The organism is Thauera linaloolentis 47Lol = DSM 12138, from assembly GCF_000310205.1.
Lineage (GTDB): Bacteria > Pseudomonadota > Gammaproteobacteria > Burkholderiales > Rhodocyclaceae > Thauera > Thauera linaloolentis.
Genome location: NZ_AMXE01000012.1, coordinates 1 through 56924, shown reverse-complemented (window position 1 = coordinate 56924; position 56924 = coordinate 1). Strand labels below are relative to the sequence as shown.

The window sequence follows — 56924 nt, the reverse complement described above, 5'->3', positions numbered from 1 at the left end:
CGTATCCGCCCCTGCCGGGTTCGCCTGTCAGCGCGACAGTTTATCGCATTCTGCCGCCGGCATCAGGCCCGCTCGAACACCAGCTTGCCGTCGCGCACATCGACCCGCACGCGCTCCTTCGCGGCAAAGCGCCCTTCGAGGATCGCCTTCGCCAGCGGATTCTCGATGCGCTCCTGGATCGCCCGCTTCAGCGGCCGTGCGCCGAACACCGGGTCGAATCCGGCGTTGGCCAGTTCGGCCAGCGCGGCGTCGCTCACATCCAGCCCCATGTCCAGGCGCGCCAGGCGCTTCTGCAGATATTGCAGCTGGATCCTGGCGATGCCGGCGATGTGCTTCTCGTCGAGGGCATGGAACACCACGACCTCGTCGATGCGGTTGATGAACTCGGGGCGGAAGTAGGTCTTAACCTCGGCCATCACCGCGAGCTTGATGACGCCGTAGTCGTCGCCGGCCATGGCCTGGATCATCTGGCTGCCGAGGTTGGAAGTCATAACGATGACGGTGTTCTTGAAGTCGACCGTGCGCCCCTGGCCGTCGGTCATGCGGCCGTCGTCGAGCACCTGCAGCAGCACGTTGAACACGTCCGGATGCGCTTTCTCGACCTCGTCGAACAGGATCACGCTGTAGGGCTTGCGCCGCACCTGCTCGGTCAGGTAGCCGCCTTCCTCGTAGCCGACGTAGCCCGGCGGCGCGCCGATCAGGCGGGCGACGGAGTGCTTCTCCATGAACTCGCTCATGTCGATGCGGATCAGGTGCTCCTCGGAATCGAACAGGAAGCTCGCCAGCGTCTTGCACAGCTCGGTCTTGCCCACGCCGGTGGGGCCGAGGAAGAGGAAGGAGCCATACGGCCGGTTCTCGTCCGCCAGGCCGGCGCGCGAGCGGCGGATGGCGTCCGCCACCAGGCGTACGGCCTCGTCCTGGCCGACCACGCGCTCGTGCAGCTTGTCTTCCATGTGCAGCAGCTTCTCGCGCTCGCCCTGCATCATCTTGCTGACCGGGATGCCGGTGGCGCGCGACACGACCTCGGCGATCTCCTCGGCGCCGACCTGGGTGCGCAGCAGCTTGTTGGGCGTGCCGCCATCGCCGGCCTGCTCCGCCACCTTCAACTGGGCCTCGAGCTGGGGCAGCTTGCCGTATTGCAGCTCGGCCACCTTGTCGAGCTGGCCCCGGCGCTGGAAGTCAGCCATCTGTGCGCGCAGTGCGTCGATCTCTTCCTTGATGTGGGCAGAACCGGCGACCTTGGCCTTCTCCGCCTTCCAGATTTCCTCGAGATCGTTGTATTCGCGCTGCAGCTTCTCGAGTTCTTCCTCGATCAGTTGCAGGCGCTTGCGCGAGGCCTCGTCCTTTTCCTTCTTCACCGCCTCGCGCTCGATCTTGAGCTGGATCATGCGGCGGTCGAGCTTGTCCATGACCTCGGGCTTGGAGTCGATCTCCATCTTGATGCGTGCGGCGGCCTCGTCGATGAGGTCGATGGCCTTGTCGGGCAGGAAGCGGTCGGTGATGTAGCGATGACTCAGCTCGGCCGCGGCGACGATCGCCGGGTCGGTGATGTCGACACCGTGGTGGATCTCGTACTTTTCCTGCAGGCCGCGCAGGATGGCGATGGTCGATTCGACCGAAGGCTCTTCGATCAGCACTTTCTGGAAGCGGCGTTCGAGCGCGGCGTCCTTCTCGATGTACTTGCGGTATTCGTCCAGCGTGGTGGCGCCGATGCAGTGCAGCTCGCCGCGCGCCAGCGCGGGCTTGAGCATGTTGCCGGCATCCATCGCGCCCTCGGCCTTGCCGGCGCCGACCATGGTGTGGATTTCGTCGATGAACAGGATGATGCGCCCTTCTTCCTGAGCGATCTCTTTCAGAACCGCCTTCAGGCGCTCCTCGAACTCGCCGCGGTACTTGGCGCCGGCGAGCAGCGCCGCCATGTCGAGCGACAACACCTTCTTGCCTTTCAGGGTTTCGGGCACTTCGTCGTTGACGATGCGCTGGGCCAGGCCCTCGACGATGGCGGTCTTGCCGACGCCCGGCTCGCCGATCAGCACCGGGTTGTTCTTGGTGCGGCGCTGCAGGATCTGGATCGCGCGGCGGATCTCGTCGTCGCGGCCGATGACCGGGTCGAGCTTGCCGCTGCGCGCACGCTCGGTGAGGTCGAGGCAGTACTTGTTCAGCGATTCGCGCTGGCCTTCGGCATCCGCGCTGCCGACACTGGCGCCGCCGCGCACGGCTTCGATTGCGGCTTCCAGCGCCTTTCGGCTCAGGCCATGTTCCTTGAGCAGGCGGCCGGCCTCGCCTTTGTCGTCGGCGAGCGCGAGCAGGAACATCTCGCTGGCGATGAACTGGTCGCCGCGCTTCTGCGCCTCGCGGTCGGTAACGTTGAGCAGGTTGTTGAGGTCGCGGCCGATGCTGACCTCGCCGCCATGCCCTTCCACCTTGGGCAGGCGGGCGATGGCCTTGCCGAGCGCGCCCTTCAGCGGCGGGACGTTGACGCCCGCGCGCTGCAGCAGCGACACGCTGCCGCCATCGTCCTGTTCGAGCAGCGCCTGCAGCACGTGCAGCGGCTCGATGAATTGCTGGTCGTTGCCCACGGCGATGCTCTGCGCATCGGCGAGGGCTTGCTGGAACTTGGTGGTGAGCTTGTCGAAGCGCATGGAGGGCATCCTCGGGATTCGTTGAACTGAACCCTATGTGGGGTGCATTGCTCACGCTTCAAGAGGGGCGCCGCCGCCCGCCCCCTCAGTCGCTGCGCGGCAGATCCGACGGCAGTTGCGGATAGCGCACGTAGTCGACGAGATCCTGGATCTGCTGCGGCGGCGGGCGGGTGAGCAGGCTCACGGCGACGATCGTGAAAAAACCGAGCGGCACGCCGAACACGCCGGCCGAAATGGGGCTGATGTCGAACCAGGCATGCTGCATCGAGCCGCCGAAGAAACTGTGCGTGCGCACCATGTAGAAGACCGTGACCGACAGCCCGACGAGCATGCCGGCCACCGCGCCCGGACGGTTGGCCCGCTTCCAGAAGATGCCGAGCACCAGCGCCGGAAACAGCGCAGAGGCCCCGATCGAGAACGCCAGCCCGACCGTGAACAGGATGTTGTCCGGGCGCAGCGACGCGACCCAGGCCGCCACCACCGCCACCACCAGCAGTTGCGACTTGGAGATCACCAGGCGGCGGTGCGCCGAGGCCGTGGGCTTGATGACCTTGTAATAAAGATCGTGCGACAGCGCATTGGAGATCGTCAGCAGCAGCCCGTCGGCGGTGGACAATGCCGCCGCCAGCCCGCCCGCGGCCACCAGGCCCGAGACGACATAAGGCAGGCCGGCGATCTCGGGCGTGGCGAGCACGATCACGTCGGTGTTCAGGCGCAGTTCGGCGAGCTGCAGGATGCCGTCGGCGTTCAGGTCCTCGATCTTCACCAGCCCGACCTTGCCCCATGACGCCACCCAGTCGGGCAGGATGTCGAGGCTGGACCCCACCACGTTATGGTAGACCTCCCACTTGGCGAACACCGCGTAGGCCGGCGCCGTGACGTAGAGCAGGAAGATGAAGAACATCGACCACAGCACCGACTTGCGTGCGTCGGCCACGCCCGGCGTGGTGTAGTAGCGCATCAGGATATGGGGCAGCCCGGCGGTACCCAGCATCAGCACGAACATCAGCGCCAGGAAGTTGTTGCGCGCGATGTTGGATTCCTCGGGCGTGCGCCCCGGATGCGCCTCGGCATGGCGCGGCGGCGGCCGCGACCGTTCGAGCGCCTCGAGGCGGGCCTTTTCCCACTGGACCTTCGCCTCCGCGGGCGTGCGGGGCAGATCGCGCAGCGCGCGCTCGGACGAGGCGATCTCGCGCGCCGGCGCATCCCCCAGGCGCAGCGCGTTGAGCCGCTCGATCATGGCGCGCCGCTCGAGATCGAGCGACTCGGGCAGGCTCTCGATCCTGGCCGCGTAGCCCTCCGCCCGCAGGCGGTACAGCTCGCGCACCTCGACCTCCTCGGGCGCATCGAACAGTTGCTGTTCCCGCTCGCTGATCTGCTGCAGCACGGCGCCGTACACCGCCTGCGGGATCGGGATGTCGGTGAGCTTGTACGACAGGATCACGACCGGCACCAGATAGGCGATGACCAGGATCACGTACTGCGCGACCTGGGTCCAGGTCACGGCGCGCATGCCGCCCAGGAAGGAGCACAGCAGGATGCCGGCCAGGCCGATGAACAGGCCGATCTCGAACTCGATGCTGATGAAGCGGCTGGTGACGAGCCCGACGCCGTAGATCTGCGCGACCAGATAGACGAAGCTAGCGAGGATGGTCGCGACCAGCCCGACCACGCGCGCGACGTTGCCCTGGTAGCGCGCACCGAGAAAGTCCGGGATGGTGTATTGGCCGAACTTGCGCAGGTAGGGCGCGATCAGCAACGCCACCAGGACGAAGCCGCCGGTCCATCCGGCGACGAAGGCCAGGCCCTCGAAGCCGGAGAAATACAGCGTCCCGGCGAGGCCGATGAAGGATGCGGCGCTCATCCAGTCGGCCGCGGTCGCCATGCCGTTGAACAGCGCCGGGACGCGGCGCCCGGCGACGTAGTACTCGGACACGTTCGAGGTGCGGCTCATGACGCCGATGCCGGCGTAGATCGCGATGGTCGCGAACAGGAAGACGTGGCCGATCATGTGCTGGGACAGGCCGAAGTACTCACCGACGGCGAGCCCCGCGACGAACAGCATGAAGATGCCCGTATACCAGGCGTAATAACGCTTGAGCCGGCTCGCGAAGGCTGATTGGGCGCTCACGGTCTATCCTGCCCGGAGGCGCCGGCTGGCGTGCGATGCATCAATACTTGATCCGTGCGTAATAGGTCTTCTCGGCGGCCTCACGCGCTTCGCGCAGCGTGCGGATGCCTTTCTCCGCCAGCAGCGGGACGAGCTTGAGGAACACCTCCGCGGTCACGATCGCGTCGCCGAGCGCGGTGTGCCGGCCGACGATGGTCAAGCCGAGTCGCTCGGCGATCGCCTCCAGGCGGTGCGATTCCTGGTTCGGGTGCACGACCGCCGACAGCAGCAAGGTGTCGATGACCGGCTGGTCGAAACGCAAGCCCGTGGCCGCCTCCTTGAGCTGCAGGAAGCGCATGTCGAAAGCGGCGTTGTGGGCGATCAGCACGGTATCCGCGGCAAACGCATGGAAGGCCGGCAGCACGGAATCGATCGTCGGCTGGCCCTTCAGCATCTCTGCGGTGATGCCGTGGATTTCGGCCGACTCCGGCGCCAGCGGCCGGCGCGGGTCGATCAACTGCTCGAAGGACTCGTTGCGCAGCAGCTTGCCGTTGAGGATGCGGGTCGCGCCGATCTGGATGATCTCGTCGCCCTGCGAAGGGTTGAGCCCGGTCGTTTCGGTGTCGAATACCGTGAACGCCAGTTCGGTGAGCGGACGGTCCTCGATCTCGAGCGACCTTTCCGACCAGGCGAAGAGGTCGAAATCATAGTATTCGGGCCGGCTCTCGCCGCGCAGGAAGAGTTCGGCGTCGGCCTGGTCCTGCGGCATCGCGGCCGGCAGCAGGACACGGAAGAAGGCGCGGTGGCGCACCTTCTCGCGCTCCAGCCACATCTCGCCGTCGTGGCGGTCGATGACGTCGCGCACCGTCAGCGGGCTGCTCTCGTCCTCGATCTTCATCGGTTCGAGCTCCCAGCTCATCACTGTCTCGGTGCTCATCGCCTGGCCGGACCAGATCAGGTCGAGGTGTACGAGGCGCCCAGCAGCGGTGAGGCGGAAGCGCACCTCGCGCACCTCGAACTCGTCGGACAGGCGGCTCGCCAGGTAGGTCAGGGCCTGGATCAGCGAGAAGCTGTCGACCTTCACCCACAGGTTCTCGTCGATTTCCTCGAGCTTGGTGCGCAGCTCGATGCGCTGCTCGATGCGGCGCTGCACCGCCGCGACGAGGTCCGCCCCCAGCATTTCCTCGAGCGGCCAGCGCGATTTCAGCGAATCGGCGAAGGCGTCGGCGGTCTCGTTCAGGCGCTGGCTCATGCCCTGCACCTCGTCGCGGATGACGCTGCGGAAGCGGTCGCGCATGTCGTCGGGCAGGTCGCCGTACTCGAGCATTTCCGCCGCCGCACGCACGTTCGCCAGCGCAGCGCGGTTGCCCTCGGTGAGCTTGTGCAGCATCTGGTCGCGGCGCGACTCGGCCTCGAAGTTGCGCGTGATGTTGTCGAGCATCAGGATAAAGCCGGTCTGCGTGCGCTCGGCCTCGCCTGCGGCCTTGGCGCTGTCCGCGTCCGCTCCGCCCTGCGGCTTCGCCACCGACAGCACCGGCGCCATCTGCACGCGCAGCAGTTGCCCGGCACGCGTGGTGGTGACGAAGTTGGCCTGCGGCTGGGCGACGCCGCGCCTGAGGCGCTGCTGGATGGTTTCCAGCGCGTGGGCGATCAGGTTGCGCTCGAACACGGCATAGATCGAACGCCCGAGGCCGATCAGCTCTCCGCCGCCGGCCACGCCGGGCGCGTCCGACAGGGCGCGGAACTGCAGGCGCGCGCGGTTGTTGTAGAGCAGGATGCGGCCATCGAGGTTGCACACCACGACGCTCTGGGTCAGCTCGGACATCAGCGCGGCGAGGCGGTTCTTCTCCTGTTCGACGGAATCCTTGGCCCGCGCGATCTGGGCCTCGACGTCGCCGAAGATCTCGTCGCGCTGACTCGCCAGCTCGTTCGCCGCGCTCGCCAGCATGCGGACTTCGGGCGGGCCCTCGGGCTGGACGCGGAAGCCGCGGTTGGCGCCGAGCATCAGGCGCAGGTTCTCAGCCATGCGCAGCAGGCCCTGCACATACTGGCGGAACAGGATGCGCAACACGCCGACACCGGCCGCGAAGCCCACCGCGGTCAGCATCGTGCCGACCCCGAGATGGGGCACCAGGACATCCATCAGCTGCTGCCGGCCTTCGTCGCGGGTCTCGAACCAGACGATGAGGGCGGTGAGGATGAAGGGGCCCGTCATCAGCAGGCCCAGGACGATGACCGCCAGGGCGAATCTCGAGCGCGCGGACATCGCTCAGGCCCCCAGCAGACCGCGCACCTTCTCCACCAGTTCCTTGGTCGAGAACGGCTTCGTCATGTAGGCGTCCGCCCCCAGGGCCAGGCCCTTCGCCACCTCGGTGTCGCGCCCCTTGGCCGTCAGCATCAGGATGCGGACCGCGGCCATGGCCGGATCGGCCTTGATCTCCTGGCAAACCTCGAAGCCGCTCTTCTTGGGCATCATCACGTCGAGCAGGACCAGGTCCGGACAGTCGCTGCGGATGCGCCTCGCCGCCTCCTCGCCATCGTTTGCCACCACTACCTCGAAGCCCTCCCGCTTCATGAGGAATTCCAGGGATATGACGATATTTTGTTCATCGTCTGCAATCAGGATCTTCTTGGCCATGCGTTTCTCCTCCCTCCTGCGCCATTCTATGTCATTCGCCGTCCGCAGCAGGCGGCAAGGGCAATTCGAACGAGAAGCGCGCCCCTTCGCAGGGCGCCGACTCCAGCCACAGCCGGCCGCCGAAATGCTCGACGATCTGGCGGCTGATCGGCAACCCCAGCCCCGTCCCCTGCGGTCGGGAGCGCTCGTCCCCGCCCTGCCTGAACTTCTGGAAGATCACCGCTTCGAGCTCGGCTGCGATGCCCGGCCCGTTGTCGCGCACATCGACCCTGATCCGGCCGTCGCCGGCGATCAGGCGAACATCGACGCGCCCGCCTTCCGCCGGCACGAACTTGGCCGCGTTGGACAGCAGGTTGAGCATGACCTGCAGCAGGCGGTCGTGGTCGGCGCGCAGCACCGGCACCGTGTCGGGCAGTTCGAGCACGACCCGCGCGTTGCGGTCGCGGAACAGTTGCTGCGTGGCGTCGACCGCGTGGCTCACCAGCTCGCACATGTCGATGTCGGTGTTGTGCCATTCGGCGTGGCCGGCTTCGATCTTGGCCAGATCGAGCACCTGGTTGACCAGGCGTGTCAGGCGCACCGTCTCGGACACGATGATGCCGAGGAAGCGCTGGCGGTCGGCGAGTTCGATGTCCGGGTCGTCGAGCATCATCTCGGACAGCGCCCGGATCGAAGTCAGCGGCGTGCGCAGTTCGTGCGTGACCGACGACATGAAGTCGTCCTTCAGGCGGTCGAGTTCCTTGAGCTTGTCGTTGGCCGCGCGCAGTTCGGCCGTCGCCGCTTCGAGTTCGCGCGATTTCTCTTCGAGCCGGTGCGAGTAGGCCCGCACCTCCGACGCCTCGTCGAGGATGTCCATCACTTCGCCCAGACCCAGCGGCTCTTCCTGCACCACCGTCGACACCATGACCCGCGCCGAGGCGCTGCCGATCGCGCCGGCAAGCAGCGATTCGGCGAAGTGGACCAGATCGGGGTCGGCCTTCAGCCTGTCGATGCCGTCCATGCCGCGGATACGGGCGTAGCCGTGGAACGCGTCCTCGGTACGGCGCTGGCCGAGAAAGCGGGCCACCAGCGGCATCAGCTCGGCGACTTCCGCGCGCCCGCGCCAGAAGCTCGCCGGCGGGCTGTCGCCACGGCGGAACACATCCACGAAGAGCGTGCCCTGCCCCGCCTCCGCACTGGTCGGGACGCGCAGCAGCGACACGAACACATAGCTGCCGATGTTGGCGAACAGGCTCCAGAACAGCGCATGGCTGATGTTGTCGAGACCGCTCAGGCCGAACAGTTGCTCCGGCCGCAGCCACGCCAGCCCGAACAGCCCGTTGTCGAGGAATGCGGGATCGAGCCAGCCGGATTTGGCGAAGGACGGCAGCAGCAAGGTATAGGCCCACACCACGAAACCCGCGAGCAGGCCCGCGAGCGCGCCGTCGCGCGTGCCGTTGCGCCAGTACATGCCACCCAGCATCGCCGGCGCGAACTGCGCGACGGCGGCAAAGCTGATCAGGCCGATGCTGACGAGCGCGTAGGCCTCGCCGGCAAGGCGGAAGTACAGGTAGCCGAGCAGCAGCACGCCGACGATCGCGCCGCGCCGGATGCCCAGCAGCAGCCGCGTCAGGTCGCGCTGCGCCGACAGGCCCAGCCGCCGGCTGCGCAGCAGGATGGGCATCACGAGATCGTTGCATACCATCGTCGACAGCGCGATGGCCTCGACGATGACCATGCCGGTGGCCGCCGACAGGCCGCCGATGAACACGAACAGCGCCAGCGCAGCATTGTCGTGCGCCAGCGGCAGGGTCAGCACGAAAGTGTCGGGGTCGACCGTCCCCTGGCCGAAATGCAGCAGGCCGCCGAGCGCGATCGGAATCACGAAGATGTTGATCGCCAGCAGATAGGCCGGGAACATCCAGGTCGCGCGCCTCAGGTGCTGCTCGTTGACGTTCTCGACCACCGCGATCTGGAACTGGCGCGGCAGGAAGATGCCCGCCAGCATCGCCAGCAGCACATGCGCGAACCAGCCTCCATAGCCGATCTTGCCGGTACTGTCGAAGATCAGCAGGCTGGCCAGCCCGGGGTGTTCGCGCGCCCGCGCGTAGAGATCATTGAAGCCGTCGTACAGCCAATAGGTGACGTAGATGCCCACCGCGACGAAGGCGAGCAGCTTGACGAGCGATTCGAAGGCGATTGCCGCAACCATGCCCTCGTGCCGTTCGGTGGCATCGAGATGGCGCGTGCCGAACAGCACGGTGAACGCCGCCAGCGTCAGCGCGATGTAGAGCGTGCTGTCCAGCCACCATGCCGCCGACTCCCCGGCCGACAGCAGGTCGCCGGCGTCCTCGGCCAGCAGCGCATAGGCACTGGAGATCGCCTTGAGCTGCAGGGCGATGTAGGGAAGGATGCCGACCACGGCGATGATCGTGACCAGCCCGCCCAGCATGTGGCTCTTGCCGTAGCGCGAGGCGATGAAGTCGGCGATCGAGGTGATGCGGTGGCTGCGTGCGATGCGGATCATCTTCAGCACCACCAGCCATGCGAGCGCCATGCCCAGCGTGGGGCCGAGATAGGTCGGCAGGAACCAGATGCCGCCCGAAGCGGCGCGGCCGACGCTGCCGAAATAAGTCCATGCCGTACAGTAGACGGCCAGCGACAGGCCGTAGGTCCAGGCGTTGTCGATGACCGAGCGCCCCTGATCGGCACGGCGGTCGCCGAAGTGCGCCACCGCGAAGAGAATCAGCAGGTAGGCGAACGAAGCGCCGATGATGAGCCAGCCCGGAAGCATCCGCCTGCCCTCAGCGCGCCCCGCGCTCGACGATCCAGCCCACGGCGGCGATCAGCCCGCCCCAGACCGCGAACAGATACACGTGCAGCAGTGGCAGTCCGAACAGCGACAATGGCCGGTCAAACAGCGACAGCAATGGAAAATTGAGCAGCAGGACGCCTGCGATGAACACCGCGACCAGACGCTGCCCTGCGAGTCCCTTGCGCATCATGATCCCCCCATGATGTCTGCTCTCCGGCAAAAAACCCACGCTTGCCGCACTGCGGCCGCGCCAACTACCCGGAAAGGCACTGCCTGCCCGGGGCGGTCCGCCAGCAGAAAACGAATGCGCCCCCCGCTCTTGCAGGCAGGTTAGGCGCATCGCACGTACAGGTGGCGGCGTTCTACACACGCTCGCCTCCTCTCCCCCGCCCGGCTTCGTGGCCGGGTCTTTCCCTGTCGTTCGTTGCGGCCGGGCCCTTGCGGCCCGGCCTGGACGGATCAGCCCTTGAGCTGTTCGAGAATGTGCGGATTCTCGAGCGTCGAGGTGTCCTGGGTGACGTCCTCGCCCTTGGCCAGTTGGCGCAGCAGGCGGCGCATGATCTTGCCCGAGCGCGTCTTCGGCAGGTTCTCGCCGAAACGGATGTCCTTCGGCTTGGCGATCGGCCCGATCTCGTGGCCCACCCAATTCTGCAGTTCCTTGATGACCGCCGCCGCTTCGTCGCCGGTGGGGCGCGGCCCCTTCAGCACCACGAAGGCCACGATCGCCTCGCCCGTCACGTCGTCCGGACGGCCGACCACGGCCGCCTCGGCGACCTTCTCGTGCGCGACCAGGGCCGACTCGATTTCCATCGTGCCCATGCGGTGGCCCGAGACGTTCAGCACATCGTCGATACGGCCGGTGATGGTGAAGTAGCCCGTTTCGACGTCGCGGATGGCGCCGTCGCCGGCCAGGTACAGCTTGCCCTTGAAGTCTTCCGGGTAGTAGGACTTCTTGAAGCGCTCGGGATCGCCCCAGATGGTGCGGATCATCGACGGCCACGGACGCTTGATGACCAGGATGCCGCCCTGGCCCCACGGCACTTCGGTACCGGTCTCATCGACCACCGCGGCCTGGATGCCCGGGAAGGGCAGCGTGCACGAACCCGGCACCATCGGCGTGGCGCCCGGCATCGGCGTGATCACGTGCGCGCCGGTCTCGGTCTGCCAGAAGGTGTCGACGATCGGGCAGCGGCCGCCGCCAACGTTGTCGTAGTACCACTGCCAGGCGGCCGGGTTGATCGGCTCGCCGACGGACCCCAGCAAGCGCAGGCTGGACAGGTCGTACTTGGTCGGGTGCACGGCCGGGTTGTTGTCGGCAGCCTTGATCAGCGAACGGATGGCGGTCGGCGCGGTGTAGAAGATGGTGACCTTGTGGTCCTGGATCATCTTCCAGAAACGGCCCGCGTCAGGATAGGTCGGCACGCCCTCGAACACGATCTCGGTCGCGCCGCAGGCGAGCGGGCCATACGAGATGAAGGTGTGGCCCGTGACCCAGCCGATGTCGGCGGTGCACCAGAAGATGTCGTCGAGCTTGATGTCGAAGCTGTACTTCATCGACAGCACCGCCTGCAGCAGGTAGCCACCGGAGGAGTGCTGAACGCCCTTCGGCTTGCCGGTGGAGCCCGAGGTATAGAGGATGAACAGCGGGTGCTCGGCTTCGACCCACTCCGGCTCACACACTTCCGACTGGCCTTCGCAGGCGTCGTGGAACCACACGTCGCGGCCGGCGACGATGTTGCAGTCGCCGCCGGTGCGCTTGACCACGACGACGTTCTTGATCGTGTCGCAGCCGCCCAGCGACAGGGCTTCGTCGGCAATCGGCTTCAGCGGCAGGGCCTTGCCGCCGCGGTGCTGGCCGTCGGAGGTGATCAGCGCCACGGCGCCGGCGTCTTCGATGCGGTCGCGCAGGGCCTGGGCCGAGAAGCCGCCGAAGACGATGGAGTGGGTGGCGCCGACGCGGGCGCAGGCCTGCATGGCGACCACGCCTTCGATCGACATCGGCAGATAGATGACGACGCGGTCGCCCTTCTTGACACCCATGCCGCGCAGGGCATTGGCAAACTTGCTGACACGCGCCAGCAGATCCTTGTAGGTGACCTTGGTGACGTCGCCGTTGTCGGCTTCGAAGATCAGCGCGACCTTGTCGCCCAGACCGTTATTGACGTTGCGGTCGAGGCAGTTGTAAGAGACGTTCAGCTTGCCGTCGGCGAACCACTTGAAGAACGGCGCGTTGCTCTCGTCGAGTACCTGGGTGAACGGCTCCTTCCAGTCGAGCAGCTCCTTGGCACGACGACCCCAGAAGCCCTCGTAGTCGTCTTCTGCTTCCTTGCACAACGCGCGATACCCGTCCATGCCGGACACCGCTGCGTTCTTAACCATCTCTTCCGAGGGGTTGTAAATGCGGACTTGCTGCTCATTGGACATGCTCACCTCTCCTCAACTGATCAAATGGTTGAAGCTGACCCTTTGCGGGTCGTCGACCGGTTGGTTCCGGCCTTGAAATGGTTGCGACAGTCAATCGCCCGGCTGCAGCCGAATGCAGTGCATTTAAGAATATGTATCTTACACAGGACTTACACAGGCGCCCGTCCCCCTTCGAGGACGCGGCCGATACGCGATGCTAAAATCCGCCGCTTGATCGAATCCCGATCGAACCTCGGCATTCTGCCCCTATGTCATCCCGGAGACCAAGCGCCATGACGATTATTCGCGAAGAAGACCTCATTCAGTCGATTGCGGATGCGTTCCAGTACATCAGCTACTACCACCCGCTCGACTACATCCAGGCGCTTGGCAAAGCCTACGAGCGCGAGGAGAGCCCGGCGGCGAAGGACGCCATCGCCCAGATCCTGACCAATTCCCGCATGTGCGCCGAGGGCCATCGCCCCATCTGCCAGGACACCGGCATCGCGGTCGTATTCCTCAAGGTGGGCATGAACGTGCAGTGGGACGCGAAACTGAGCGTCCAGGAGATGGTGAACGAAGGCGTGCGCCGCGCCTACAACAACCCGGACAACAAGCTGCGCGCCTCGGTGCTGCTCGACCCGGCCGGCAAGCGCCGGAACAGCAAGGACAACACCCCCGCGGTGGTGCATTACGAGATCGTGCCCGGCGACCATGTCGAGATCATCTGTGCGGCCAAGGGCGGCGGCTCGGAGAACAAGTCGAAGATGGTCATGCTCAATCCGTCCGACTCGATCGTCGACTGGGTGCTCAAGACCGTGCCGACCATGGGCGCCGGCTGGTGTCCGCCGGGCATCCTCGGCATCGGCATCGGCGGCACGCCGGAAAAGGCAATGCTGCTGGCCAAGGAATCGCTGATGGAGCCCGTGAACATCCACGAACTGCGCGAGAAGGCCGCTTCCGGCGCCGCGCTCACGCGCGTCGAAGAACTGCGCCTCGAACTGATGGACAAGGTCAACGCACTGGGCATCGGCGCCCAGGGACTGGGCGGCCTCACCACCGTGCTCGACGTCAAGATCATGGACTACCCGACCCACGCCGCCTCGCTGCCGGTCGCGATGATCCCCAACTGTGCAGCGACGCGCCACGTCCATTTCCACCTCGACGGCTCCGGCCCGGCGACGCTGGAAACGCCAAGGCTGGAAGACTGGCCGCAAGTCACCTGGAAGGCGGACACCAACGTCGCCACCCGCGTCGACCTCGACACGCTGACCAAGGAAGAAGTGGCGTCGTGGAAGCCGGGCCAGATCCTGCTGCTCAACGGCAAGATGCTCACCGGCCGCGACGCCGCGCACAAGCGCATTGCCGACATGCTCGAGAAAGGCGAAAAGCTGCCGGTGGATTTCACCAACCGCGTCATCTACTACGTCGGCCCGGTCGACCCGGTGCGCGATGAAGTCGTCGGCCCGGCCGGCCCCACCACCGCCACCCGCATGGACAAGTTCACCCGCATGATGCTGGAAAAGACCGGCCTGATCTCGATGATCGGCAAGTCCGAGCGCGGCCCGGTCGCGATCGACGCGATCAAGGACAACAAATCGGCTTACCTGATGGCGGTCGGCGGCTCGGCCTATCTGGTGTCGAAAGCGATCAAGGAAGCGAAGATCGTCGGCTTCGCCGATCTGGGCATGGAAGCGATCTACGAATTCACGGTGCAGGACATGCCCGTGACCGTCGCCGTGGACGCCAACGGCACAAGTGTGCACAACACCGGCCCGAAGGAATGGCAGGCGAAGATCGGCAAGATCCCGGTCGCAGTTGCCTGACACCCCCGCCATGCAACGAAACCCGGCCATCCCCATGGCCGGGTTCGCCAGCGGCGCGGCGCGCTCAGGCGCGGGGCACGCTGCGCCAGTCCTCCGGCGGCAGCCAGCCGGCCGCCCAGCCCGGGAGATCGGCTGCCGGCAGCGGACGTGAAATGTAGAAACCCTGCGCCGTCTCACAGCCCAGTTCGAGCAGCAGCGCGCCCTGCTCGATGGTTTCCACGCCCTCGGCGATCACCTTGCGCCGAAAAGCGCTCGCCAGACCGATGATGGCCTGCAGGATGGCGCGATCCTCGGAGTCGTGGAGCATGTCGCGCACGAACATCTGGTCGATCTTCAGGCATGCGGCAGGCAGACGCTTCAGATAGGCGAGCGACGAATAACCCGTTCCGAAGTCGTCGAGCGCGAACGACACGCCGATCTCGGCGCATGCCTCGATGACGCGCGACGCCTGCTGCAGGCTTTCGAGCGCGCTGCTTTCCAGCACTTCGAGCTCGAGCATGGCTGGCGGCACCTCCGGGCGCGCGGCGAGCAGGCGGCAGAGGCGGGGCATGAAATCCGCCACCTGCAGGTGATGTGCTCCGATGTTGACGCTCACCGGCACCCGCAGCCCCTCGCCCTGCCACGCAGCTACCTGCGCCAGCGCGCTGCCGATGACCCATTCCCCCAGCCGTATCGCCAATGGATGGTTCTCGATGACGGGCAGGAAGGCCGCCGGCCCGACCAGTCCCTCTTCCGGATGCTGCCAGCGGATCAGTGCTTCGGCGCCGATCAGTTGGCCGCTGCGCATATTGACCTTGGGCTGGTAGTGCAGCACGAACTCGCCCCGTTCAAGGCCTTGCTCTATTCGCACCAATGTCTGGTGCTGGCCCCGCACGCTGCGGTCCTGCACGGCGTCGAACACGTGGAAGCGGTTCTTGCCCGTCAGCTTGGCCTGGTACATGGCCAGATCGGCCTGCCTCAGCAACTGGTCCGCGTCGACCTCCTCGCCCTGCGGATAGAAGGCGAGCCCGATGCTCGCCGAAACCTGCAGTTCCACGCCGCCGAGCGGGACGCGCTGCGCCAGCACGCCCAGCAGGCGCTGCACGAGCTGCAGGCAGGCGGTCGGATCGGGAAGCTCGACGAGTACCGCGAAGAACTCGTCGCCGCCCAGGCGCGACACGCTGTCGCCTTCGCGCAGCGTCGTGCGCATGCGCATTGCCAGTTCCGCAAGCAACTGGTCGCCCATCTGGTGGCCGTGCCGATCATTGACCGCCTTGAAACCGTCCAGATCGATATAGGCGGCCACCACCAGCCTTCCGCTTCGTCTCGCCTGCGCCATTGCGCGCTCGAGCCGGTCATGCAGCAGCACGCGATTGGGCAAGCCGGTCAGGGCGTCGAAATGGGCGATGTATTCGAGCTGGGACTGGTGCGCCTTCTGTGCGCTGATGTCGGAGAACAGCGCCAGATAGTGGCTGATCTCGCCGTGCTCGTCGCGCAGCGCGCTGATCGTCAGCCATTCGACGTAGTCGTCGCCGTTGCGCCTTCGGTTCCAGATCTCGCCCTGCCACTGTCCGTCTTCGGACAATGCGCGCCACAGTTCGGCATAGAAGTGCTTGTCATGATGGCCGGACGACAGCAAGTGCGGGGTGCGGCCGAGCACCTCGTCGCGCGGATAGCCGGTGATGCGGGTGAAAGCGGCGTTGACGTCGATGATCGCCCCCTGGGGGTCGGTGATCATGATCGCCTCGTTCGCGTTGGTGAACACGCTCGCAGCCAGCCTGCGCCCATCCTCGGCGCGCTTGCGTTCTAGCAGGCTGCTGACAGCGTTGCTGACGAGCCGCACCAGGATGCGGTCCTCGTCGCTCCAGCGCCGCGGGGCCGTCGTCATGCTCAGGCTCACGAAACCGATCAGGCGCGTGTCGGAGACCATCGGCGCCATCAGGATGGAACGGAAGCCGGCTTCGCAGAGCCATTCGCGCTCAGGCCACTCGTCGGCCGGCAAGGCCCGGACGTCATCCATCACGGCCAGCGAGTGGGTGCGGATGAGGCGGCTGGCCATGAAGTCGTCGTCGAAGCGGATGCCTTGGAGCACCAGGCGCTGCGGCGGGATGCCTGCAGCGCACCACTCGTGGGTGTTGTCGACCTGCCCGCTATTGCGCGCCATCTGGCAGACGGAGGCGCGCTCGACGCCGGCAAACTCCCCGACCAGCCGGAGCGCACGGTCGAGCGCGCTGTCCAGGGCATCAGGGGCGACGAGAATGAGTTCGGTCGACAAGCGCGCAATCAGCCCCTCGACCGCGATGCGGCGATTCAGCGCGGCTTCGGCGGCCTCGCGCTGCATCTCGGCGCTGACCCGGTCGTCGAACACGTCCAGCAGCGTATTGACGTCGTGCGCATCGATCAGCGGGCCTGAACTCAAGGCCACGATCAAGCCGATGGCCCTGCCATGCTTGTCGAGCAGCGGTGTTCCGCAATAGGCCTCGATCTGCCTGTCACGCAGCGCCTTGTGAGGGGAGAAGGTGTCCGCGCCCCCCGTGGGGTACAGCCGCGGACCGCCCTGAATGACCTCCGCGCACGGGGTTCCCTCCAGGGCATATGACCAGGGCGCGAGCGCTCCACTCCTGCTCCAGCCCGCCTGGACGTCGATCCTGTCGCCCCCTGTGGACAGCGCACCGACGAACACCGAGCCCAGATCCAGCGTCTCGACCAGATGACGGCACACCGCCTGGTAGAACGCGACGCCGGACAACTGGGCATAGCGCCTCGCGAGCGCATCCAGCGCGATCTCGATACGCTTGCGTTCCGATGGGTCGGCGCAGGCGGCAAAGTCGCCGCCGCGCTCGAAGACAGCGGGTGCCGCCGCGGGTGAGGCAGAAGGAAGCCACGGAATCTGGGGAATGGACATGAACTGGTTTTCGTACGTATGGCTGCAGCATCATAAACGCCCAGGCCCGGTGCGAAAATTCCGGCGATAAAAAAGCACCCCGCGGGGTGCTTTTTCGAGCCGGGCAAAGGCCTGCAAACGTCAATGCTGCAATATCTTGCCGAGGAAGTCCTTGGTTCGCGGCTGGCGCGCGTCGGGGTTTCCGAAGAAATCCTCCTTCGTGCAGTCTTCCAGGATCTTCCCGCCCACGTCCATGAAGATCACACGGCTGGCCACTTTCCGGGCAAAGCCCATTTCGTGCGTCACACACATCATCGTCATGCCTTCATTGGCCAGGCTGACCATCACGTCCAGCACTTCGCCCACCATCTCGGGGTCCAGCGCTGAAGTGGGCTCGTCGAACAGCATCACGATGGGATCCATCGACAGCGCGCGGGCAATGGCTACGCGCTGCTGCTGGCCGCCCGAGAGTTGCCCCGGAAACTTGTCCTTGTGCGCCATCAGACCCACGCGCTCCAGCATCTTCAGGCCGCGCTTCCTAGCTTCGTCCAGGCTGCGCCGCAGCACTTTCACCTGGGCGATGGTCAGGTTCTGGGTGACCGTCAGGTGGGGAAAGAGCTCGAAGTGCTGGAATACCATGCCCACATGACTGCGCAGCTTGGGCAGATCGGTCTTGGGGTCATGCACCGGCGTGCCATTGACCCAGATCTCGCCCTTCTGGACGGGCTCCAGTGCGTTGATCGTCTTGATCAGCGTGGACTTCCCCGAACCCGACGGCCCGCACACCACGACGACCTCGCCCTTTTCGATGCGGGTGGAACAATCGTCGAGTACCTGGAAGCTGCCATACCACTTGGAGACGCTCTTGAGTTCGATCATGAATAAATCCTCACGCAGCTTCGCAATCGACGCGATAGCTTGTTGTTTCGTCCGTCAATGAATGATGGCGATCTTCTTGTGCAGCCGCTTCACCAGCCACGACAGGCTGTAGCAGATCACGAAGTAGACGACGGCGGCAGCGATGAAGGCCTCGATCGGACGACCGTAGTTCTTGCCCGCCACTTCGAAGCCCTTGAGCATGTCGTAGGCACCGATGGCGTAGACCAGCGAAGTATCCTGGAACAGGATGATGGTCTGCGTCAGCAGTACGGGCAGCATATTGCGGAAAGCCTGCGGCAACACGATCAGGCGCATGTTCTGGCCGTAGGTCATGCCCAGCGCCTGCCCCGCGAACACCTGCCCGCGCGGGATGGACTGGATGCCGGCACGCATGATCTCGGAGAAATACGCCGCCTCGAAGGCAATGAAGGTGACGGTGGCCGAGGCTTCGGCGCCGATCGGCGCGCCGATGAGCAGCGGCACCAGCAGGAAAAACCACAGGATCACCATCACCAGCGGAATGCTGCGCATGCCGTCCACGTAGATCGTGGCCGGCACGATCAGCCACTTGCGGCCGGACAGCCGCATCATCGCCAGCAAGGTGCCGAAGAAGATGCCGCCCAGCGTCGCCACCAGGGTCAACATCACGCTGAAATACAAGCCCTTCAGAATGAAGTTGGAGACCAGATCCCAGCTGTAGAAAGAGAAATCGAACGAGAGGTTCATGTTCAATGCCCTCCCGCTGCGCCGGGAGCCGCAAGGCCCGGCACTCGCACGCGTTTCTCGACGAAGGTCATGATGCGGTTGATCGTGAACGCCGACACGATGTACAGCCCGGTCACCGCCAGGTACACCTCGACGCCGCGGCCGGTTTCTTCCTGCGCCTGCATGGCGAACATGGTCAGCTCGGTCACCGACACGGCGAAGGCCACGGACGAATTCTTGAAGATGTTCATCGTCTCGCTGGTCAGCGGCGGAATGATGATGCGGAAGGCGTTGGGCAGCAGTACATAGCGGTAGGTCTGCCACGTGGTGAAGCCCACGGCCATTCCCGCATGGCGCTGGCCGCGCGGCAGCGCCTGGATGCCCGAACGCACCTGCTCGGCGATCCGCGCCGACGTGAAGAAGCCCAGCGCCAGCACCACCAGCACGAAACCCGACATGGACTTCATGGCAGGGAAGATGGCCGGGACGACGTGATACCAGAGGAAGATCTGCACCAGCAGCGGAATGTTGCGGAAAACCTCCACCCAGGCGTTGCCGAAACGTACCGTCCATTTGCTGTCCGGCAAAGTGCGTATCGTGCCGATCACCACCCCTGCTACCAGCGCCAGCAGCAGCGCCAGCAAGGAGACGGAGACCGTCCACCCCCATGCCGACAGCATCCAGTCGAGGTAGGTGATGTCCCCGTCCTTGCCAAAACAGCCCTCGCGGACCGTGCGGTCCAGGGTGTCTTCGCAAAACATCTGCCAATCCCAAGCCATAGGATTTCCTTTCAGGTACGGAAACGGCTGCCCGCAGCGCGTGCAGCCATCCATCGAAAAACCCTTTCCGGCCGGATTTCCGAGCGGGAAAGGGTGTTTTCAGGGTCGAAGCTTACTCGTTGTAGGCTTCCTTGGGCTTGTTGTTGGGGTTGTTCCAGGCCTCGCGGGTGGCGTCGGACAGCGGTAGCCCCACGGCGGTGTTGGTCGGCGGGATCGGCTGCAGGAACCACTTGTCCCACAATTTCTCGAGCGTGCCATCCTTTACCTGGCGAGCGATCGAATCGTTAACCGCTTTCAGGAAAGCCGGATCGTTCTTGCGCAGCATGCAGGCGATGGGTTCGGTCGACAGTGGCTCGCCGACGATCTTGAAGCCGCTCGGGTTCTTCGACTTGGAAATGTTGGCGGCCAGAATCGAGGCATCCATCACGAAGGCATCGGCACGGCCGGTTTCGAGCAGCAGGAAGCTGTCGGCGTGATCCTTGCCATTGATGTCCTTGAACTTGATGCCCGACGCGCGCTTGTTCTGGCGCAGCAACTGGACCGAGGTGGTACCGGTGGTGGTCGCCACGGTCTTGCCGTCCAGATCCTTGACATCGCTGATGTCGGAGTCCGCCCTCACCGCGATGCGCACCTGCTCGACATAGGTGGTGCTGGCGAAATCGACCTCCTTCTGGCGGTTCAGGTCATTGGTGGTGGAGCCGCATTCGAGATCGACCGTGCCATTGACCACCAGCGGGATGCGGTTCTGCGAAGTGACGGGCTGGTATTTGACGTTCAGCTTTGACAGGCCCACGTCCTTCTGCAGATCCTGAACGATGTTCTCCGCCATCTCGGTGTGGAAGCCCACATACTTGCCATTGCCCAGGGTATAGGCCAGACCCGAGGATTCACGCACACCCAGGGTGATGCTGCCTGAAGACTTGATCTTCGCCAGGGTGTCATTGGCCTGCGCCATGACCGTACCGGCGGTCAGTGCCGTAACGGCGATCGCGAGCAGATGTTTCTTCATTGCATGCCCCTTCGGTGTTTGTAAGGAAACTCCATTCTAGAGCATGTCTTTCACTTTGCCGCATCCGGGAAAGCACGGCTATATCGCACTTGCAGGCAGATGGTACGGATCAGGGGCACGCTCGGCGCAGACGCAAGAAGGGGGTTCCGCCCATGGACGGAACCCCCTTCTTGCCGCAGGCGAAACCTGAATCAGGCTGCGCGGTGCGCGGCCAGCTTCAGCCAGGTATCCACCACCGTGTCCGGATTCAGCGAAATCGTCTGGATGCCTTCGTCCATCAGCCATTCAGCGAAGTCGGCATGGTCCGACGGCCCCTGGCCGCAGATACCCACGTACTTGTCGAGCTTGTTGGCCGCCCGGATCGCCATCGACAGCAGTTGCTTGACCGCCGGATCGCGCTCGTCGAAAGCATGCGCGACCAGTCCGGAGTCGCGGTCGAGGCCCAGCGTCAACTGGGTGAGGTCGTTGGAGCCGATGGAGAAGCCGTCGAAGTACTCGAGGAACTGCTCGGCCAGGATTGCGTTGGACGGGATCTCGCACATCATGATGAGCTTGAGATCGTTCACGCCGCGCTTCAGGCCATGCTCCGCCAGCAGATCGACCACGCCCGCAGCCTCTTCGAGGTTGCGCACGAACGGAATCATGATCTGCACATTGGTCAGGCCGAGTTCGTTGCGCACCTTCTTCATCGCCGCGACTTCCATCTCGAAGCAGTCGCGGAACGAATGCGCGATGTAGCGCGAGGCGCCACGGAAGCCGAGCATCGGGTTTTCTTCTTCCGGCTCGTAGATCTCGCCGCCGAGCAGCTTGCGGTACTCATTCGACTTGAAATCGGACATGCGCACGATGACGGGCTTCGGGTAGAACGCGGCCGCGATCGTGGCCACGCCCTCGACCAGCTTCTCGATGAAGAACTGCTTCGGCGTGGCATAGCCGCGCGAGCGGCGGTTGATTTCGTCACGCAGGTTGGCGGGCACCTGGCCGATGTCGAGGATCGCCTTCGGGTGGATGCCGATCATGTTGTTGATGACGAACTCCAGGCGTGCCAGGCCGACGCCGCCATTGGGGATCTGCGCGAACTCGAAAGCGAGTTCGGGGTTGCCCACGTTCATCATGATCTTGACCGGAATCTCGGGCAGATTGCCCATGTCGGTGGTGATGATCTCGAAATCCAGCTTGCCGCGATACACGTAGCCGGTGTCGCCTTCGGCGCAGGAAACGGTGACCGACTCGCCCTCGTTCAGCACGTCGGTGGCGTTGCCGCAGCCGACGATGGCCGGGATGCCCAGCTCGCGCGCGATGATGGCCGCATGGCAGGTGCGCCCACCGCGGTTGGTGACGATGGCGCTGGCACGCTTCATCACCGGCTCCCAGTTCGGATCGGTCATGTCGGTGACGAGGACGTCGCCTGCCTGCACGCGGTTCATCTCGGAAGCATCGCCCACCACGCGCACCACGCCGGCGCCGATCTTCTGGCCGATCGCACGACCGTGGGTCAGCGCCTTGCCGTACTGCTTCAGGCGGTACTTTTCCATGACCAGCCCGCTGTCCTGGCTCTTCACCGTCTCGGGGCGCGCCTGCAGGATGTAGAGCTTGCCGTCGATGCCATCCTTGCCCCACTCGATGTCCATCGGGCGGCCGTAGTGCTTCTCGATGATGACCGCGTAGCGCGCCAGCTCGAGAACATCTTCGTTGGTCAGCGAGAAACGGTTGCGATCGGCTTCCGGCACATCGACCGTGCGCACCGACTTGCCGGCCACGGCCTTGTCGGTGAACACCATCTTGATCAGCTTCGAGCCCAGGTTGCGGCGAATGATCGCGGGCTTGTCCAGCGCCAGCGTGGGCTTGTGCACATAGAATTCATCCGGATTGACCGCGCCCTGCACCACGGTCTCGCCCAGGCCGTACGAAGCGGTGATGAAGACCACCTGATCAAAGCCCGACTCGGTATCGATCGAGAACATCACACCCGAAGCCCCCGAATCCGAGCGCACCATGCGCTGCACGCCGGCCGACAGCGCGACGTCGGCATGGGCGAAATCCTTGTGGACGCGGTAGGCGATGGCGCGATCGTTGTACAGCGACGCGAACACTTCCTTCATCGCATGCAGGATGTTCTCGTAGCCATGGATGTTCAGGAAGGTTTCCTGCTGGCCGGCGAACGAGGCATCCGGGAGGTCCTCGGCGGTGGCCGACGAACGCACGGCGAAACTGCCCTCGCCCTCTGCGGTAATCTTGTCGTAGGCGGTCTTGATCTCGGCTGCGAGCTGGGCCGGGAAGGGAATGTCGATGATCCACTGGCGGATCTGCGCCCCGGTCTTTGCCAGCGCATCGACGTCATCGACGTCGAGCGCGTCGAGCGCGGCATTGATGCGGTCGGCCAGGCCATCGTGAGCCAGGAATTCGCGGTAGGCTTCCGCGGTGGTCGCAAAACCGCCCGGGACGCGGACGCTGGAAGGTAGCTGGCTGATCATCTCGCCGAGCGAGGCGTTCTTGCCGCCGACCTTCTCGACGTCGGTCATGCGAAGTTCGTTGAAAGGAATCACGTAGCGAGTCATGGGTGGCCTTCCGCAAAAGGGATATAGAAAGCAAAATAGGATTTTAACGTTTTATTGTGCTCTGCCGCACGACAGGGTTTGCCCCAATACCCACCCCCGCCCCATGGCAGGCGAACACAGGTATCCATCATGAGTGAAGTACCAACCCGCACCGTCTTCTTCGTTTCCGATGGCACCGGCATTACCGCCGAAACCCTTGGCCACAGCCTGCTTGCGCAGTTTCCCGAAGGACGGTTCAAGCAGGTTCGCGCGCCCTTCGTCGACGACATCGACAAGGCGATCGACTGTGCCACCCAGATCCGCGAGGCCGCGGCAAACGATGGCGTACGGCCGATCGTGTTCAGCACGCTCGTCAGCGAAGACACGGTTGCTGCGCTGCACAAGGCCGACGCCCTGTTCCTCGATCTGTTCGAACGCTTCATCGGCCCGCTCGAAACCGAACTCGGCCAGCGCTCGACACACGCCGTCGGGCGCTTCCACGGCATCGCCGACAGCCTCAACTACAAGCACCGCATCGAGGCGATCAACTTCGCCATGGCGCACGACGACGGCGTATCGAACAACGGCGAACTGGAAGAGGCCGACGTCGTCCTGGTCGGCGTCTCGCGCTCGGGCAAGACCCCGACGAGCCTCTACCTGGCGATGCAGTTCGGTGTGAAGGCGGCGAACTATCCGCTGATCCCGGAGGATTTCGAGCGCAACAAACTCCCCGGCGAACTGCACAAGTACCGCCGCAAGCTCTTCGGCCTCACCATCGCCGCCGAGCGCCTGTCGCAGATCCGCCAGGAACGCCGGCCCAACAGCCGCTACGCCTCGCTCGAGAACTGCCGCTACGAGATCGATGCCGCGCAGAAGCTGATGCGCCGCGAGAACATCCGCTGGCTCGACTCCACGACCAAGTCGATAGAGGAAATCTCCGCCACCATCCTGCAGACCGTACGTGTGGATCGTCCCGGCTTCTGAACGTCCGCCGCCGAGCGGACCCGCGTATTCGGTTAGAATACGGCTCTTGCGCCCGCTGCTTCCGGCGGGCGACACCGAACAGAGCAACAGGACGACACAATGAAAAGAACGCGCCTCAAGCGCCGCGGCGGCCTCGGACGCATCGCCGAACAACTGGTCTGGCTGGCAAACGGCCTTGCGGAATCGAGCAGCCGGATCGAGGACTGCTACTGGGAACGGCAACTGGGCCACACCCTCGACGAGCAGCTTGCCGACAACGAAGAAGAAGCGCTCAACGCTGCGCTGGACCACCTCTACAGCGCCGAGCCGCGCGCCTACGACGAACTCGCGGACTTCATCGAATCGCGCGCAGAATGTGCCGCCGGCGCGTTTGCCGAGCACGATGTGGTACTCATCGCAGCCCCCATCCTCGCTTGGTCTCGCTACCGCATTCCAGCATCGGTCGTTCCATCGGCCGTGCTGGCCAACCTGCGCGTCCATCTCCAGGCGCATGTCCTTGCGACGGGCGCCCGGCTGGCCCTCGCCGATTTCCTCTTCAGCCCGGATCACCTGCCGCAGGGCTACTGTGCCACGGCAGAATTCGCCAAGATGCTGGGTACCGCGGCCGTGGACAATCTCGACCTTCGCATCGATACCGAAGGCATGCCGGAAACCGCGCAATTCCTGTCCGATACCCGTTACCTGCTGGCCGCAGTCGCAGTGCCGCGCGGCGAAGCGATCTTCCGCTGGCAGGAAAAGGACGGTAGCCGCGACGCGGCACGTGAACAATGGCGCGTACAGGGCGGAGCCTGCCTGGCGCCGCTGCTGCCTGGCTGTGCGGTCGATCTGGTCCTGCCCGAACCCTACTTCGCTGCCAGCCGTTCCGCCGACAAGGACAGCCGCCCCTACTCCGTGCGCGCGTCGGTCGCCTACCTCGGCACCGCGCTCGAAACCCCTGCAGCCAATCTGCGCGCCGTGATCGCCCCGTTCTGGGACCGGAACCTCGAGGAGTACCGCGTCGGCTTCACGGTACGCAACAGCGACCAGGTCGTACATGGCGTGGTGTGGCCCCTGCTCGGTGCCGAGGACGACAGTACCGACTCCGCCGCGCAGATCGAAGCCGTGCTGCGCGAATCCGGCCTCAACGACATCGTCCACCTCGACCACCAGTTTCCACTCGAATACTGCGACGACTGCGGCGCGCCGATGTATCCCTCGCCCGAGGGCGAGACGGTGCATGCCGAAATGCCGCAGGAACAGATGGAACAGATGCCGCGCCATCTGCACTAGACACGACAAAGAGACGCAACCTACGGAAGAGACACGATCATGAGCCGCAAGATCGAGAAGACCGATGCCGAATGGCGCGCGCAGCTCAGCGAGGCACAGTATCAGGTCACTCGCCGCAAGGGCACCGAGCGCGCCTTCACCGGGCAATACTGGGACGCGTGGGACAAGGGCGCCTACAGCTGCATATGCTGTGGCGCGCCGCTGTTCCGCTCCGAGCACAAGTTCGATGCCGGCTGCGGCTGGCCCAGTTTCTGGACCGCTGCCGAACCGGACAACCTCGCCACCGAAATCGATCGCAGCCACTACATGGTGCGCACCGAAGTACTGTGCAGCCAGTGCGGAGCCCATCTCGGGCATGTCTTCGAGGATGGCCCGCAGCCTACCGGCTTGCGCTACTGCATCAACTCTGCCTCGATCGACCTGAAAAAAGACGCTCAGTAAGCAGCGCCGACAAACTCTCCACCCCCTCTCGGCGGCACTCGCCGCCAAAAGCAAAAACCCGCGCAGCCGTAAGGCTGGCGCGGGTTTCGAAACCGGCGGAGACTGCGCTTACACGCGCTCCCACACCGTGGTGATGCCCTGCCCGCCGCCGATGCACATCGTCGCCACACCGTAGCGGCCATTGGTGCGGATGAGCTCGTGCAGCAGCTTGGTGATGATCACCGAACCGGTCGCACCCACCGGGTGGCCCAGGGCAATGGCACCACCGTTCGGGTTCACCTTGGCAGGATCCAGCCCCAGACCGCGATTGACCGTGATCGACTGCGCCGCGAAGGCTTCGTTGGACTCGATCACGTCGATCTGGTCCAGCTTCAGGCCTGCGCGCTGCAGCGCGAGCTTGGTCGCGGGAATCGGGCCCTCGCCCATCACATCGTTCGGCACGCCGGCGATGGCGTACGACACCAGGCGCGCGATCGGCTTGTGCCCGGCGGAAGCAGCCTTGGCAGCATCGGCCAGCAGCAGGAACGCGGCGGCATCATTGATGCCGGACGCGTTGCCGGCAGTGACGGAACCGTCCTTCTTGAAGGCCGGCTTCATCTTCGCCAGCGCTTCGAGCGTGGCCATGCGCGGATGCTCGTCGGTGTCGAACACCACGGTACCCTTACGGGTTTCGAAGGTGATCGGGACGATCTGGCTCTTGAAACGGCCATCGGCGATGGCCGCGGCAGCACGCTTCTGCGACTCCAGCGCGAAGGCATCCTGCTCTTCGCGGGTGATGCCGTGCTTGGTACACAGGTTTTCGGCGGTGATCCCCATGTGGCCGACACCGAAGGGGTCGGTCAGCACGGAAACCATGGAATCGATCGCCTTGGTGTCGCCCATGCGCGCGCCGCTGCGCAGCGCCGGCAGCAGGTATGCACCACGCGACATCACTTCGACACCGCCACCGATCGCATAGTCGGCGTCGCCCAGCATGATCGCCTGGGCCGAACTGACGATCGCCTGCTGCGCCGAGCCACATAGGCGGCTCACCTGGAAGGCGACGGAATCCATCGACATGCCGGCATTGATCGTGGCAACGCGCGAAACGTAGGCGTAGCGGGAATCGGTCGGGATGACGTGGCCGACGGAGGCGAAAGAAACGGCCTGCGGATCGACTCCGGCACGCGCGATCGCTTCCTTGATCACCACTGCGCCGAGGTCGGACGGCTCCATGTCCTTTAACGAGCCGCCAAAACCGCCGACAGCGGAACGAACAGCGCTCAGAACAACGACTTCACGATTTGCCATGCAAACTCCCTCCTAGAAACCGAACGATTCACCCACTCACCCAGCCGGCCAGGCCAACCAGGGCAAGCAGGAACAAACACACCAGCAGCGCCCGCCAAACCAGGCCTACCGTACTTTGCATGTGGTCGGCATCCGCCTCGTCGCCCTGCCCCATTTCGGGCCGGTCGATGATTCCGCCGGACTCATGGACCGGCATGCCGAGCCTGACGCCCAGTGCGCCGCCGCCACTTGCAATCAGTATAGCCGACGACTTGTCAGGCCACAGCACGGCCTGGGTACGCCAGCAGTAAATCGCATCCTCGAAATCGCCGGCGACCGAGAACGAAGCCGCAGTCAGCCTCGCCGGCAGCCAGTCGATCAGTTCGAACGCGCGTTGCGCAAAGCGGCCGAAATCGCCGAGATCCGCCTCCGGGCCGCGCCGCCAGTCATCGGCGAAGAAGCGCGCCAGCCGATACATCACGGCGCCGCTCGGCCCTGGCAGGATCACGAACCAGAACGCCACGCCGAATACATTGCGATGCGCCGCCACCAGTGCCTGCTCGATGGCAAGCCGGGCGACCTCGCTGGAACTCGCCTCGCCATATTGACCACCACGCCACTCCCCGAGCAAGGTACGCGCGCGATCGATCTCGCCCATGCGCAAGGCCAGGTGGATGTCGGAGAAGAAATGGCTTTCCTGCCGGAATCCCATTGTCAGGTACAGCACCGCCACATTGAACGCAAAGGCGAACACCGGGTGCAGTTCCCACAACAGGTAATGCGCCAGCGCCGTCAGCACGGAACCCAGCAGCACCACCAGTCCCCAGGCCAGGCGTCCGTGCCTGGCCTGCCCATCGTTGAAGCGCTGGAGCAGACTGCGTGACAAAGCCCTCAAGGGCGCCAGCACCAGACGATCGACGGGAAGCGGACGGACCTGCTCGATGAGCAGCGCGATGATCAGGGAGAAAAGAGTCATGCCGGAACGCTACAGGACGTGGAACGGACGATGAAACGAAAGCAAGCAGCTTGCAGGCAAGATACCACAAAGGCCTGACAGCACTGCTACAGCCCTCACTCAAAGGGCATCGCCCCCTGGCGCCGCTGTTCGTGAAGCAGGCGGTACAGCGACATGATGATCCCCGCCGTCGCCCCCCAGATGTAATAGTCCTTGTAGGGCATCGCGTGGAAATGCCGCTCATGCCCCTCGTGCATCAGGCTGTGGCGCTGATGGTTGGCGGGGTCGAGAAAATGCGCCAGCGGTACCTCGAAAGCCTCGGCAACCTCGAAGGCATCGAGATGCAGATCGAACGGCGGACGCACGAACCCCACCACCGGCGTCACTCGAAACCCCGTGCCCGTGTAGTAATCGGGCAAGGCGCCGAGCAACTCGACGTGGCTGCGGTCCAGACCGATTTCCTCCTCGGTTTCGCGCAGCGCGGTTTCGACAGGCGTGGAATCCTGCGCTTCGACACGGCCGCCCGGAAAACTGATCTGACCTGGATGGTGGTGAAGGTGGTCGGTGCGGCGGGTCAGGAGAAGCGTGGGGGGGTGTCGTTCCCCGACGACCAACGGAACCAGCACGGCCGCCGGACGATGCCGTCGATCACCCACCATTTCGGGCCAATCGCCTGTACCCGCGTAGCGGTGCTCCTGCTGCAGGATCGAACGCAAGGAGTCCAGAGTTCCAGAAGCTGATCCCGGCATCACCCGCCTCCCCGATTACACTGCTTCATTCCACTCATCCCGATCAATAACGCCGCTCCAGAATCAGGCGGCTTCCCTCGCGGCTCATCCGCATCCGGTTCAGAAAACTCATGCCGAGAAGGACGATCGGCATATCCCCCTCGTGGATGGCGGCGTCGACGTCGGATAGTTCAATCCCGCCGATACGCACCGAATTCAGCTTGACGATCCAGATCGGCGCCACACCGTTGGCAGTCTGGCTCTGCGCCCGCCGCCCCTGGCGATAGTCGATCCCTGCGCGCCGGGCGTCGGCAGCCCCCATCGACACCGCCGTCGCCCCCGTATCGACCAAAAAACGCATCGCCGCGCCATTCACGCTGCCCTGCACGACGAAATGGCCCTGGCCATCACCCTCGATGATCACGCTGGCGCCCGCACTGGCGGATTCGGCACTGACCACTCGCTCGCCAAGCCGCAGCGTCTGGCGCACGCCATCGATGTCCACCACGGCCGAATCAGCATCGACGGAAACGAGCCGAATCCCGTCGGGCGTCGTCTGGCCCACCCTCAAGGTGTGCAGGCGATCGTCACCGGAGACGATCACGGCCCGGTTGCCGAATACGCCGGATAGCCCCACATTGTCAGCCTCGGCACAGCCTGCGCCGGATGACCAGCAGAATGCAAACACAACTGCTGCCTGCCCCAGAAAGCGAGGTGGAGGAACACTCATTCCTCTATCACCTCTCGCCATACAGCACGTCTGCCTTGAAATCCCTCGTCATTGCTCTCCCAGGTCGGCTGGGGAGCCCGCTCTGGCGTCGGGTTATCGCCCTTCACCACGGAAACGACAGGTTCGCCATCGATATAAACGACGTTTATACCAACGATCGGGGCGCTGAAACGAGTGGACACCCATCCCAGTGCTGGAAGCTGAGCCCCAGTTCGGTAGTTGATGAAACTCAACCAGCTATAGCCCCCGGGCTCGCACGCCGTTGCGCTCGGAACCGTCGTCGGCACGATGAGCACCCCGCGCACGAGCTGGGATGGCACATTCTGGCGTTCACCGCTATCCGGCAAATCGACGTACCATCCCCGGCTACCAGACGGCACCGGATTATTGGTACCCGTGCGTGTCGCATCAACAGTTTCGGACAGAACCTGCTGCACGAGCGAATTACGGGGATTATCCAGTGTAGCGGCTTCATCATCATCCCTGATCCCGTATAGCGTTTGCACTTGGTCATCGCTCAGATCGGCTACCTCGAGATACTTGCCGGTACCGATAAAGACAATTCTCTTGCCATTGGCCTTGCCCAATGTCGGCCGTGTAGTGATGGGCTGAGGCTCGGTGCCTGCCTCGTCCGAATAAAGCCTTGCGAACTTGAACGGATTGACACCAGTCTCTTCTCCCGTATTCAGGTCGAAGCGCCATACGTTACCCAGCAGATCGCCACCGTAGACATAACCGGCCGTGTTGTTACGATTCTGATCATCCGCCCACACCGCGATGCGCGCCAGGCCACTAGGCGTAGATGCACTCCCCGTCCCTGTGCCGATCTTGCGCACTACAGCCCCCGTCCAGGCATCCAGCACATACAGAAAGCCTTCCCCTGCATTCGAACCTTCGGTGTTGTTATAGCCGGAAGTCAATGCCACAACCCATTGCCCGTCAGCAAGTTTGGTTACCACCGGCTCGCCAAAGCTATAGCCAATATCATTGTCGTCCTCGGTAGTGAACTCCCACAGTAGCGCTGGCGAAGCTGGATTGGTGACATCCAGGGCATAATAGCCGCGGCCACCGCCATTGAGGCCACCGATCAGAACGGATTTCCAGACAGCAGCCGCCGCATTCGTGCAATTACTCGTACAGATGTCCCACACAGTTGGCGCGCCATTTACGTAATAACGATGCAGGACATTATAATTATGGTCAGCCAAGAGCCACATATGCGGAATGACCATACTCGGCACGAAAGCCCAGCGCTCACTGAGATTTTCTGCATTAAAGGCGTGCAGCATCCCATCGTTCGAGCCCACGTAGATCGTGGCACCACGCGATTCACTCGCCGCCTTGAACGCAGCGAAACCGGGGTCGGTGTAATTGAAATTTGGTTTCTGGACGTAGATAGGCGTGGACTCGACGAGATCACCGAGCGTCGCTTCACGTAGCCGGAAGACCTGCCGCTCCACTGCATTGCTGCTACGCATCTCGAAGCCATGTTGCCCCCTCAGATAATTGACGAGGTTGGCTCCAGTAGCCTGCTCGCGCTGCGCCGTGGTCAGACTGCCCCATTGGCTCAATGTCGACGCATTAAAGTAAGCCTGCTGAACCGACGTCAGGTTGCCATAGGTAAAACTCACCAAGCCATCGCTACTGCTCGTATAGATGGTCCGCGTATCATTGTCTGCACCAACCTTGCTTGCCATCGTACCCGTGCAGGAGCCGAATTCGGACAGTACGCTCTCCACGCAGTGGAGCGGTTCCAGTTCGACTTCTCCCGTCGCTAGATTGATCGCGCGTGCTTCTAGGTTACCGGTCCATTTCTCGGTCGTATAACTGGCAACGTATGCAAAGTTGTCACCCGCCACAGGGGACAATGCACTCGTCGCCGCGGCCGCCCCCGCACCCACCTTGACCCTGATTTCAGTCAATGCACTGCGCAAGCCATTAGCGAGCTCCGCGGGATTTCCGGCACTAAAATACGTACCTCTTCCGTTGACTGCAGCATGCCACAGATCATCGACCGCACTTGGCCTGTCACTCTTCGGCTCCGGCCAATTGGCCTGGGGCGTGCCGAGTCCGTTCAGGATGTTCCAGTAATCCCCGGAAGTCGCAGTCTTGTAATCGCTCTGATAGCGCAACTCCCCGTCCACCCCCATACCAAGCGTGAAGGTGGTCATGTGTTGCTTTGCGTTGTTATCCTCGCCACTGGCGAAAACGTTGTTCCTGCAAACATCCTCGTTTCCAGCCCCTGAGCAGTTTCCTAACTCAGACGTACGCAGATCCGTTTCGTAATAATATTTGGCCACATCCGCCAAGCTATCCGAACTGGCTATCGGACCTTCATAGTAAGGTCTCTGCGTCCCAGACCCATCCTGGTTTGTGAGGTTATTTCCATTGACATCCCCCCCCGCTGCGCCGTTCCAATAGCCATCCGAAGTCAACAGCGAGAAGTTTTGCTGGCACGAGTACTGAACAGGATCAGCCCCTGCACCTGTCCCCCCTTTACCCGCATAGATCCGCCCAACGTCGGCCAGCACCTTACGCAAAGGAGTACCGCCATTGGGGTTTGCCTTGAACAACCGACCGTACCAGTCGCTCTTATGGGCACCGGCACCTCCTAGAAAATTATCGATCTTTAGGTTAACGCTATTATTGTTATGCAATGAACGAAAACCTACACGATAGGTATCATCGACAGTGGAGAATGCACGACTAACAGAGGTTTTCATTGCCTGCATGCGCGTGTGATACCAAGCAAACCAATTCGCGAAATTGTTCAGTTCTTCTTCATATGTACAATTCGGCGCAGCAGCGCAATCCGTCCGCAGGCTACGGTCCACCACCGTCGTACCATCGACGACAATATTGCCGTAGACTCCTCCCGGGACAATGTCGATACGCGTGAGAGAGCCAGGAACAACGCCCTGCGGCACTGCGATTACCCCACCGGAGAACGATGCGGACCCCAGGCTTCCACCGACAATCGTGCGACTGAGAGTTTGCCCATTGTAGGAGCCGTCCGGAGCCGTAATTCTGATGCCTGCAGTACCCGTACGCTCAGCGCTGAAGCCATTGGATATCCGCTCAACGACTGCATCAGCAAGCCCTCCATTACGCGTACTGGCGGTGTTGCTTGCATTGCAGTACCGAAACTCTTCGGACAGCAGCTCCACATCGCCAACCCTGATACTACTGACGGTCACGATATTCGTCTTTCCATCGCAAGCACTATTAACCCCAGTCCCATTACTTCTGATAACACTGCCTGCACTGAAAGTACCAGTCCTGCTCGAGCGCCCAAAGACCTCTGAACTCGTGATGATAGTCGGATAACGCGGATAAATATATCCCACCCCTTCTGTCGCCCGGCAATTCGTCCGGGCCGCATCGCTGCACCAGCGAAGTTTCGCCTGCACCGGGTGAGTCGCCGTAGGCCCTGTGGCGGCCAGACAAGCGGTCTGTCCAGTGTCGGTACAGTATTCACCAGAAACCATGACATAGTAATAGGGACCTGCCTCACGGACCTCTGTCCCCGGTACTCCCACTCGTCCAACCGCGAAAACCTGCGTACCGCCTGACGTTGTAGCTCTCTGGGTGGTGTAGGACTTACCGTCGACGACACCAGGAAGCAGATAATCACCATTGCGCAGGCAATCCGTGTAATACGAATCCGTGCACCACTCGACATCAGGAAAGCCATCGAGCAGGTTCACCTTCGCAGACGATTGAATACCATACCCGTCGACCGGCACCAGGTTCATACCTGTATAACTTGTACGCTCCACTCCGTCATAATCGATCGGCGGCAGATAAGTCAGAGCCGGGTCGTAGTAGATCTTGTTAAAATCCGACGAATGGTAAGGCGGCATCCCACGATAATTCTCGGAAGGGGCTGCACAATCAGTAGTCGTCGCATTCGTAGCGTTACGGCAGCATCTGAATGACGTCCCTGTTGCTCCCGTACCCTTGCAATAATTGCCTGCTGTAACCGAATCCGGCATATAGCCCCAGTCCATACTGCCCGAATCATCGAGGATGAACATGAGATTGGGTCGCACTTCGGTCATTGCTGCATTCGTAAGCGGCTTCCTGGCCAGATCAATGACATCCGCCCTCACCATCGTGGATGCAAACAGAGTGGAAGCGAAAACGACTCCAAGTCCGGCCAAGAGCGAGAACGCGCGCCGCGCCATGATTTTCATGATTTGCTCTCAATAAACAAACGCTTGAACGTAGCTGACGGTATTACGCGGACCATCGACTCTCGCCGTGATGCGATAAACCGGGCTTGCAAGCCCATCATTGCCGATGTCGGACCTGCCGGTGCTAACTCCTTGGTCATGCCCTTCGGCAATGCCTTCGATGAGCAGGCAAAGATCCTCTGTCGGCACCCCCACCTCGGAACACATGCGCTGAATGACGTAACGGATGCGATTGCCTGACGAATCCACCCCCGCAGTGATGCCCCCTCCCTCGGCAAACCGGGTCGTCACGCCTCCTCCGCGCCAACTCTGATCAGCCAATGGATCGAAGCCGTCCGAGGTCGCATAGTAGGCATTTTCCGTTGCATCGCTTTCCAAGCTGTTTGCAGCCACGGAGTTCATCCATCCAACCGCAGTCTCCACACCGTTGTCAGCGGTCAGGGTTGCAGCCTGCTTCAGGGAGACGTTACCTGCGACGATAATGTTAGTATCGACCGAACGCACCAGCGCCAAAGCCGCAAGCGCCAACGTGACGAGCGCAATCAGGGTGATCAGCAAGACGACGCCTCGCTGCCGTCTTGCCCTAGTAAGAATGATTGGCCGAGCCGAATCCAGTGTTCTCTTCGGCATCACATCGCCCCTTTTGCCCAGACCACGTTCCGCAAGGGAATGATCGTCTCGAAAACGCGATAGCGGTAGTGATCCCAGTCATCGGCCGAGGAAAGATCGATGACCGGAGCAGGAGAATCAAAGCCGCCCACGCTTTCATCCTTCCATGCGCACACCCCGGTAGGTGGATCGATTGCCTGGTTGCAGGCTTGTGAAACCGGATCTGGATCACGTAACGGACTCCGCGCAACGATAGCCACCCGTACAGCCTTGATCCGCTTGCGCCGATCGGTGTTACCCAGGCTCGCCCAATCTCCAGTCGCATCCACCCACTGTTGGATTGCAGAATCCCCCGCCGAATCCGAAATTCCATACTGGGCTTGCAGACCGACGATGCCGGAAGCAATCTCTTGACCATTACGCAGAAGGCGATCATCTGCGACAGAAAATGTCACTTCACGATATTCGCCAAGACATGACGCAAGCCACGGTGAATCACCAGGCGTAGGCAAGCTACCGGAAGGAGGCTGCGGATCGAGATCGCTGTAGCCGTCCGCATCGAGAGTAATCTCCGTGGTGTTGATTGCAGGAACAGGCAAATCCTCGACTGTAAGCAGATAGCAAGTGTCGCCGCCATTCGACATAATCAAGGTATCACCCACCCGGCAACCGAGATTGCTATTGACCGACAGTACATCACCATCGCGCCGGGTGACTTGCGTGGCTATGCCACCGGACATCGATCTTCCATAGCGTACCGTTATCGCATCGCTTGCAGCCCCATCACCATTTGCGATCACAACCGGCACCGTGCTGAACCCACCGGCCACCGTGCTGCCGTTGAGCGAAGTCGTGCAATTGAGCAAATTGGCGCCCCGGTGAAAAAGTGCGAACCCGTAGCCTGCCAATTGTGTTTCCCTCAGCACTCCCTGGAGCGCCAGCGCTCCATTCGTTTGGGTATCAGCGGTCCCCGTGGTAATGCGCTTCTGCCCCTCGAAGCTGCCGAACACCTGCATGACAACCAGCAAAGCCAGCAACCCCACGACCATGCCGACCATGATTTCCACCAACGTGAAACCCCGGTCGAAACGGCTTTTTTTCTGCACCGGACGATTCATGATCACTCATCCCATTCGATGACACGAGCATCGATCGTCACATTGTTGAATCGCGGGCTATCGCCAGCAACCTGGTCATCATGCTCCTCCTGGCTCACCCCCCAGGTGACGGTCACCCGCAGCATACCGAGCTCAGGAGATGACACCGTCGAATATCCTGAGGGAAGAAGGCTCTGGTCTACTTCCTGCGACGTTTCTGCTTCGACCAGATCCGCTCTTACGATTCCGGACGGATTGGCCCAGACTCTACCGATCTTCTGCTGCGCAATATATGTAGCCGTACTGCGGAACTGTGCCTCTGTCGTATTCGTGACCATGTTGGCCTGAATACCGATCAGGCCAAGGACCGCAATCGAGAAAATCAGCAGGGAAATCAGAGCTTCGAGAAGCGCCATTCCGTCCTGTAGCTTGCGTGGCGCCCGGCCGTGAGAATCAGCACATGCCATACTCCGCTCCTTCATGGGCAAGCCCGTAAATCGGGCGAACCCGCCGGAAAGCTTGCTTCGCAAACCCGGATGCTTCCGCTTGAAGTCACAACAATGCGCAATTCCCGGCTTTCTCCTGCATCGAGCGCGGAAGTATCGACCAAGAATTCGATGTTTCCTGCCGGTTCTCGCACCCGGCCTGCAGCGTTGAATACCACAGGCACAGCGCCCTCTTCGATCTCGACCGTCACGGCAGCAGACGAACCCTCTGCGCCGCTGCGGCTCTGGATCGTGTTCGCATCGTCAGGATTCGGGCAGGCACCGGCCGGATCGGGCTGGATGCACACAGCCCAGGCGCCCCCCGCCCCCGCATCACGCAAGTCGAACTGAACCGGACGATTACGCTGGATCGCTTCGACACGCGCGATCTGCAGGCCATTTTGGATCGACCCCGCTGCCGTGCGGATCTTGCCGTTCTGTATCCAGGTGCGGAAATTCGGCACGGCAATACCCAGCAGCACAGAGAGAATCGCGATCCCGATCATCAACTCGATGAGAGTGACACCTCTGGCGTCGCGGCTTGGGTTCAGCATCCCCCCCCCGATCCGGTGACCCAGCAGTCTGCATTTGCTGTCCAACCGGAAGGAACAGCAGTAGTGCGCTTCCTGTTGTTCTGGTCGATGCTGAACACGAAGCCTCCGGTTCCCTCGCTGGCTCTGCCCGTGGCGGTTATGGTGTAGGTTTGCGACCATGCGTCGTTGCCCGGATTGCAGGCGTAGTCGAAAAAGCGCTGATCACCGATTTCGGCAAGCCTGGCTGGGGCGACTCCGCATACACCAACCACGGCGTTATAACGCCGGTTATCCTGAAAATAGCGCTCCATGCGCACGCGCATTTCCGACAGGTTGGCACGTGGCTCGGCAAGCTTGCCCTTGAGGACGTAAGTGCTGTACTGCGGTATCGCCACCGCTGCCAGCATTCCGATGATGGCAATCACGATCATCAACTCTATCAGCGTAAAGCCTTGGCTCTTTCCCATGATGCTGTCCCTTCTACTTGACCTTACAATATTCCCTTACGCCCCTATCCGCCCGGCCTGGAAGACGAACGGGGCAGAAACCGGGATCAGTGGCATATGACACCCTCTCCGGAAAGATAAAGGCCGGACAGTGCAATGGCAAAGTCCGGCCCTTGATTCAGAACTCATCTTGCAGCGCTGAGGTCGATCAGCGGCAAGGAGACTCGAATGAGTCACTGGCATCATGCCCACAGTAGCCTCAGGCCCAGGTATCCACCACCCCACCCGCCGCGCTGCCTACGACGGGAGCTTGCTGCGCAGGCACAGGCAAAGCCTCGAGAAGCTGCAGCACGCTATCGCCCTGCATGTCCAATGCCATCTTCAGCACCCTGACCGAGGCCTCGGTCTGGACTTTTGCGGCGGCATTGACGCTGGCCGCGGCGGCGATGGAAGAGATGTCCATGGTGATGTGCTCCAAATCGGTTATCGAGCCGCAGCCCGACCACTACGGCACCCTGCATGTGATAACGGCCGCAAATGCGGCCGCTTGAGGATATCCAATACCGCACGACCGAAAGCCGCGCGCAGAATGTCCCTCAGTCGCGGAAATTGCCGTACTGCAGCGGGAAATCCGTGATCTGCTTCTTGACCAGCGCGATCGCCTCCTGCAGCACGTCGCGCTTGGCGCCGGACACCCGCACGGCATCGCCCTGGATCGCGGCCTGCACCTTGAGCTTGCTGTCCTTCAGCAGCTTGACGAGCTTCTTCGCCAGTTCCTGGTCGACGCCGACGCGGACCTTCACTTCCTGCTTGACCTTGTTGCCCGAGATCTTCTGCACGTCGCCATGATCGAGGCAGCGCACATCGACGTTCTTCTTCGTCATCTCGGGCAACAGGATGGTCTTGATCTGGTCGAGCTGGAAATCGCTGTCGCCGTAGAGCGTGAGCAGCTTGTCGGCATGCTCGATCCTGGCGCTGGTGCCCTTGAAATCGTGCCGGCCATCGACCTTGCGGTTGGCCTGCTCGACGGCATTGCGCAGCGAGGGCTGGTCGACTTCGGACATGATATCGAAAGACGGCATGGCTTTCCTTCTCCTACGTGATCGGCCGCGGGTTCAGCCAAAATGGCAAATGTAATGGTAGGGCTCGCCCGTCACCTCGATGTCGAAGCTCGAGTTGCCCGGCACGTCGAAGGACTCGCCCGCGGCATAGGTCTTCCATTCTTCGGCGCCGTTCAGGCGGACGCGGCAACGGCCGGCGACGCCTTCCATGATTTCCGGCGCACCGGTATTGAAAGTGAGCGAAGCCGGAAGGATGACGCCGACGGACTTCTTCGTGCCGTCGGCGAACTGGATGCCGTGGCTGACGCACTTGCCGTCGAAATAGACGTTGGCCTTGGTGGTGACGGCAACGCCGTCGATCTTTTCGGTAATGCCCATGAAGATGAATTCCTTACTCGATGCCGAGCAGTTTCTGGATCACGCCCTTGGCGACGAAGCCGACGAAGCCCACGCCCAGGCCGATGAACATCCACATCATGCCGTACTTGCCGGCCTTCGATTCCTTGCCCAGGTTCCAGATGATGAACATCATGTACAGGATCAACGCCCCGAGGCAGACCTTGAGTGAAATATCCTCGAACTCGGCCATGGTCAGGCCGAAGATCAGCACGTCGTTCATCACCGGGTTCCCAGCTAGCTTGTCACAACGATCGGGCGCGGGCCCGTATCAACCCCGCCTGGCCTTGGCGTTCGCGGCGATGCGCATGCGCAGCGCGTTGAGGCGGATGAAGCCGTGCGCATCCTTCTGGTTGTAGGCGCCCTGGTCGTCCTCGAAGGTGGCGATCGTCGGGTCGAACAGCGAATCGGTCTTCGAATCGCGGCCGGTGACGATGACGTTGCCCTTGTACAGCTTGACGCGCACCCAGCCATTGACCGTCTGCTGGGTCTGGTCGATCAGCGCCTGCATGGCCTGGCGCTCGGGGCTCCACCAATAGCCGTTGTAGATCGTGCTCGCGTAGCGCGGCATCAGGTCGTCCTTGAGGTGGGCGACTTCGCGGTCGAGCGTGATCGATTCGATGGCACGGTGGGCGCGCAGCAGGATCGTGCCGCCCGGGGTTTCGTAGCAACCGCGGCTTTTCATGCCAACATAGCGGTTTTCCACCAGGTCGAGGCGGCCGATGCCATGCTTGCCGCCCAGTTCATTGAGCTTGGCCAGCAGTTCGTGCGCCTTCATGCGGGTGCCGTTGATGGCGACCAGGTCGCCCTTCTCGAACTCTAGGTCGAGGTACTCGGCGGCGTCCGGCGCGGCTTCGGGCGACACCGTCCAGCGCCACATCGACTCTTCGGCCTCGGCCGCCGGGTCTTCGAGGTGGCGGCCTTCATAGGAGATGTGCAGCAGGTTGGCGTCCATCGAATACGGCGAGCCGCCCTGCTTGTGCTTCATCTCGATGGGGATGCCATTCTTCTCGGCGTAGGCAAGCAGTTTCTCGCGCGACAGCAGATCCCATTCCCGCCACGGCGCGATGACTTTCACGCCCGGCATCAGCGCATAGTAGCCCAGCTCGAAGCGGACCTGATCGTTGCCCTTGCCGGTGGCGCCATGCGACACCGCGTCGGCACCGGTGGCGCGGGCGATCTCGATCTGGCGCTTGGCGATCAGCGGACGGGCAATCGACGTGCCCAGCAGGTACTCACCCTCGTAGACGGTATTGGCGCGGAACATCGGGAAGACGAAATCGCGCACGAATTCTTCGCGCAGGTCGTCGATGAAGATGTTCTCGGGCTTGATGCCGAACTGGAGCGCCTTGGTGCGCGCCGGTTCCAGCTCCTCGCCCTGGCCGAGGTCGGCGGTGAAGGTGACCACTTCGCACTGGTAGGTGTCCTGCAGCCACTTCAGGATGACCGAAGTGTCCAGCCCGCCCGAATAGGCGAGCACTACTCTCTTGACGTCGCTCATGCTGTTTTCCTGTTTCCTGCTGTATTGCCGGCACGCACGCCCGTGCGAGCCTCGTTGTTCGTTCCGCCTACCTGGCCTCGACGCGGCCGAGTACCCGATATTCCATCAACGCCTTTTGCGCATGCAGGCGATTTTGGCTGCGCCGAAATCTGGTCATCGTGCTTCGACGCGGCCAAGTACCAGGTATTCCATCAACGCCTTTTGCGCGTGCAGGCGATTTTCCGCTTCGTCCCAGACGACCGACTGCGGGCCGTCGATGACTTCGGCGGTGACTTCCTCGCCGCGATGGGCCGGCAGGCAGTGCATGAAGACGGCATTTTTGTCCGCCACCGACATCATTTCGGCGTCCACGCACCAGTCGGCGAAATCCTTCATGCGCGCTTCGTTCTCGGCTTCGAAGCCCATCGACGTCCACACGTCGGTCGTGACCAGGTCCGCGCCGCGGCAGGCATCCATCGGGTCGGCGAACTGCTCGAAATTGTCGGTGCCGTACAGCCCCGCTCTTTCGGGTTCGACTTCATAGCCCGGCGGCGTCGATACGTGGACGTTGAACCCCAGCACCTCGGCGGCCTGCAGCCAGGTGTTGCACATGTTGTTGCTGTCCCCGACCCAGGCGACAGTCCTGCCCTGGATCGGGCCGCGATGCTCGATGAAAGTGAAGATGTCCGCCAGGATCTGGCAGGGATGGTATTCGTTGGTCAGCCCGTTGATGACCGGCACGCGCGAATTGGCGGCGAAGCGCTCGACCATTTCCTGTTCGAAGGTGCGGATCATCACCAGATCGCTCATGCGCGAAATCACCTGCGCGGCATCCTCCACCGGCTCGCCGCGGCCGAGCTGCGAGTCGCGCGTGTTGAGGTAGATGGCCGAGCCGCCGAGCTGCTGCGCGCCGGCCTCGAAGGACAGGCGGGTACGCGTGCTCGCTTTCTCGAAGATCATCACCAGCGTGCGGTCGAACAGCGGATGATAGGGCTCGTAGCGCTTGAACTTGTCCTTGATCCACTTCGAGCGTTCGAAGAGGTAGTCGTATTCCTCGCGGGTGAAATCCTTGAACTGCAGATAGTGCTTGATCGAGGTCATAGGCAATCCTCAGCCGTTCGCGAGGAAATCGCGAATCATCGGCGCCAGCATCGACACCAGGGTCTTCGCCTCTTCGGCAGAGAAAGTCAGTGCCGGCAACAGGCGCACGACGCGCTCCGCGGTGACGCTGAGCAGCAGGCCCTGCCCGGCCGCGCGCGCCATCAGCGCGCCGCAGGGGCGGTCGAGTTCGACGCCGATCATCAGGCCCCGGCCGCGGATATCGACCACACCCGTGACATCCTTCAGCGCCTCGGCCAGCCCCTTGCGGATCTGCTCGCCGATGGCGACGGCGTTGTCCATCAGCCCGTCATCGACGATGGTATCGAACGTGGCGATGCCCGCAGCGCAGGCCAGCGGATTGCCGCCGAAAGTCGAGCCATGGTTGCCCGGGCCGAAGAGCCCCTTTGCCAGCCCGGACGTCACGCAGGCACCGATCGGCACGCCCGACGCCAGCCCCTTGGCCAGCGTCATCACGTCGGGCCGGGTACCGGCATGCTGCCAGCCGTACCATTTGCCCGTGCGCCCCATGCCGCACTGGACTTCGTCGCAGATCATCAGCCAACCCTTCTCGTCACAGAGGGCGCGCAGTTCGCGCTGGAACGCCTCGTCCGCGACGTTGACGCCGCCTTCGCCCTGGATCATCTCCAGCATCACGGCGACCACGCTGTGGTCGTGCTCGGCGATCTTGCGAATGGCCCCGATGTCCTTGTACGGCACACGGAGAAAACCCTGCACCAGCGGCTCGAAGCCAGCCTGCGCCTTGCGGTTTCCGGTCGCCGACAGGGTCGCCATGGTGCGGCCGTGGAAAGCGCTTTCCATGACGATGACGTGAGGCAGCTCCACCCCCTTCTTGTGGCCGTACATGCGCGCCAGCTTGATCGCCGCCTCGTTGGCCTCGCAGCCCGAGTTGCAGAAGAACACCTCGTCCATGCCTGCAGTCTCGGCGATACGGTCGGACAACTGCTCCTGCAGCGGAATGCGGTACAGATTGGAGGTGTGGATCAGCCTGCCGGCCTGCTCGGCAATGGCCTTGACCAGCCGCGGATGATTGTGGCCCAGCGTATTGACCGCGATGCCCGACAAGGCATCGAGATAGCGTTTGCCAGTCTCGTCATACATCCAGACGCCTTCCCCGTGCGTGAAGGCGACAGGCAGCCTGGCATAGGTATTCATGACATGGGACATGGGGACCTCGATCGGAACGAAGCTGAAAACGCGCACGGCGGCAGGTGCCGCCGTGCAGAAATGAACAGGAATCTTAAGCCAAAACTGCCAGCCCTGTACAGGAGCGCGGACCGGGGCCCGCGCCACGCAGCCCCGTCGATAAAGATGTTTTCTGCTAGAATGCGCCGCGCTTTGGGCGCCGCCCGCAGGACGGCGCGCCGGGCGCACCACCTCTGCGGCCAGGGCGCAAACATGACTCAGAAGATCGAAAATTTCATCATCGTCGGTGTTACCAATGACGGGAAGAAATTCCGCCCGAGCGACTGGGCCGATCGGCTCTGTGGCGTCATGTCCGCCTTCGGCGCGGACCACCGCATGATGTATTCGCCTTACGTCCGCCCGGGCTGCACGCTGAAGGGCGACAAGACGGTGCTCATCGATGCGCGCCTCTACGACATAGAACCGATGGCGTACAAGTTCATGGTCAACTTTGCCAAGGACAACGATCTGCAGATCGACTGGATCGGAGATGCGCCGCTTTGAAGGCAGCCCGTTTCAGAACGCTACCTGCAACAAAAAAGCGACCCGCAGGTCGCTTTTTTTGCGCTCCACGGCCGTGGCCGCAGCTAGGATCATGCCCGAATCAAGCAGCCATCGCCTTGACGGCGGCGGACAGACGGCTCTTGTGACGAGCGGCCTTGTTCTTGTGGATGATCTTCTTGTCGGCGATGCTGTCGATGGTGCTCATCGAGGTGCGAAAGACCGACTGAGCCGCCGCCTTGTCGCCACCCACGATGGCCTTGCGCACGGCCTTGATCGCGGTACGCAGGCGGGAACGAAGGCTGGCGTTGTGGGCGCGAGACTTGACTGCCTGGCGGGCGCGCTTGCGAGCTTGTGCCGAGTTGGCCATAAATGTGATTCCGTTGATGAATGGTTCTGGAAAGTCCGCGATTCTATCCGGCAATACAACAGAACGCAAGCATGTTTCGTAGATCGCCGATCGCGGCCCGGCTTACGGTAGTGGCAGCAGCCCGGCTATCATGCATGGCTTGCCTTCTGCGGCATTCCGGCCCGCCCCGCCTGCGCGCGTCGACTCCGCTCCAACCTTCCGGCTTAGATACATGAATCTGCTGCGCGCTCTCGCCACCGTCAGCGGCATGACGCTGCTATCCCGCATCCTCGGCTTCGTGCGCGATCTCGTCATCGCCCGCGCCTTCGGCGCCGGCATGGCCACCGACGCCTTCTTCGTCGCCTTCCGCCTGCCCAACCTGTTGCGGCGCATGTTCGCCGAAGGCGCCTTTTCGCAGGCCTTCGTCCCCATTCTCGCCGAATACAAGAACCGGCAAGGCCCCGAGGCGACACATACGCTGGTCAGCCGCGTCTCCACCCTGCTCGGTCTGATCGTCGCGCTCGTCGCCGCACTGGGGGCGCTGGCCGCTCCGCTGATCATCTACGTTTCGGCGCCGGGCTTTTCCGGCGACCCCGGCAAGTTCGAACTGACGGTCGAACTCACCCGCATCACCTTCCCCTACATCTTCTTCATGTCGCTGGTCGCGCTCGCGGGCGGCGTGCTCAATACCTGGAGCCGCTTCGCGATACCCGCCTTCACGCCGGTGCTGCTCAATCTCGCCTTCATCGGCATGGCGTTGTTCGCCGTGCCATACTTCGATCCGCCGGTACTGGCGCTGGCCTGGGCGGTGTTCATCGGCGGCTTGCTGCAACTGGCGCTGCAGGTCCGCCCGCTGTGGAAGATCGGCATGCTTCCGCGCTTCGATCTCGACCTGTCCGACCCGGGCGTGCGCCGCATCATGAAGCTGATGGCGCCGGCCATCCTCGGCGTTTCCGTCAGCCAGATCTCGCTGCTGATCAACACCATCTTCGCCTCCTTCCTCGAAAGCGGCAGCGTGTCGTGGCTGTACTACGCCGACCGCCTGATGGAATTCCCCGCCGGCCTGCTGGGCGTGGCGCTGGGGACGATCCTGCTGCCCAGCCTGTCCAAGCTGCATGCCGACGACAACGCAGGCGAATTCTCGTCCCTGCTCGACTGGGGCCTGCGCCTGACGCTGCTGCTGACGCTGCCCGCCGCGCTGGGCCTGGCGCTGCTGGCCGTGCCGCTGGTGGCGACGCTGTTCAACTACGGTGCCTTCGGCGCCGGCGACGTGATGCAGACGCGCAGCGCGCTGGTCGCCTACAGCGTCGGGCTGACCGGCCTGATTCTGGTCAAGGTGCTGGCCCCGGCCTTCTATGCCCGCCAGGACATCCGCACACCGGTCAAGATCGCCCTCTTCACGCTGCTCGCCACGCAGCTCATGAACCTGGCGTTCATCGTGCCGCTGCGCCACGCCGGACTCGCCCTGTCGATCGGCCTCGCCTCCTGCCTCAACGCCGCCCTGCTCTACCGCGGCCTGCGCAAGCGTGCGGTCTACATGCCGCAGGCGGGCTGGGCCGCATTCACGCTGAAACTGCTGGCCGCGCTGGCGGTCATGGGCGCCGTACTGTGGTTCGGTGCAGGACCTGACGCGCTGTGGGTCGAAATCGGCGGGCTGGAGCGCGGCCTGCGCCTTGCCGCCGTGGTCGGCGCCGGCGCGCTCGCCTACTTCGCCACGCTGCTCGCGCTCGGCTTCCGTCTGCGCGACTTCCGCCGCCGCGGCGCCTGAGGGCCGCGCGCCGAAACTCTGCCACGCCGGCCGCTCCGCGCTGCCGCCCCGAAAGGCCATCGGAAACGACGAACATGCAATTGATCGGCGTCGACTTCACCTCCGCCCCGCGCCGGGCCAAGCCGATCACGGCTGCATTCGGACATCTCGCACGCCATGCCATCGAACTCGCCGGCATGGAGACAATGGCGGACTGGCCGACCTTCGAATCCCTGCTCGCGCGCCCCGGCCCCTGGCTCGGCGCCTTCGACCTGCCATTCGGACTGCCGCGCGAAGCGGTCATCGACCTCGGCTGGCCGCAAGGCTGGCCCGAACTGGTCCGGCACTGCACGGGCCTGGGCAAGGCCGGATTCCGCAGCGCACTCGACGCCTATCGCGAAACCCGCCCCGTCGGCCAGCGCTACGCGCATCGCGCCACCGACCTGCCGGCACGTTCTCACAGCCCGCTGAAGCTGGTGAATCCGCCGGTCGGGCTGATGTTCCTGGAAGGCGCGCCGCGCCTGCTCGCCGCAGGCGTGACCCTGCCCGGGCTGCATGGCGGAGACCCCATGCGGATCGCGGTGGAGGCCTATCCCGGCCTGCTTGCGCGCCACCTCACGCGCGCCCCTTACAAGAGCGACGACAAGCGCAAGCATACCGCCGAGCGCCAAAGTGCCCGGGCAGGCATCGTCGACGCGCTATGCGAGGGGCGCCTGCCCGGCGGGCTCCGGCTGCGGGCCGACGCCGCGTCACGCGCCGGCTTGATCGAAGACGCCAGCGGAGACCGCCTCGATGCCGTGCTGGCACTGATGCAGGCCGCCGCCTGCGCACGGGCGGGGGGTCCCCGCTACGGCCTGCCGGCGCGGGTCGATCCGCTGGAAGGCTGGATCGCCGGCGCCTGAAGGCGGCCCTCGCCCGCCTCCATCGGCATCCACCACCTGCGCCGGGGCGAAGACCCGGGCTAAACTTGCCGTCTCCGACCACGCCACCCGACGACACACTCCGGCCGCCAATGAAACAACTGCTTCCCGAATGGGCACAGCCCTGGCTCGAATTCATCACCCTCGGCCTCCAGGTGATGCTGATCCTGCTCGCCGCCTGGCTGCTGAACATGGCGGTGCGCCGCATCGTGCGCCGCCTGGGCGAGCGCTACAACCTGCCGGCCGAACTCGTCATCGGCGTACGCCGCATCAATGCCTTCGTGATCTACGCCGGCGCGCTACTGACGATCCTGGACCGTTTCGGCGTGTCGGGCACGGTGCTGTGGACCGCCTTCACCGGCTTTGCCGCGGTGGCGGCCGTGGCCTTCTTCGCCGCCTGGAGCGTGCTGTCCAACATCTTTTGCGCGATGCTGATCTTCACCACCCGGCCATTCCGCCTCCACGACCATGTCGAGTTGCTCGAAAACGGCGAAAAACCGGGGCTGAAAGGACAGGTGACCGACATCAACCTGATCTACACCACCTTGCAGGAGCGCCTGCCCGACGGCAGCGACACGGTGCTGCAGGTGCCCAACAGCCTGTTTTTCCAGCGCGCGACCCGGCGCTGGCGCAACATGCCGCGGGCTTGAGCCGCCGCGCCGGCCGGCGCGGCGAAGGCCGAAGTCAGGCCTTGCGCACGAACTCCGACTTCAGCTTCATCGCGCCGATGCCATCGATCTTGCAGTCGATGTCATGGTCGCCGTCGATCAGGCGGATGTTCTTGACCTTGGTGCCGACTTTCACCACCAGCGACGAACCCTTGACCTTCAGGTCCTTGATCACCGTGACGCTGTCGCCATCCTGCAACACGTTGCCATTGGCATCCTTGAACACCTTCCCGGCCTCGCCCGTCTCTTCGGCGGCCGCTTGCGGCCACTCGTGCGCACACTCCGGACAGACGTAGTTGATGCCGTCCTCGTAGGTGTATTCGGAGCTGCATTCGGGACACTTGGGCAGACTGCTCATGCTGTTTTCCTTGTCGTTATGGTCAAAACGCCCGGGCCTGTCGCCGGGCACGAAACGCGCCGGCGTGCGCCCGCCCGGGCCTGATGTCAGAATTGCGCATGGACGACATTATCCCCCCAAGCGGCGACAGCGCCGAATCCCCCTCCCCTTCGACCGTCGGGACGCCCCGCGATTTCAGCGGGCTTCCGCTGCCGCCGGGCATGCTCGACAACCTCCGGCAGCTCGGCTACCTGGCGATGACGCCGATCCAAGACGCCGCACTACCGCCCGCGCTGCAAGGGCGGGATTTAATCGCCCAGGCCAGGACTGGCAGCGGCAAGACCGCCGCCTTCGCCCTGCCGCTGCTGTGCCGACTCGATCCGCGCCGGCTCGCGGTGCAGGCCCTGGTGCTGTGCCCGACACGAGAGCTGGCCGACCAGGTCACACAGGAAATCCGCCGCCTGGCGCGCTTCGCCGACAACATCAAGGTGCTGGCGCTGTGCGGCGGCACGCCGATGCGGCCGCAGCGCGAAAGCCTCGCCCACGGCGCGCACGTGGTGGTGGGAACACCCGGCCGCATCATGGACCACCTGCAGCGCGAGAGCCTGGCCCTGGAAGCCCTGGACACGCTGGTGCTCGACGAGGCCGACCGCATGCTGGACATGGGCTTCCACGACGACATCGCCTGGATCGCCAGCCACTGCCCGCGGCAGCGGCAGACGCTGCTGTTCTCCGCCACCTTCCCTGATGGCATTGCCTCGCTCGCGCAGCGCTTCCTGCATGCGCCCACCGAGGTCAGGCTCGCCGAACGGCACGCCGCCGGCAAGATCCGCCAGCTCTTCTACGAAATCGAACATCCGGCGCGCCTGCAGGCCGTGGTCACGCTGCTGCGCCGCTATCGGCCGGCCAGCGCCCTGGCCTTCTGCAACACCCGCCAGCAGTGCCGTGCGCTGGTCGAGCTGCTGCGCGCGGAGGGCGTCGACGCGCTCGCATTGCACGGCGACATGGAGCAGCGCGAACGCGACCAGGTACTGATCCGCTTCGCCAACCAGAGCTGCACGGTGCTGGTGGCGACGGATGTCGCCGCGCGCGGGCTGGACATCGCGCAGCTCGAGGCCGTCATCAACGTCGATGTCACCCCCGACCCGGATATCTACGTCCATCGCATCGGCCGCACCGGCCGCGGCGAGGCCGAAGGGCTCGCCCTCAGCCTGTGCAGCAATGCCGACCGCCGCCGCGTGGCGGCAATCGCGCAGGCCGTCGGCTTCGAGCCCGCCTGGCAGGATGGCGCCGATCTGCGGGACGGCGGCGCGGCCGGCGACGCTCCGCCGCTGCGGGCGCCGATGAGCACGCTGATGATCCTGGGCGGGCGCAAGGACAAGATCCGCCCCGGCGACGTGCTCGGCGCGCTGACTGGCGAAGCCGGCTTCACCCGCGAGCAGGTCGGCAGGATCACCGTCACCGACCAGATCACCTACGTCGCCGTGGCGCGTGCCATCGCCCCGCACGCCGTGCGCCGCCTGTCGGCCGGCAGGCTCAAGGGGCGCACGGTGAAGGTGCGCGCGCTGGAAGACTGAAGCGGCGCCATTCCCACAGCGGCGCCATTCGACGCTACTCGATCGTGATCCGCAGCGCCGGGGCCGGCAGGCCGCGGCGCTTGCGTTCGGCCTCGATCAGCGCGGCGATGTCGGTATTGCGGTTCTGCCGCGCCCAGGCATCGGCCGACAGCCCGGCATCGTTCAGGGCGTTCAGATCGGTTCCCGGTATCGCCAGCAAGCGGCGCACCATGCCGGCATGGCCGTTGCGCGCGGCGAGCATCAAGGGCGTGGCCAGATTCGGCGCCCTGGCATTGACGTCCGCACCAGCGCCAAGCAGCGCGTCGAGCAGCGCATCGCGGCCCTCGAATGCGGCGTAGTGCAGCGGCGCCCAGCCTTCGTGATTCACTTTCGCCCCCCCCGCGAGCAGCGCACGTGCGGCCTCGTCATGGCCGCCCAGCACGGCCAGCATCAGGGCCGAATCGCCGGCGGGGTTGCGGTAATCGACCGCCGCGCCGCGCTTCAGCAAGACCTCGATCACGGCGGCCTGGCCTTCGCGCGCGGCGAGGATCAGCAGCGTGTTGCCGTTGGCATCGGCGCTGTCCGGCCCGATGCCGCCATCGATCAGGCTCGAGAGCCCTTTCGCATCGCCCAACGTGGCGGCATTGCGCGCATCATCGAAAGTGCCGGCCAGGGCCGTATTCACGCCAAGACTGCAGACGGCGATCACGGCTGCGGCGAGCAGGCTTCGGGCAGTGCAGCGAGAGCCCCGCAGGGAAACCGGGCTTTTTTCATTCAAAGGCGCTTGGCGCAAGTCGTGTTCAGACGGGTTTTTGTGCATGGCGAAAGAGTCGGAAGAAGTTGTCGGTACAGGCCTGCTCGATGCGGGTCAGCGGCTCTTCGCGCAGGCGGGCGATTTCCTCGGCCACATGCACGACCCAGCCGGGTTCGTTGGTCTTGCCGCGATGCGGCACGGGCGCGAGATAGGGCGAGTCGGTTTCGATCAGCAGACGGTCGAGCGGCACGCGCTTGGCGACTTCCTTCAGATCCTTCGCGTTGCGGAAGGTGACGATGCCCGAAAAGGAAATGTAGAAGCCCTGCTCCAGCGCTGCATCGGCCACGTCCCAGCTTTCGGTGAAGCAGTGCATCACACCGCCCGCCTCGCCCGCCCTTTCGTCGCGCATCAGGCGCAGCGTGTCGTCGGCCGCACTGCGGGTATGGATGACCAGCGGCTTGCCGGCCTCGCGCGCGGCACGGATATGGGTGCGGAAGCGCTCGCGCTGCCATTCCGGCGCGTCCTTCTGCCAGTAGTAGTCCAGGCCGGTCTCGCCGATGGCGACCACCTTCGGATGATCGGCCAGCGCGACCAGGCGCGCGATGTCGGGCTCGTCGCATTCGGCATAGTCCGGGTGCACGCCCACCGAAGCCCACAGTTGTGGATGCCGTTCGGCCAGCGCGCGCACGCGCGGAAAATCTTCGAGCTTGACGCTGATGCACAGGGCCGTGCCGACGCCGTTGGCCGCCATGTTGGCAAGCACTTCGTCCTCGCGCGCGGCGAGATCGGGAAAATCGAGATGGCAGTGGGAATCGACGAACATCGGAAAAACCGCGAAATTGAAAGAGGGGTTCAGACCGTATGGGTCGGCCGGCTGGAGCCGAGGTGGCCGGCGAGGATCTGCTCGATGCGGCCGCGCAGCACCTTGCCGGCCTCGTCATCCGAAAACTGCACGCCAACGCCCTGCGTCTTGCCGCCTTGCGCACCGTGCGGCGTGATCCAGGCCACGCGGCCCGCCACCGGATGGCGCGTCGGGTCGTCCATCAATTGCAGCAGCATGAAGACTTCGTCGCCCAGGTTGTAGTTCTTGGGTGTGGGCACGAACAAGCCGCCGTTGTTCAGGAACGGCATGTAGGCCGCATACAGCGCCGACTTGGAATTGATGTTCAGCGACAACACGCCGGGGCGCGCCGTCTGCGGTTTGGCGTGGTGGGTCATCCTCGTGCTCCGGAGATGGCGCGGGCATAGCGCAGCAGCATGTCTTCGAGAACCAGGCGCAGATTCAGCGGGTGGCGGGAAACCTTGCGAATTTGCGTGATTTCATTGTAGCAGCCCCCCACTGCAGCAATGCTCGCACGGCTGGCGAGGGCGGACAGCACGCCTTCCTGGGCCGGAAAGAAACGCACCGCCCCGCCCAGGCGCACGGTGGCCAGATCGCTCACCCAACGCTGCATCCAGTCGGCGAGTTCGGGCAGGCCGAAACCGGCCCCCAGCGCCTCCTTCGATTTCAGCCACACGTCCCACTGCCCGGCGACGCGCAGCGCATCGGCCGCCTGCAGGCCGGAGATATCGCGCACGAAGCGCTCGAGCAACGCCCCCCCGCCACGCTGCGCCATGCGCTCGGCCGCCAGCGGCATGCCGCCTCCGATCGCCAGCAAGGCCTGCATCGAGGGGCTCGCTCCCGCCTGCCACTGCGCCAGCGCCGCCGCGCCCGGCCGCGAGAAAGGCCACTGCTGACAGCGGCTGCGAATCGTCGGCAGCAGGCGGCGAGGCGCGGACGACACCAGAAGGAAGACACAACCGGCGGGCGGCTCTTCCAGCATCTTCAGCAGCGCATTGGCGGTGAACACGTTCATCGCCTCGGCGGGATCGAGCACCACCACGCGCCGCGCGCTGTGGTGCCCGGTGACGCTCAGCGCCGACTGCAGTTCACGGATCTGCTCGATGAGGATCTGCTCGGACTTGGCCTTGCCCTCCTTCGCCCCCGCTTCCTTCGCATCCGCGCCCTCGCCTTCGGCGCCGTCGGCAGCGGCGTCGGCCGCTGGCACCACGCGGTGCAGATCAGGATGGTTGCCCGCCAGCCGCCATTGGCAGGGCTCGCAACCGCCGCAGGCATGGCCGTCGGCAGCGGGCGCGTCGCACAGCAGCCGCGCAGCCAGCGCCTCGGCCAGTTCGCGCTTGCCCAAGCCGGGCGGGCCGACGAACAGCAAGGCATGCGGCAGGCGCTCGCCGAGTTCGACGAGGCGGGTCCAGGCCGGCTGCATCCACGGATGGATCATGGCAACAGCGTCTCGCGCACGACGCGCTCGATGTCGGCGCGGATCGCCTCCGGCGCGCGATCGGCATCGACCACGCGAATGCGCTGTGGCGCCAGGCGCGCACGTTCGAGATAGGCCTCGCGCACGCGCACGAAAAAATCGCGCCGCTCGCGCTCGAAGCGGTCGGGGTCGGCACCGGCCGAAGCGACACGCGCGGCGGCGGTCTCCGGCGGCAGATCGAACAGCAAGGTCAGGTCGGGCTGCAGCCGCGGATGGACCCAGGCTTCGAGCGCCTCGAACTTGTCGCGCGCCAGACCCCGCCCGCCGACCTGGTAGGCGAAGGTGGCATCTGAGAAGCGGTCGCACACCACCCAGCGCCCCGCCGCCAGCGCCGGCTCGATGCGGGCCGCCAGGTGTTCGCGGCGCGCGGCGAACATCAGCATGGCCTCGGTCTCGAGGTGCATCGGCTGATGCAGCAGCAGTTCGCGCAGGCTTTCGCCGAGCGGGGTTCCGCCCGGCTCGCGCGACTGCTCGACCTCGATGCCGCGCGCGCGCAGCAAGGCGGCGACGGCGGCGATCTGGCTGCTCTTGCCCGCGCCATCGATGCCCTCGAAGGTGATGAAGCGCCCGCACGGCGGATGTTCGCCACGGTTCAGGACGTTCTCGTTCAAGGCTTGCTCCCGGGTTTGCCGCCGTTGCGGATGAAACGGTTCACCGCCTGATTGTGTTCGGCCAGCGTGCGCGAGAACTGGCTGCTGCCATCGCCACGCGCGACGAAGTAGAGGAATTCGCTCTGCTGCGGACGCACCGCCGCCTGCAAGGCATCAGGGCCGGGCATGGCGATCGGCGTCGGCGGCAGGCCGCCACGCGTGTAGGTGTTCCAGGGATGATCGGTTTCGAGGTGCTTGCGCCTCAGGCGGCCGTCGAAATCCGCGCCGAGGCCGTAGATCACCGTCGGATCGGTCTGCAGCGGCATGCCGATGCGCAGGCGGTTGGCGAACACCGAGGCGACCAGGGCACGATCCTCGGCACGGCCGGTTTCCTTCTCGATGATCGAGGCGAGCACGAGCGCCTCGTAGGGAGACTTGAGCGGCAGGGCCGGATCGCGCGCGGCCCAGGCCTTGTCCAGGCGCTGCTGCATCGCGTGGTAGGCGCGGCGCAGCACGCCGGACGCGCTCGAGCGCTTGTCGAAGAGATAGGTGTCCGGGAAGAACAAACCCTCCGGATGCGGTTCCGCGGCGCCGATGCGGGCGAGCACTTCGGCATCGCTCAGGCCCGCCGTGTCGGCCTCCAGTTCGGAATGGCCCTCCAGCGCCTTGCGTACCTGGCCGAACGTCCAGCCTTCCACCAGCAGCACGTCGGCCTGCGACACGTCGCCATCCGAGAGCTTGAGCACGAGTTGCCACGGGGTGATGCCGGCATGAACCTCGTAGCTGCCGGCCTTGATCGTGTGGGCGCGGCCGCCGATGCGGGCGAGCCAGCTCAGCCATGCCGGATCCACGTCGACGCCGGCCTGGGCGATGACGCTGGCGGCCTGGCGCATGCCCAGCCCGCGCTGCACGGTGAAATCCACCACCTCGCCCTTCAGCGCGAGAGGCCGGTGCGCGAACCACCAGCCCGCCCCCGCGGCGGCGAAGGCAAGCATCAGGAGCAGCAGGACGGAGCGGAGCAGGAAACGTTTCATCGTCGATCGGCAAGACCATGGCGGGCGCAGGGGCGACCGCCGTTTGGCGGGCGCCTATAATACTGCATCGCACCGTCGGGCCGCCCCTTGCCGCAGCCCGCGCGCGGCGACCGACCCCGACCACAGCCCCATCAGAACGCATATAAATCACATGACCGCCTGGACCGACTTCCTCGCCCGGCAGGGCGCCACCCTGACCGACAATGGCATCCATTTCGCTGCTTCCGCCGACGAAGCCCGTGCCGCGACCGACTCGACCGTCGTCGTGCCGCTGCTGCACCTGGGCACGGTGCGCTCGGTCGGTCCCGACTCCGCCGCCTTCATCCACAACCTCGTCTCCAACGACGTGCAGAACCTGGCAGCCGACGGCGCCGCGTGGAACAGCTTCAATTCGGCCAAGGGCCGCATGATCGCCAGCTTCCTGATCTGGCCGGAAGCCAATGGCCACGCGCTGGCGCTGTCGGCCGACATCCTGCCGGCCTTCCTCAAGAAATTCTCGATGTACGTGCTGCGCAGCAAGGTGAAACTGGCCAACGCCAGCGAAGACCTCGTCCTGCTCGGCATCGGCGGCGCCGATGCCGCCGCCGTTCTCGCCGAGGCCGGCCTCCCGGTGCCTGGCGCGCCGATGAAGCAGGCCGGCGGCGGCGATGCCCCGCGCTGCATCCGCCTCGACGAACGCAACTTCGTCGTCGCGGCCGCCGCCGACGCGGCTCCGGCACTGTTCGACGCCCTGCAGGCGGCCGGCGCCATCAAGGCCGGCACCGGCGCCTGGCAGCTGGCGATGATCCGCGCCGGTATCCCCCTCGTCACGCAGCCGACGCAGGAGGAGTTCGTCGCGCAGATGCTCAACTACGAGCTGATCGGCGGCGTGAGCTTCAAGAAAGGCTGTTATCCCGGCCAGGAAATCGTCGCCCGCTCGCAGTATCTCGGCAAGCTGAAGAAGCGCATGTACCGCGTCGCCGCATCGCCGGACGCGGCCTTGCCGCCTGCGGGCGCCGACCTCTATGCGCCGGCCTTCGGCGAGCAGTCCGCCGGCAAGATCGTCAATGCCGCGCCGACCGCCGACGGCGGCTTCGAAGCACTCGCCGTGCTGCAGAACAGCAGCGCCGAGGCGGGCGAGATCCACCTCGGCAGCGTCGACGGCCCGCGCCTCGCGCTGCGCGATCTGCCCTACGGGCTCGGCTGAGCCGCCCCCGCAGCGGTCCGCCCCGAGCGCTTCCACGATGAACACGGCTACCTCCGGCCCCGGCCTCTCTTGCTCCAGCGCCCCCGCGGCAGCCGTGCATCTCTACCTGTACTACCGGCTGCGTCCCGATGCCGATGCCGCGGCTGCGCGCACGCGGGTTCGCGCGATGCAGGCAGAGCTCGCGCAGCGCACCGGCATCCGCGGACGCCTGATGCGGCGGGCCGACGATGCGGCCACCTGGATGGAAGTGTACGAAGACATCGCCGATCCCGAGGTCTTCAGGCGCGCACTGGAAGCCGCCACCCTCGCCCATCGCCTGGCCGACCTGCTGGCGGCGGACGGCATGCGCCACGTCGAATGCTTTACCGAGAACCCCTGAGCCCATGTGCCTGATCGTCTTCGCGTGGCAGCGCCACCCCGACTATCCGCTGGTCGTCGCCGCCAACCGCGACGAATACCTCGCCCGCCCGGCGGTGCCCGCGCACTGGTGGACCGACGCCCCCGAACTGCTCGCCGGGCGCGACCTGGAAGCCGGCGGCACGTGGATGGGCCTGAGCCGCGGCGGCCGCTTCGCCGCGCTGACCAATTACCGCGATCCCAGCCGCCACATCGAAGGCGCCCCCTCGCGCGGCGCCCTGGTCCGGAACGCGCTCGAAGCCGGCGACGATGCCGAAACGACACTGAAGCATCTCGCCACCGGCAGCGCGGCCTACGCGGCGTTCAACCTGCTCGTGGGCGACGGCCGCAGCCTCGGCGTGCTGGAGAGCACCACCGGCGCGGTCAGGATGCTGGAAGCGGGCATCTATGGCCTGTCGAACCACCTGCTCGACACGCCCTGGCCCAAGCTGCTGAAGGCGCGCGAGCGCCTGGCGGCGCTGCTCCCGAACCTGCCCGACGACGATGCCGCGCTCGCCTTGCTGCGCGACGACACGCCCGCGCCGGACCTCCACCTGCCCGACACCGGCGTCAGCGTCGAGTGGGAACGCTGGCTGTCATCCCCCTTCATCCGCGCGCCGGGCTATGGCACGCGCTGTTCGAGCCTGCTCACGGTCGACCGCGAGGGCAACACCCGCCTGCGCGAATGGACCTGGGATGAACGCGGCGAACCCCACGGCGACGTCACCCACCGCTTCGCCGCGCAGCCACCGCCCGCGCGCCCTTCCAGCCCTGCACCGGAGGCAGGCATGCCGGACAGGCGGCCTGCCTAGTCGCCCGCCCGCGCGCTGCCCGCCCGCCTGCCCATGATGCGGTCGAGCCGTGCCAGCACACGCCGCGCGATATCGGCGATGTCGAAGCAATGCAGGCCCGCCAGGGCTACGCTGCGCCCCAGTATCTGTCCGCGCGAGGGCGGAAAGGACGGACCGGATACCGCGAAACTGATGCGGTTGTCACCGTCTTCCGCCGGAATCGTCAGCACGCGGCCATCGAAGGCCTCGCGCAGCCGCGCCGCATGGAGGGCATAGCGGCCGTCCCCGGTCCAGTGGTTGATCGCCAACACGCCGCCCGGCGCCAGCAGGCGGCGGCAGTCGGCATAGAAATCCGCGCTGCCCAGGCGTTCCGGCAGGCCCGCGGCGTTGAACCCGTCCACCAGCAGCACGTCGGGTTCGCCGCCGTCGCGCACGTAGTCGGCGCCATCGGCGCACACCACCTGGAAGCGCTCGCCATCCGGGGGAATGCCGAAGCGCTCGCGCAGCGCGATCACCTCGGGATTGATCTCGACCGCGGTAAAGCGCGCATCGGGCAGGCTGCGCAGGCAGTACTTGGCCAGCGAACCGCCACCCAAGCCGATCATGACGATATGGCGCGGCTGCGGGTTGAACAGCAGAAAACCCATCATCGCCCGCGTGTAGTCCAGCGCCAGCGTATCGGGCCGGCTCACCGACATCACGCTCTGCACCGTCAGGCCATCGAACTGCAGCGAGCGCAGGTCGCCGAGCTCGGCGACGAAGGGGCGGTCGTTGCCGGGCCGTTCACTCATCGGCCACGCCTGCCCGATGCGCGGCGGCACGCTGCATCGCCCGATGCGGAATGCCGGCTTCCATGAAGGCCTCGCCGTATTCTGCGAAGCCGTGCCGGCGGTAGAAGCCAAGCGCCCGCAACTGGGCGTTCAGCATCACCTTCGGCATGCCGTGCGCCGCAGCCTCCGCCGCCAGCGCTTCGAGCACGGCCCCTCCGACCCCCCGCCCCCGCCAACCGGCATCCACCGCCATTCGCCCGATATGGCCATCCGGCAGCAGGCGGCCGGTCGCGATCACCTCGCCGTCCGCATCGGTGGCGATCGCATGGCGGCTGCATGGGTCGAACTCGTCCAGTTCGATGTCGGCCGGCACACCCTGCTCGACGACGAACACCCGCATCCGCAGCGGCATCACACGCGCCTGCGCGGCCTGCCAGTCGGCGATTTCGATACGGGGATCAAGGCCCGCGCCGGCGCAGCTTCCGTCCTTCATTCGTGGATATCCACGCGCGTACCGGCCGGCACCAGTTCGAACAGCTCGATGATGTCGCGGCTGCGCATGCGCACGCAGCCATGCGACAAGGGCACGCCCATCGGCTGGTCGTCGCCGGTGCCGTGGATGTAGATGTAACGCCGCATCGAATCGACGTTGCCGAGGCGGTTGTGGCCCACTTCTTCGCCACACAGCCACAGGATGCGGCTCAGGATCCAGTCTCGCCCCGGATGCGCCGCGGCGAACGCCGGCGTCCAGCACTCCCCGGTCGGACGGCGGCCGCGGAACACCGCTCCGGCGGGCGCGCCGGCGCCGATGCGGGCACGGATGCGGTGGCGGCCGCGCG

The 56924-nt window shown here is 64.5% G+C and carries 53 protein-coding genes; 12 read left to right on the top strand and 41 right to left on the bottom strand.

All coding sequences use genetic code 11. The annotated features are described in order from the left end of the window. Window positions 1–62 precede the first annotated feature (62 nt). The 7 genes from clpB to acs all read right to left on the bottom strand — a co-directional run bounded on the left by clpB (window position 63) and on the right by acs (window position 12608). Window positions 63–2642, bottom strand: a complete 2580-nt coding sequence (gene clpB / locus C666_RS05625; RefSeq protein ID WP_004335104.1) for an ATP-dependent chaperone ClpB — start codon at window positions 2640–2642, stop codon at window positions 63–65. An 85-nt stretch (window positions 2643–2727) separates the two neighbouring features. Beyond that, complete coding sequence (locus C666_RS05620; protein ID WP_004335102.1) at window positions 2728–4773, bottom strand: sodium:solute symporter family protein; 2046 nt, start codon at window positions 4771–4773, stop codon at window positions 2728–2730. A gap of 40 nt (window positions 4774–4813) precedes the next feature. Beyond that, the gene (locus C666_RS05615; RefSeq protein ID WP_004335099.1) at window positions 4814–7018 is read right to left on the bottom strand and encodes a 3'-5' exonuclease; all 2205 of its coding nucleotides are present in this window, start codon (window positions 7016–7018) and stop codon (window positions 4814–4816) included. A 3-nt stretch (window positions 7019–7021) separates the two neighbouring features. Then, window positions 7022–7390, bottom strand: a complete 369-nt coding sequence (locus C666_RS05610; RefSeq protein ID WP_004335096.1) for a response regulator transcription factor — start codon at window positions 7388–7390, stop codon at window positions 7022–7024. Between the two features lie 31 nt (window positions 7391–7421). Then, window positions 7422–10163 (bottom strand): sensor histidine kinase, encoded by a 2742-nt coding sequence (locus C666_RS05605; RefSeq protein WP_004335094.1) that lies wholly within the window; start codon window positions 10161–10163, stop codon window positions 7422–7424. Between the two features lie 10 nt (window positions 10164–10173). Then, window positions 10174–10374, bottom strand: coding sequence for a hypothetical protein (locus C666_RS05600; RefSeq protein WP_004335092.1), 201 nt, complete (start codon window positions 10372–10374; stop codon window positions 10174–10176). Between the two features lie 269 nt (window positions 10375–10643). Continuing rightward, window positions 10644–12608: an acetate--CoA ligase gene (gene acs / locus C666_RS05595; RefSeq protein WP_004335090.1), complete on the bottom strand. Its 1965-nt coding sequence runs from the start codon at window positions 12606–12608 to the stop codon at window positions 10644–10646. Window positions 12609–12880: 272 nt separating this feature from the next. Here acs and C666_RS05590 point away from each other — a divergent pair, with 272 nt between their 5' ends. Next, entirely contained in the window at window positions 12881–14413 is a 1533-nt protein-coding gene (locus C666_RS05590; protein ID WP_004335087.1) for a fumarate hydratase, read from the top strand. A 64-nt stretch (window positions 14414–14477) separates the two neighbouring features. Here the strand turns inward: C666_RS05590 and C666_RS19290 are convergent, their stop codons facing one another. The 6 genes from C666_RS19290 to ppsA all read right to left on the bottom strand — a co-directional run bounded on the left by C666_RS19290 (window position 14478) and on the right by ppsA (window position 23206). Further along, window positions 14478–17297 carry a putative bifunctional diguanylate cyclase/phosphodiesterase gene (locus C666_RS19290; RefSeq protein ID WP_004335084.1) on the bottom strand — a complete coding sequence of 940 codons (2820 nt, stop codon included), beginning with the start codon at window positions 17295–17297 and terminating at the stop codon, window positions 14478–14480. A 120-nt stretch (window positions 17298–17417) separates the two neighbouring features. Then, window positions 17418–18155: an amino acid ABC transporter ATP-binding protein gene (locus tag C666_RS05580; RefSeq protein ID WP_004335083.1), complete on the bottom strand. Its 738-nt coding sequence runs from the start codon at window positions 18153–18155 to the stop codon at window positions 17418–17420. 54 nt (window positions 18156–18209) lie between these two features. Then, a complete protein-coding gene (locus C666_RS05575) occupies window positions 18210–18881 on the bottom strand; it encodes an amino acid ABC transporter permease (protein WP_004335081.1) in 672 nt (223 codons plus the stop codon). A gap of 2 nt (window positions 18882–18883) precedes the next feature. Beyond that, the gene (locus tag C666_RS05570) at window positions 18884–19621 is read right to left on the bottom strand and encodes an amino acid ABC transporter permease (RefSeq protein ID WP_211206714.1); all 738 of its coding nucleotides are present in this window, start codon (window positions 19619–19621) and stop codon (window positions 18884–18886) included. A gap of 130 nt (window positions 19622–19751) precedes the next feature. Next, a complete protein-coding gene (locus tag C666_RS05565) occupies window positions 19752–20648 on the bottom strand; it encodes a transporter substrate-binding domain-containing protein (RefSeq protein WP_004335075.1) in 897 nt (298 codons plus the stop codon). Window positions 20649–20839: 191 nt separating this feature from the next. Then, the gene (ppsA, locus tag C666_RS05560; protein ID WP_004335072.1) at window positions 20840–23206 is read right to left on the bottom strand and encodes a phosphoenolpyruvate synthase; all 2367 of its coding nucleotides are present in this window, start codon (window positions 23204–23206) and stop codon (window positions 20840–20842) included. Between the two features lie 129 nt (window positions 23207–23335). On the opposite strand from ppsA, the gene ppsR reads away from it, so the two are divergent. From ppsR to msrB, 3 genes are all read left to right on the top strand, one after another. Then, the gene (gene ppsR, locus C666_RS05555; protein WP_004335070.1) at window positions 23336–24169 is read left to right on the top strand and encodes a posphoenolpyruvate synthetase regulatory kinase/phosphorylase PpsR; all 834 of its coding nucleotides are present in this window, start codon (window positions 23336–23338) and stop codon (window positions 24167–24169) included. 99 nt (window positions 24170–24268) lie between these two features. Further along, the gene (locus tag C666_RS05550; RefSeq protein ID WP_004335066.1) at window positions 24269–25438 is read left to right on the top strand and encodes a DUF2863 family protein; all 1170 of its coding nucleotides are present in this window, start codon (window positions 24269–24271) and stop codon (window positions 25436–25438) included. A gap of 39 nt (window positions 25439–25477) precedes the next feature. Continuing rightward, window positions 25478–25879, top strand: a complete 402-nt coding sequence (gene msrB, locus C666_RS05545; RefSeq protein ID WP_004335064.1) for a peptide-methionine (R)-S-oxide reductase MsrB — start codon at window positions 25478–25480, stop codon at window positions 25877–25879. A gap of 108 nt (window positions 25880–25987) precedes the next feature. Here msrB and C666_RS05540 read toward each other — a convergent pair whose 3' ends face one another. The 17 genes from C666_RS05540 to C666_RS05465 form a co-directional block, all read right to left on the bottom strand. Beyond that, window positions 25988–27169: an acetyl-CoA C-acyltransferase family protein gene (locus tag C666_RS05540; RefSeq protein WP_004335061.1), complete on the bottom strand. Its 1182-nt coding sequence runs from the start codon at window positions 27167–27169 to the stop codon at window positions 25988–25990. Window positions 27170–27197: 28 nt separating this feature from the next. Beyond that, window positions 27198–28124, bottom strand: a complete 927-nt coding sequence (locus tag C666_RS05535) for a CobD/CbiB family protein (RefSeq protein WP_004335057.1) — start codon at window positions 28122–28124, stop codon at window positions 27198–27200. A 95-nt stretch (window positions 28125–28219) separates the two neighbouring features. Then, the gene (locus C666_RS05530) at window positions 28220–28819 is read right to left on the bottom strand and encodes a CoA pyrophosphatase (protein WP_004335054.1); all 600 of its coding nucleotides are present in this window, start codon (window positions 28817–28819) and stop codon (window positions 28220–28222) included. 76 nt (window positions 28820–28895) lie between these two features. Then, window positions 28896–29561, bottom strand: coding sequence for a TIGR02281 family clan AA aspartic protease (locus tag C666_RS05525; RefSeq protein WP_081593388.1), 666 nt, complete (start codon window positions 29559–29561; stop codon window positions 28896–28898). Further along, window positions 29558–33757: a pilus assembly protein gene (locus C666_RS19670; protein WP_081593387.1), complete on the bottom strand. Its 4200-nt coding sequence runs from the start codon at window positions 33755–33757 to the stop codon at window positions 29558–29560. Before C666_RS19670 ends, C666_RS05525 begins: the two co-directional genes overlap by 4 nt. Window positions 33758–33766: 9 nt before the next feature. Further along, window positions 33767–34315, bottom strand: a complete 549-nt coding sequence (locus C666_RS05515; RefSeq protein ID WP_004335046.1) for a pilus assembly PilX family protein — start codon at window positions 34313–34315, stop codon at window positions 33767–33769. Between the two features lie 71 nt (window positions 34316–34386). Then, the gene (locus tag C666_RS19665) at window positions 34387–35484 is read right to left on the bottom strand and encodes a PilW family protein (RefSeq protein WP_081593386.1); all 1098 of its coding nucleotides are present in this window, start codon (window positions 35482–35484) and stop codon (window positions 34387–34389) included. A gap of 2 nt (window positions 35485–35486) precedes the next feature. Continuing rightward, window positions 35487–35879: a type IV pilus modification PilV family protein gene (locus tag C666_RS05510; protein ID WP_004335039.1), complete on the bottom strand. Its 393-nt coding sequence runs from the start codon at window positions 35877–35879 to the stop codon at window positions 35487–35489. 62 nt (window positions 35880–35941) lie between these two features. Further along, on the bottom strand, window positions 35942–36502 hold the full coding sequence (locus tag C666_RS05505) for a GspH/FimT family pseudopilin (protein WP_004335035.1): 561 nt from the start codon (window positions 36500–36502) through the stop codon (window positions 35942–35944). Continuing rightward, a complete protein-coding gene (locus C666_RS05500) occupies window positions 36496–36948 on the bottom strand; it encodes a type IV pilin protein (protein WP_004335032.1) in 453 nt (150 codons plus the stop codon). The genes C666_RS05505 and C666_RS05500 overlap by 7 nt, the downstream gene beginning before the upstream one ends. A gap of 238 nt (window positions 36949–37186) precedes the next feature. Further along, complete coding sequence (locus C666_RS05495) at window positions 37187–37390, bottom strand: YjfB family protein (protein ID WP_028792085.1); 204 nt, start codon at window positions 37388–37390, stop codon at window positions 37187–37189. Window positions 37391–37523: 133 nt separating this feature from the next. Continuing rightward, window positions 37524–38009, bottom strand: coding sequence for a YajQ family cyclic di-GMP-binding protein (locus C666_RS05490; protein ID WP_004335025.1), 486 nt, complete (start codon window positions 38007–38009; stop codon window positions 37524–37526). A gap of 33 nt (window positions 38010–38042) precedes the next feature. Then, complete coding sequence (gene ppnP, locus C666_RS05485) at window positions 38043–38366, bottom strand: pyrimidine/purine nucleoside phosphorylase (RefSeq protein ID WP_004335022.1); 324 nt, start codon at window positions 38364–38366, stop codon at window positions 38043–38045. Window positions 38367–38379: 13 nt separating this feature from the next. Continuing rightward, window positions 38380–38607, bottom strand: a complete 228-nt coding sequence (locus C666_RS05480) for a DUF2788 domain-containing protein (protein WP_004335019.1) — start codon at window positions 38605–38607, stop codon at window positions 38380–38382. Window positions 38608–38655: 48 nt separating this feature from the next. Then, entirely contained in the window at window positions 38656–39885 is a 1230-nt protein-coding gene (locus C666_RS05475) for an argininosuccinate synthase (protein ID WP_004335017.1), read from the bottom strand. A 153-nt stretch (window positions 39886–40038) separates the two neighbouring features. After that, window positions 40039–40965 (bottom strand): ornithine carbamoyltransferase, encoded by a 927-nt coding sequence (argF, locus tag C666_RS05470; RefSeq protein ID WP_004335015.1) that lies wholly within the window; start codon window positions 40963–40965, stop codon window positions 40039–40041. A gap of 9 nt (window positions 40966–40974) precedes the next feature. Further along, the gene (locus tag C666_RS05465; RefSeq protein WP_028792083.1) at window positions 40975–42150 is read right to left on the bottom strand and encodes an aspartate aminotransferase family protein; all 1176 of its coding nucleotides are present in this window, start codon (window positions 42148–42150) and stop codon (window positions 40975–40977) included. A gap of 231 nt (window positions 42151–42381) precedes the next feature. Here C666_RS05465 and C666_RS05460 point away from each other — a divergent pair, with 231 nt between their 5' ends. Continuing rightward, on the top strand, window positions 42382–42672 hold the full coding sequence (locus C666_RS05460; RefSeq protein WP_028792082.1) for a DUF3579 domain-containing protein: 291 nt from the start codon (window positions 42382–42384) through the stop codon (window positions 42670–42672). Window positions 42673–42772: 100 nt separating this feature from the next. Here C666_RS05460 and rpsT read toward each other — a convergent pair whose 3' ends face one another. Beyond that, the gene (gene rpsT / locus C666_RS05455) at window positions 42773–43039 is read right to left on the bottom strand and encodes a 30S ribosomal protein S20 (protein ID WP_004335008.1); all 267 of its coding nucleotides are present in this window, start codon (window positions 43037–43039) and stop codon (window positions 42773–42775) included. Window positions 43040–43250: 211 nt separating this feature from the next. Between rpsT and murJ the strand changes: the two genes are divergently transcribed. The 3 genes from murJ to C666_RS05440 all read left to right on the top strand — a co-directional run bounded on the left by murJ (window position 43251) and on the right by C666_RS05440 (window position 46335). Continuing rightward, window positions 43251–44786 (top strand): murein biosynthesis integral membrane protein MurJ, encoded by a 1536-nt coding sequence (murJ, locus tag C666_RS05450; protein ID WP_004335006.1) that lies wholly within the window; start codon window positions 43251–43253, stop codon window positions 44784–44786. 74 nt (window positions 44787–44860) lie between these two features. After that, window positions 44861–45667 (top strand): DUF429 domain-containing protein, encoded by an 807-nt coding sequence (locus C666_RS05445; protein WP_004335003.1) that lies wholly within the window; start codon window positions 44861–44863, stop codon window positions 45665–45667. Between the two features lie 110 nt (window positions 45668–45777). Further along, entirely contained in the window at window positions 45778–46335 is a 558-nt protein-coding gene (locus C666_RS05440) for a mechanosensitive ion channel family protein (protein ID WP_004335000.1), read from the top strand. Between the two features lie 34 nt (window positions 46336–46369). Here the strand turns inward: C666_RS05440 and C666_RS05435 are convergent, their stop codons facing one another. After that, window positions 46370–46711, bottom strand: a complete 342-nt coding sequence (locus C666_RS05435) for a zinc ribbon domain-containing protein YjdM (RefSeq protein ID WP_004334997.1) — start codon at window positions 46709–46711, stop codon at window positions 46370–46372. Window positions 46712–46809: 98 nt separating this feature from the next. Here C666_RS05435 and dbpA point away from each other — a divergent pair, with 98 nt between their 5' ends. Then, on the top strand, window positions 46810–48267 hold the full coding sequence (dbpA, locus tag C666_RS05430; RefSeq protein ID WP_004334994.1) for an ATP-dependent RNA helicase DbpA: 1458 nt from the start codon (window positions 46810–46812) through the stop codon (window positions 48265–48267). A 34-nt stretch (window positions 48268–48301) separates the two neighbouring features. Here dbpA and C666_RS05425 read toward each other — a convergent pair whose 3' ends face one another. From C666_RS05425 to mltG, 6 genes are all read right to left on the bottom strand, one after another. Continuing rightward, window positions 48302–48931, bottom strand: coding sequence for an ankyrin repeat domain-containing protein (locus C666_RS05425; protein ID WP_004334991.1), 630 nt, complete (start codon window positions 48929–48931; stop codon window positions 48302–48304). 115 nt (window positions 48932–49046) lie between these two features. Beyond that, window positions 49047–49823, bottom strand: coding sequence for a TatD family hydrolase (locus C666_RS05420; protein ID WP_004334990.1), 777 nt, complete (start codon window positions 49821–49823; stop codon window positions 49047–49049). A 29-nt stretch (window positions 49824–49852) separates the two neighbouring features. Continuing rightward, on the bottom strand, window positions 49853–50218 hold the full coding sequence (locus C666_RS05415; RefSeq protein WP_004334987.1) for a PilZ domain-containing protein: 366 nt from the start codon (window positions 50216–50218) through the stop codon (window positions 49853–49855). Further along, window positions 50215–51279 (bottom strand): DNA polymerase III subunit delta', encoded by a 1065-nt coding sequence (gene holB, locus C666_RS05410; protein WP_004334985.1) that lies wholly within the window; start codon window positions 51277–51279, stop codon window positions 50215–50217. The genes C666_RS05415 and holB overlap by 4 nt, the downstream gene beginning before the upstream one ends. Beyond that, window positions 51276–51929 carry a dTMP kinase gene (gene tmk / locus C666_RS05405; protein WP_004334983.1) on the bottom strand — a complete coding sequence of 218 codons (654 nt, stop codon included), beginning with the start codon at window positions 51927–51929 and terminating at the stop codon, window positions 51276–51278. The genes holB and tmk overlap by 4 nt, the downstream gene beginning before the upstream one ends. After that, a complete protein-coding gene (mltG, locus tag C666_RS05400; RefSeq protein ID WP_004334982.1) occupies window positions 51926–52942 on the bottom strand; it encodes an endolytic transglycosylase MltG in 1017 nt (338 codons plus the stop codon). The genes tmk and mltG overlap by 4 nt, the downstream gene beginning before the upstream one ends. Window positions 52943–53093: 151 nt before the next feature. Here mltG and ygfZ point away from each other — a divergent pair, with 151 nt between their 5' ends. Genes ygfZ through C666_RS05385 form a run of 3 tightly spaced genes read left to right on the top strand, consistent with a single transcriptional unit; the run spans window position 53094 to window position 55336 of the window. Next, entirely contained in the window at window positions 53094–54128 is a 1035-nt protein-coding gene (ygfZ, locus tag C666_RS05395; protein WP_004334979.1) for a CAF17-like 4Fe-4S cluster assembly/insertion protein YgfZ, read from the top strand. A 37-nt stretch (window positions 54129–54165) separates the two neighbouring features. Beyond that, entirely contained in the window at window positions 54166–54507 is a 342-nt protein-coding gene (locus C666_RS05390) for a DUF4936 family protein (protein WP_004334978.1), read from the top strand. Window positions 54508–54511: 4 nt separating this feature from the next. Beyond that, the gene (locus tag C666_RS05385) at window positions 54512–55336 is read left to right on the top strand and encodes an NRDE family protein (protein ID WP_004334975.1); all 825 of its coding nucleotides are present in this window, start codon (window positions 54512–54514) and stop codon (window positions 55334–55336) included. On the opposite strand, the gene C666_RS05380 is transcribed toward C666_RS05385, so the two are convergent. The 3 genes from C666_RS05380 to C666_RS05370 form a co-directional block, all read right to left on the bottom strand. Next, window positions 55333–56106, bottom strand: coding sequence for a spermine/spermidine synthase domain-containing protein (locus C666_RS05380; RefSeq protein ID WP_004334973.1), 774 nt, complete (start codon window positions 56104–56106; stop codon window positions 55333–55335). The genes C666_RS05385 and C666_RS05380 overlap by 4 nt on opposite strands. Continuing rightward, window positions 56099–56578: a GNAT family N-acetyltransferase gene (locus C666_RS05375; protein ID WP_004334971.1), complete on the bottom strand. Its 480-nt coding sequence runs from the start codon at window positions 56576–56578 to the stop codon at window positions 56099–56101. The genes C666_RS05380 and C666_RS05375 overlap by 8 nt, the downstream gene beginning before the upstream one ends. Next, window positions 56575–56924 (bottom strand): L,D-transpeptidase (locus C666_RS05370; RefSeq protein WP_004334970.1); only part of this gene is annotated, 350 nt, incomplete at its 5' end. The genes C666_RS05370 and C666_RS05375, both read right to left, overlap by 4 nt.

What these genes read in the sequence shown, in the direction of transcription:
- holB (WP_004334985.1), bottom strand. Translation starts at nt 51,279, where the DNA reads ATGATCCATCCGTGGATGCAGCCGGCCTGGACCCGCCTCGTCGAACTC.
- C666_RS05480 (WP_004335019.1), bottom strand. Translation starts at nt 38,607, where the DNA reads ATGAACGACGTGCTGATCTTCGGCCTGACCATGGCCGAGTTCGAGGAT.
- ppnP (WP_004335022.1), bottom strand. Translation starts at nt 38,366, where the DNA reads ATGGGCATTACCGAAAAGATCGACGGCGTTGCCGTCACCACCAAGGCC.
- C666_RS05390 (WP_004334978.1), top strand. Translation starts at nt 54,166, where the DNA reads ATGAACACGGCTACCTCCGGCCCCGGCCTCTCTTGCTCCAGCGCCCCC.
- C666_RS05490 (WP_004335025.1), bottom strand. Translation starts at nt 38,009, where the DNA reads ATGCCGTCTTTCGATATCATGTCCGAAGTCGACCAGCCCTCGCTGCGC.
- C666_RS05415 (WP_004334987.1), bottom strand. Translation starts at nt 50,218, where the DNA reads ATGACCCACCACGCCAAACCGCAGACGGCGCGCCCCGGCGTGTTGTCG.
- C666_RS05535 (WP_004335057.1), bottom strand. Translation starts at nt 28,124, where the DNA reads ATGACTCTTTTCTCCCTGATCATCGCGCTGCTCATCGAGCAGGTCCGT.
- C666_RS05575 (WP_004335081.1), bottom strand. Translation starts at nt 18,881, where the DNA reads ATGAACCTCTCGTTCGATTTCTCTTTCTACAGCTGGGATCTGGTCTCC.
- acs (WP_004335090.1), bottom strand. Translation starts at nt 12,608, where the DNA reads ATGTCCAATGAGCAGCAAGTCCGCATTTACAACCCCTCGGAAGAGATG.
- C666_RS05465 (WP_028792083.1), bottom strand. Translation starts at nt 42,150, where the DNA reads ATGTCCCATGTCATGAATACCTATGCCAGGCTGCCTGTCGCCTTCACG.
- C666_RS05440 (WP_004335000.1), top strand. Translation starts at nt 45,778, where the DNA reads ATGAAACAACTGCTTCCCGAATGGGCACAGCCCTGGCTCGAATTCATC.
- C666_RS05610 (WP_004335096.1), bottom strand. Translation starts at nt 7,390, where the DNA reads ATGGCCAAGAAGATCCTGATTGCAGACGATGAACAAAATATCGTCATA.
- C666_RS05590 (WP_004335087.1), top strand. Translation starts at nt 12,881, where the DNA reads ATGACGATTATTCGCGAAGAAGACCTCATTCAGTCGATTGCGGATGCG.
- C666_RS05505 (WP_004335035.1), bottom strand. Translation starts at nt 36,502, where the DNA reads ATGCTGAACCCAAGCCGCGACGCCAGAGGTGTCACTCTCATCGAGTTG.
- C666_RS05380 (WP_004334973.1), bottom strand. Translation starts at nt 56,106, where the DNA reads ATGAGTGAACGGCCCGGCAACGACCGCCCCTTCGTCGCCGAGCTCGGC.
- C666_RS05460 (WP_028792082.1), top strand. Translation starts at nt 42,382, where the DNA reads ATGACTCAGAAGATCGAAAATTTCATCATCGTCGGTGTTACCAATGAC.
- C666_RS19670 (WP_081593387.1), bottom strand. Translation starts at nt 33,757, where the DNA reads ATGAAAATCATGGCGCGGCGCGCGTTCTCGCTCTTGGCCGGACTTGGA.
- C666_RS05615 (WP_004335099.1), bottom strand. Translation starts at nt 7,018, where the DNA reads ATGTCCGCGCGCTCGAGATTCGCCCTGGCGGTCATCGTCCTGGGCCTG.
- mltG (WP_004334982.1), bottom strand. Translation starts at nt 52,942, where the DNA reads ATGAAACGTTTCCTGCTCCGCTCCGTCCTGCTGCTCCTGATGCTTGCC.
- C666_RS05420 (WP_004334990.1), bottom strand. Translation starts at nt 49,823, where the DNA reads ATGTTCGTCGATTCCCACTGCCATCTCGATTTTCCCGATCTCGCCGCG.
- C666_RS05510 (WP_004335039.1), bottom strand. Translation starts at nt 35,879, where the DNA reads ATGGCGCTTCTCGAAGCTCTGATTTCCCTGCTGATTTTCTCGATTGCG.
- ygfZ (WP_004334979.1), top strand. Translation starts at nt 53,094, where the DNA reads ATGACCGCCTGGACCGACTTCCTCGCCCGGCAGGGCGCCACCCTGACC.
- C666_RS05580 (WP_004335083.1), bottom strand. Translation starts at nt 18,155, where the DNA reads ATGATCGAACTCAAGAGCGTCTCCAAGTGGTATGGCAGCTTCCAGGTA.
- msrB (WP_004335064.1), top strand. Translation starts at nt 25,478, where the DNA reads ATGAGCCGCAAGATCGAGAAGACCGATGCCGAATGGCGCGCGCAGCTC.
- C666_RS05525 (WP_081593388.1), bottom strand. Translation starts at nt 29,561, where the DNA reads ATGAGTGTTCCTCCACCTCGCTTTCTGGGGCAGGCAGCAGTTGTGTTT.
- ppsR (WP_004335070.1), top strand. Translation starts at nt 23,336, where the DNA reads ATGAGTGAAGTACCAACCCGCACCGTCTTCTTCGTTTCCGATGGCACC.
- C666_RS05445 (WP_004335003.1), top strand. Translation starts at nt 44,861, where the DNA reads ATGCAATTGATCGGCGTCGACTTCACCTCCGCCCCGCGCCGGGCCAAG.
- C666_RS05550 (WP_004335066.1), top strand. Translation starts at nt 24,269, where the DNA reads ATGAAAAGAACGCGCCTCAAGCGCCGCGGCGGCCTCGGACGCATCGCC.
- C666_RS05385 (WP_004334975.1), top strand. Translation starts at nt 54,512, where the DNA reads ATGTGCCTGATCGTCTTCGCGTGGCAGCGCCACCCCGACTATCCGCTG.
- clpB (WP_004335104.1), bottom strand. Translation starts at nt 2,642, where the DNA reads ATGCGCTTCGACAAGCTCACCACCAAGTTCCAGCAAGCCCTCGCCGAT.
- C666_RS05570 (WP_211206714.1), bottom strand. Translation starts at nt 19,621, where the DNA reads ATGTTTTGCGAAGACACCCTGGACCGCACGGTCCGCGAGGGCTGTTTT.
- C666_RS05605 (WP_004335094.1), bottom strand. Translation starts at nt 10,163, where the DNA reads ATGCTTCCGGGCTGGCTCATCATCGGCGCTTCGTTCGCCTACCTGCTG.
- C666_RS05565 (WP_004335075.1), bottom strand. Translation starts at nt 20,648, where the DNA reads ATGAAGAAACATCTGCTCGCGATCGCCGTTACGGCACTGACCGCCGGT.
- C666_RS05600 (WP_004335092.1), bottom strand. Translation starts at nt 10,374, where the DNA reads ATGATGCGCAAGGGACTCGCAGGGCAGCGTCTGGTCGCGGTGTTCATC.
- murJ (WP_004335006.1), top strand. Translation starts at nt 43,251, where the DNA reads ATGAATCTGCTGCGCGCTCTCGCCACCGTCAGCGGCATGACGCTGCTA.
- C666_RS05375 (WP_004334971.1), bottom strand. Translation starts at nt 56,578, where the DNA reads ATGAAGGACGGAAGCTGCGCCGGCGCGGGCCTTGATCCCCGTATCGAA.
- rpsT (WP_004335008.1), bottom strand. Translation starts at nt 43,039, where the DNA reads ATGGCCAACTCGGCACAAGCTCGCAAGCGCGCCCGCCAGGCAGTCAAG.
- dbpA (WP_004334994.1), top strand. Translation starts at nt 46,810, where the DNA reads ATGGACGACATTATCCCCCCAAGCGGCGACAGCGCCGAATCCCCCTCC.
- C666_RS05495 (WP_028792085.1), bottom strand. Translation starts at nt 37,390, where the DNA reads ATGGACATCTCTTCCATCGCCGCCGCGGCCAGCGTCAATGCCGCCGCA.
- C666_RS05475 (WP_004335017.1), bottom strand. Translation starts at nt 39,885, where the DNA reads ATGAGCGACGTCAAGAGAGTAGTGCTCGCCTATTCGGGCGGGCTGGAC.
- argF (WP_004335015.1), bottom strand. Translation starts at nt 40,965, where the DNA reads ATGACCTCGATCAAGCACTATCTGCAGTTCAAGGATTTCACCCGCGAG.
- C666_RS19290 (WP_004335084.1), bottom strand. Translation starts at nt 17,297, where the DNA reads ATGTCCATTCCCCAGATTCCGTGGCTTCCTTCTGCCTCACCCGCGGCG.
- ppsA (WP_004335072.1), bottom strand. Translation starts at nt 23,206, where the DNA reads ATGACTCGCTACGTGATTCCTTTCAACGAACTTCGCATGACCGACGTC.
- C666_RS05435 (WP_004334997.1), bottom strand. Translation starts at nt 46,711, where the DNA reads ATGAGCAGTCTGCCCAAGTGTCCCGAATGCAGCTCCGAATACACCTAC.
- C666_RS05500 (WP_004335032.1), bottom strand. Translation starts at nt 36,948, where the DNA reads ATGGGAAAGAGCCAAGGCTTTACGCTGATAGAGTTGATGATCGTGATT.
- C666_RS19665 (WP_081593386.1), bottom strand. Translation starts at nt 35,484, where the DNA reads ATGAATCGTCCGGTGCAGAAAAAAAGCCGTTTCGACCGGGGTTTCACG.
- C666_RS05540 (WP_004335061.1), bottom strand. Translation starts at nt 27,169, where the DNA reads ATGGCAAATCGTGAAGTCGTTGTTCTGAGCGCTGTTCGTTCCGCTGTC.